This is a genomic window from Undibacterium sp. Xuan67W (assembly GCF_049340165.1).
In the GTDB taxonomy this organism is placed as follows: Bacteria; Pseudomonadota; Gammaproteobacteria; order Burkholderiales; family Burkholderiaceae_D; genus Undibacterium.
In genome coordinates this window covers 1-57,671 of record NZ_JBMPPN010000012.1, presented here as the reverse complement: position 1 = coordinate 57,671, position 57,671 = coordinate 1, and the positions used below count along the sequence as shown (strand labels likewise).

Sequence of the window (57,671 nt, the reverse complement as noted above, 5' to 3'; positions counted from 1 at the left end):
CCAAAAACGATGTATTTAATAATGCCGTTGGCAGTATCGCCAGCGACGGCCAAGGCCATCTCTGGCTAGGCTCCATGGGAAACGGATTGCTGCTGTTTAATCCTGATCAAAACAAAATCATCAGCACCTTTAAGCATGACGCAAAAGATCCGCTGTCTTTACCGACAGATAATGTTGCTAGCCTATATCAACAACCGAATGGTCCCTTGTGGATAGGAACGTCTGCCGGACTAAGCTGGCGGGATCCGATAAATGGGCGCTACAGCACGGTGCATTTCGATTCTCGCCTGACGGATATCGTCCGCAAAATCGTTCCAGGCCGGGGCGACATACTCTGGTTAGGTACGGAGGGAGGACTGATACGCTACGACATCAAGAACGGTGCCACTAAATACTACAAGCATGACATGGCCGATCCAGACAGCCGTTCGGTCAATTACACCAACTTCATTCTTGAGGACAAAGCAGGGCGTCTGTGGGTCAGCGGATTTAACGGCGGCGGACTCGACATGCTCGATCCGGTAAGCGGAAAATTCCGTCACTTTTTACATGATGCGGAAAACATCAACAGTCTCCTCAGCAATGATGTGCGCGGCCTATTTGAGGACAAACAAGGACAGTTGTGGATCAGTACCTTACTCGGGCTCAGCAAGGTGCTCATACAAGCGGACGGCAACATCAAGTTCGTCTCATATAATCCACAGGACAGCAGCGTGCAGGTCAGCCAGTACGGAGCCATCATCGGTGATGACGACGGCATATTATGGATTGCCAACCAGACCGGTCTAGCCCAGTTCAACCCAAGAACCGGTCAGGCCAACAATTATTTCTCGTCAGATGGCATCACCGATGGACGCTTCTATGACGGGTCTTTTTTTAAAGATGGCGAAACTTTATATTTCGGCGGCTATAAAGGAATGACCTCGGTCTCACCAAGACATGTCCAGGTGAATGCCCTGCCTCCAGTGATCGCGATCACCGATATCACGATCTTTAACCGGCCATTACTGCAAAGCAAGCAGGCTGGCGGTATTGAGCTGATCGGCACAGAATACGCGCCAAAATCGCTGAGTTTGTCGTGGCGCCAGTCCGTTTTTTCTATCGAATTTGCGGCATTGCATTTTGCCGATCCAGTCAGTAATAAATACGCCTACAAGTTAGAAGGATTTGACGAGAGCTGGATAGAAACCGATGCGACACACCGTATCGCTACCTATACCAATCTTGACCCTGGGACATACACTTTCCGTGTCAAAGCTAGCAATAATAATGGTATCTGGAACGAAGACGGGATCTCATTACCGGTCACAATCATGCCGCCATTTTGGAAAACCTGGTGGTTCTACGTGACATCAATATTGACGTTATGCGCGTTGATCTTTTTGCTTTACCGTCAACGCGTCAATTATCTGCATAAGCAAAAAGCAGCCTTACAAAAGGAAGTCGCCTTGCGCACCAGCGAATTACTCGCTGCAAACGAATTACTGCTGAGAGAGAGTAACAAGCTCAAAGATGCCGATCGCTTTAAATCAGAATTTATCTCCGTAGTCAGTCATGAATTAAGAACGCCGCTCACCTCGATTCGTGGCTCGCTGGGGCTGCTGGAATCAGGACGGATTGCCGAATTGCCGGGCAAAGCTCTGGACTTAATCAAGATCGCACATAAAAATTGTCAGCGTCTGGTCAGTCTCGTTAATGACATTCTGGATCTGGAAAAAATTCAATCAGGCGCACTGAATTTACGTATGCAGACGGTAGACATTGTCAGCACCGCCCGTCAATCAATAGAAGAGAATGCCGCGTATGCTGACAGTTACGGCGTGCGTTATGAGCTTCAGACCAATCTGACTGAGGCGCTTGTCAACGCTGACGTCGACAGGTTATTGCAGGTGTTTGCGAATCTCTTATCGAATGCCGCCAAATTTGCACCGACGAACAGCGCAGTCCAAATACGCGTCCAGACTCATGAGCAATTTTTCAGAGTTGAAGTCGAGGATCACGGTGCAGGAATTCCTCTGCATTTCCGTGAGAGAATTTTTGGTAAATTTGCACAGGCAGATGGTACAAACCTGCGCCAGCAAGGCGGTACGGGTCTGGGTTTGAATATCACCAAAACCTTGCTCGAAAAAATGAACGGGCAAATTGGTTTTACTTCAACCGAAGGTCTGGGTACAACATTCTGGTTCACATTACCGGGCAAGCAACAGGAATCACGTACTGCTTAATTATTGAGCATTCAATATTAAGCAATAATAATGAAGTAATGAATCAGCACTGAATAAGTACGAAATAAGAACAGAATAAGAAGCGAGCAGTACCTACCCTCAAGCCGGAACAGGCCTATCCATCTGACGCAAATTTTCTACACGATTGCGTACAAAATTAATATGGCTGCGCAAGCCATATAATTCTTCCGCGTAAGACAAGGGGATGGATATGCGATTCACTTTTTCTTCGATCTCATCGAGTCTTTTCAATTGCACTGCACAGACTTCCTGGCGCTGCGCCGGAATCAACTCCTCAATCGCCTGCTCGACCAGACGTAACTGACCGTACCAGCGATATACACGCGAGCGTATGCGCCAGACATACAACGGCGGAATAATCTTTGACAGGGGCAGTATCAATGCGCCCAAGGCAACCAGCACGACCCACATGCGTTCAATAAAATTGGCCAGCCAAAAACTCAGATAACGTTGCAGTAATGGCGGGCCATTTTTATAAAATTTTTCTGCCTGGGCAGCGACGGGAATTTCGGTATATTTATCAGAAGGAAATTCACCTTGTTTACGAAACCATCCGGTTCCACCGTGGATTTTTTGTGCGGCTTGTAGCAACAGACTGATCAACGCTGGATGCAGACTCTCATGAGCCACCATCGTCGCCGTCGGAGAAATCAAATGATAATCACGAGAGGGAATATCTTTCCCTAAATCGACAATACCGCGCGGCAGCACAACGTGCGAAAGGAAGGGAAAGCGGCGTGTATAAGCTTCTGCCTGGACAAAATCAAACAGCCTGATTCCCGGTGTTTGCAACAACATTTGCAGCAATGGCGAATCCGATGCAGAGCTGAATACCAGCACATCAACTTTACCATCCAGTAGCGCGACGGTTGCAGGTGTGTTCTCAAGGCTGCTCAGGCGAACATCCGACTCCTCCATCCCGTTAACGGACAAAATCTGTTTGAATAACCGTGCAACGCCCATGCCATCGGGTCCAACATTCACCGACTTAGATTTGAATTGCGCCAGACTGGTAATCTCTTTATTACCGCGATAAAAAATCCAGATCGGCTCATAAAATAAGCTTCCCAGGGAGATCAGGCCTTTCTCTTCTGCCTCGGCCTCGTTGGTAGAACCGCTTTGTACAAAACCTAATTCAATCTCTGATTCAGGGTCACTGATTTTTTTCAAATTATCTTGCGAACCCTGAGTTTCCTGAAAGTGGATCGTAATATCGTTCTTCGCGAGCTCATCGGCATACTGCCTTGCAAAGCGCTGATAAGCGCTATTTTCCTGCCCTGTCGCAAAATCAATCGTACGTGGCGGTGCCGGATCGACCAGCCAATAGCCAAGTCCGCAGACCAGCAATACAATCAGCGTCATCGGTCCAAAAGCGATCAATAAATCTCGGATCGAAAATAAAGTAAATTTTATTTTTGGCATGGTCTTAAATTGCAGGCTTACTTCCCAAGTAAGTATTTATTTCATGGACTTACTTGATTGGCCTACTTATTATTGAATCGGTTGTAGTCTGTTGTCTGCAACCTGATCACTACATTAAGTAGGTACATTAAGCAGGCACATACTCAGCATTGAAACCATCCAGACCGCGCAACATTTGCTCAAACGCAGCATCCACCTGTTTAGGATCGCCTTTGACACCGAGCTCAATATGCTTACGGATCTGATGATTGCCCACGCTCGGCAGGCTGAACACTTTGATCAATGGGTACTCTGCCTCTAAAGCCTCCATCATCGGCGTCAGTGTTGACTCCATCGCTTCAAATACCAGAACAGATTTTTCCTCACGGGCATGCTGGTGAAACAGATGCGAATAATGGGTATCCAGCACCCAGGCAATCATGGGCCAGGCCATCACAGGAAAACCGGGAACAAAATAATGATTCTGGATCGCAAAACCAGGAATTTTGTTATAAGGATTGGGAATGATCTGAGCACCTTGCGGAAACTCACCCATTTTTAGGCGATGCAGGTTTTCTGGCGTATCGAGTTCCACAGGCTTGCCGGCTTCAATCAGCATGTCAGTGATACGTTGCTGTATCAGCAGCTTCGCTTCGGAATGCAATTCCAGAGGCACATCTAAAGCAGCGGCAGCACATTGACGCGTATGATCATCGGGCGTAGCACCAATACCGCCGGTACTGAATACGATATCGTTATTCGCAAACGAACGCGCCAAAGTCGCCGTGATTCTGGCTCGGTCGTCACCGATATACTCAGCCCAGTCTAATTGCAAACCACGCTCCGCCAGCAACTCAATCACTTTGGAAAGATGCTTGTCAGCGCGTTTGCCTGACAAAATCTCATCGCCGATAATGATGACACCAATAGCCATATGAGTCTCCTTCAGAGGGGTTTTGCACGTAATTGTGTCAGGGCATCCAGGCAATAATACTGAAACCACAATCCGCTAAATACAAAAATTAAGATATACAGACATACGGCTACCGCCGCCATCACAGGAAGAAAGACGACGGCCAGTACGCCACCTAGCCACATCATACTAGGCGCAGCACCGAGTGCTCCAGTAATCGTACCAATCAGCAGCAGAGACCAGCGATGCGTACGCAGGAGAGCAACCCGTTCACCCGCATCCGCGTGTTCAGCCAAAGCATCATAGGCCATGACCCGGTAAGTCAGCCAGCCCCATAATACGGCATGCACGGCCACATTCACGACTGGAACAAATAACAGGGGCAAGGCAAGTACCCACAACACGATAAAAATCAAAAAAGAGGAAACTGCATGCCAGAGACTGCCGAACAAAGACCCGCCATGGCGCGCCTCCATATCCGGATACTGGCGTCGCTGCACATGACGGGAAATCATCGGCATCGCAAATACACCGATACACATCAAGGTCGTCACGATCATCAGCGGCAACAGCAACCACATCGCCAGCAACGGCGCCAGCACTGCTTTCAGCGCTAATGCACCCAAAAGAGCAAGAATATCCCCTGCAATACGAAAGCCGTCATGCTCCATCAAAGCTGCCTGAATATAATCGATCATCGATTGCAGTCCCCACCACATCAGCCCGCCCCATAACAAAATGGAGATAATCAAAGGCAAGATGGTAAGCATCAGCATACGTGGATGAAACTGACCGACAAACGCACGCCCGAGAGCGCTACCTACATTCAACAGACGACGCATCAAGAATGCTCCTGATTAATTTGCTTATGGACTTGCTTGCTCAGATGGTCATCCAGGCCGAACATCCGTTTACATCCCAATATCTGCTGCGACCAGAAGCCGCGACCATATTCGCGCGCACTGCCTTCCGGCGGTGGCAACTGATCACGGATACCGGTCATATAAAATTCTTGATTGAATAAAGCCGTACCAAATACGATGTCCCAGACAGGGAACAGTACTGCAAAATTATGCCCGCCAAGTGTCCCCTCACCTTTCGATTCGTGACCAATACCAATCGCATGATGGGCGCGATGATAACGCGGCGAGACCAGCAAACGCTCACCTATTACGCCAAAATGCACACGGATATTGGCATGCTGCAAACTCTGTATCATGCGTGACACCACGACCAGCAAAGCATATTGGGTCGGCTGTACGCCAATCGCAATCGCGATCAGTCCCATGTAGACATCACGTAAAAAGTCGTCAAACAAATGATTACGGTTATCGCTCCAGAGATTCATATTGCGCTGACTATGATGCAGGCTATGCAGTCCCCACCACCAGTCAAACTGATGTTCAGCGCGGTGATACCAATAATCAAAAAAATCCAGCACCACCAGATACAGCATAAATACGAGCACCGGATGGTTATTCATATCCGGCCAGAGATTTTCTAGATTAAACGATTTCATGCCTTCCAGCCTCAGCATGCCTGTGAGTGCGTCCAGAACAGGGTCAAGAACAAAAAATATCAGCAGCGTAAAAACACCCAGACGATGTAAGGCGGTATAAATGAAATCATTCCAGCGCGCACGCGAATCTGTAAAACGATGTACCGGAATCCACGCCTCCATAGGACGCAAAATCATAAATAGTACGAGCAATTCACAGATACCAATCAGGAACCATTCAACACCTTCAAATGCCTGTTCTGTGAACTCGCCCAGTCCGGCATAAAAGACAAAGGGTTGAACCAGTGATTCAAAAATCCACGCCTGTAACCAGGCAAATGCGTCTGAAAAAATCATGAGGTGAAAGGTAATTAAGGAAATTCGGAAAAATTAGTAAGTTACTTTTTAACCGGTCTAAACGCCAAGGCTGGTCTGTCAATCAGAATCATCATGAATGAATCTTACCTGTAACCCCTGAGTCACGCTGTATTCGACACTATTTTGCTGATTTGATTCAGTTCAGGAGCGACATAAGCGGAGTCAAGTCGACTTTGTGAAGCTCTCTGGGGGGGAACGCCTAAAAATCCCTAAATCGATATTTCACGGAATCACTTACTCCTGCTACTACTGCCTTTGCTCTTTGTCTCCGTATCCCCGTGTCTATTTATCTATAAAGTGAGAGGTCTTGGTTTTTAGTCAGTCCTATCAATGTGTTTTTTAACGTGAAGATTTTAGAAGTTACCCGTATCGAATCCGCAGCTTACATGCGGCTTCCAGAAGCATTTCAGGCTAACAGGTGCGTCGAGCTTGCGGATTCATTCTGGTCACTTCGATCAACACCAGATCAAACTGCTTGCGTGCGTAACTCCCCAGCGTGTCATTTTACTGTTACCTAAAGGTTTTATATTTGCGCAAGGGCGCCATTCAATTGGTCTGATTCGCTGACTTCAGCCGGTACATTGGATGCTCGCGTAAGGTCGCAAAACAAAAACCCTTTTGCTCAAGACCTGATATCAGCGGCTCCAGATTTTCCGGCATCCATGCCTGCTTGCGCGACCAGATCCCCAGATGTGCCATAAAAATATCGCCATCTTTTAGTTGATTCAAAGCACGCTGCAATAAAACCGGATTGCTCCATTTTTCACTAGGCAATTCATCACCGGAGAATCCTGCAGGATCCCAGCCCACATGGGCATAAGCACAAGCTTGACCCGCTTTTAGTAAATTCGGGGTTAATTTGCCACCGGGAGCGCGCCAGAACGGATCCAGCTTACGGCCCGTTAGTTGTTCAAAGCGCTGGTCTACCCGCTTCAATTCATTGCAATATTGCTGAGCAGTCCAGACAATATGTTGTCCTGCCTGCGCGCCAAATTGCGGCTTCACAGCAATGCGGCCATCAGCGAGATCTTTCACGGCATACACATGGTCGAAGGTATGCGTACCAAACGCATGGCCGTCAGCGACGAGCTGCTTCCAATAGGCACCCCACGCCGGATCCAGCGAATAATCACCGTTCACGGTTTTTTCATTCGCCAGAAAAAAAGTTGCCTTGATCTGGTGGCGACGCAAACTCGTGGCGATCAGCTCTGCCTGAGACTGACTGCCCGTATCAAAGGTCAGATAGATCTTACCCTTGCATGCAGGTGCCAGCGTGGTTGCTGAAGTTGCTGAAATCGCGCCCGTAGACAGAAGCAGCAATACGCTTGAGCCCGCTGCAACAACAAGGACAGGGAGCGCCGCAGCGATTGCTGTCAACACACCAGATTTACATGCGGGACGCATGATTAATGAAATACACACCGTGTGGAGAACGTCCGACCGGGATCAGCTTAATGACTTTTTTCGAAGGAACGTCAATGACAGCCACCTTTTTAATCCAGCGCAAAGTTACCCAGAGAGTTTTACCATCATCGCTGAGCTCCATGCAGTCAGGTCCGCCAGGCACAGCAATCGTGCCAACATTCTCTAAAGTGACCTGATCAATGATATTGATCGTATTTGAAATCCGGTTTGAAACGAACACATGACGCTTGTCACCCAATGCGCGGAAATTATGCGTACCGGCACCCGCCTTAATACGCTTCACGGTTTTTTGAGTACGCCAGTCGATGACTTCGACGTAGTCGCTGCCCATAATGCCGACTAACAAATATTTATCGTCAGGTGTCATCGCAATACCGGCAGGCAGCTTGCCAACCGAGATCGTCCACTTCACTTTTTGCGTTGCCAGATCAATTGCAGAAACCTGGTCACTCCCCTGATGCGTAATAAACACGGTCGTGCTGGCAGCGTCGAACGCCATGTGACTCGGCAATTTCGCCAATGGAACACGATTAACCAGAGTCAGATCCTTGCCGTCGTATTTATAAAAATCGACGCGATCCAGGCGCAGTGAATTGGAGACAAACCATTTTTGATCAGGAGAAAATCCGATCTGATAAGGATCGGCGATATCTTTGATACGGCGCTGGATTTGGCCCGTTTTAGGGTCGAGAAATACCAGCTCATCGCCCACCGCATTCGCGACGATTAATGACTTGTTGTCAGGTGTTGCCATCAGATGATGTGGCTCTTTACCGATTGGAAAAGTGCTGATTTCTTTTTGCGTATCCTGATCCAGCAAACTCACGGTTGCATCACGTGAATTCAGGATCACGACCACACTGGCTTCTGCTTGTGAAATGAGGACGGAGGATAAAGACAACAGCACACACAAAAAACGACTACGCATGAATTTCTACCGCTTTGCAATGAGGGAAAAGATAAATAGAACTTACGCTAAACTGTTGCCGCAATAAGTAATCACCAAGACAATTGACTATTCGGGATTACGCTGCGGTGAGGCGCTGTAACAGCAGTGCGGCGGTTTTGACTGAGTTCTAAAATGAGTTACCGTATTTTAACCTGCCAGACGCAGTCGCATCGTGACAAGCTGTTAATTACTACGGCTTTCTTCCCGCTTCTGACCGGCTTTTTACCTGTTTTTGATAAAAATCAACGAATATTTAACAGGCTCAGACTGGATTTATGGGTGCGCAGCGAATTCGTGCGCAGAATTTGGGTACAATTGCGCCAGTTTTTTGATCAACATTGAAGGAAATCTCATGTCTACCACTACTACCGTATCAGGCTTGCAATACGAAGATAAAGTCCTTGGCGAAGGCGCAGAAGCAACTGCAGGCGACCACGTTGTTGTGCACTACACCGGCTGGTTGCAAAATCCCGACGGCAGCGCCGGTAAAAAATTCGACTCTAGCAAAGACCGTAATGACCCGTTCTCGTTCCCTTTAGGCGCAGGTCATGTCATTAAAGGCTGGGATGAAGGCGTACAAGGCATGAAAATCGGTGGTACACGTGTCCTGACGATCCCATCATCGCTCGGCTACGGCCCGCGCGGCGCTGGCGGCGTGATTCCACCAAATGCAACTTTGATTTTTGAAGTTGAATTGCTAGGCGTTTAAAAAAACGCGTAGCATGGGGAGTATGCGCTAAAACAGTGCTTAACCCGCTTAATTTGATTGCGTGTTAAAAAAGTACTCCTAAGCAGTATGTAAAAGCCTCGATTGATATCGAGGCTTTTTTATTTCAAATTTTAATTAAGCGTTTTAAAGGGAGGCAACCACGTCTCTATCCAAATCTTCTAAAAATCGCTAAATGACACTCAGACATCTGATCATCAGCTGAGCCAATTCCTGGCGCCAGACGATTGCTATATTCTGCATCATGAAACAACCTGAACAGCACCCAAAAAAAAGAAATAAAACCAATAAATTCAATGTGTTGGCAAATAAAACAGGTTTAACAGTGTTTGACGATTTTCTTTACAGCATCAGTGTAAGCTTGCCAGACAGACATAGAGCCTTCGAGCGGGCACGAATCTGATTACGTAATTGAGACTAACGAATGTACCGTCTACTAAAACAATCTGTTGAGCACCCTCCAAAGCGATTTCGACTCCTAGTAGTTGATGATCAGCCGATTAATATCCAGGTGATTTACCAGATTTTCTCAGTTGATCACGATGTATTCATGGCAACTACAGGCGAGCAGGCACTCCTATTTTGCCAAGATACGCCTCCCGACCTGATCCTCCTCGACGTGCTCATGCCAGACATGAGTGGAATTGAAGTTTGCAGGCGTATTAAAGCTAATCCACTCACTGCCGACATTCCTGTCATTTTTGTAACCGGTCAAAGCAATCCAGAAGAAGAAGCCATTGGACTGTCAGCCGGTGGCGTAGATTTTATTTCAAAACCTGTCAATGCATTGGCTGTCAGAGCTAGAGTCAAGACTCACCTGATGTTGAAGTTTCAGGCAGAAAGCATTGAAGAATCAAATCGCACATTAGAAGCAAGGGTAATAGAGCGCACTGCAGAATTGCAGCAAGCAATGGACCATTTAGTGCAACGAGAAAAAATGGCGTCACTTGGAAGCCTTGTTGCGGGCATTACCCATGAGCTAAATACACCCCTAAGTAATTTACGGCTGGTTTCGGCATCCCTTTTAGATCGGGTTGAACGGTAAACTTTCCAGATCCAATCTTGAGGGGTTCATCGCATATTGCCGCGAAAGTAGTGCATTAATTGAGCGAGCATCTGAACGCTCGCATTCACTCATTGAGAGCTTCAAGCAAGTATCCGTCGATCAAAGCAGTGATCGACGTTGTGAATTCGACCTGCTGGATATCGTGTCCCATACGGTCAGCACGTTACGACCGATGCTCAGGACTACATCTCACAAAGTAGAAATCGACATTCCTGAAGGCATCATCATCGACAGTTTTCCTGGGCCTCTTGAACAAATTATCACCAACCTGATCACTAATTCAATTACCCATGCCTTCCCAGATCGTGAAGCGGGAACAATGCGAATCTGCGCGCGGCATACCGAACACCACTTCACAGTGAGTTTCGAGGATGATGGCGTAGGCATTTCAGATGATATTAAATTGCGTATTTTTGATCCCTTTTTCACCACCAGAGCTGGACTAGGTGGTTCTGGTATCGGCATGTACACGGTCTACAACCTAGTGACGACCTTATATGGCGGCACTATTGAAATAGATGGTCGCTTGGGCAGAGGGGCAAAAATAATCGCCAAATTTCCTATAGTTCAGCGAAAAGCCGCGTAGGTAGAAAATTGAACAATAAGACGACGTTGAACACCTTTCAACATAGCGATCATAAGATAAAAATGCCCCTCGACAAAACATCAACCAAGTAAGCTGAGTATCCGGGCAAAATCCAAATGTTGCATGGCATGATCAGCATCACGCATCGTCGTCTCAGAATAAATATCCACCAGACTGGGGCGCAACTGGACATACAAATCACAGGATCGCATATTTTTTTGTGTCAAGAGCGTTTTCAGCTCATTTAATGTGGCGCTTTCCAGTTTATCTAAAGCACTATGCTTCGATTGATGCAAGGATCTTTGAGTCCATTGTCTTGCAGACTCAATTACTTCTTGTAGACGCTGCTTCACAATTTCAAGAAGATCCTGAACCTGCTCATCCCTACGATCTTGAATCGCCGTCTCGATTTGACGTGCAGCATTCTGAAAATCAATGGCACCGAGTATGCCCAAAGTACCGCGTAAGGTATGGAACAGCGTTCTGACCTCATCACCTCTACCTGACGACCAGGCATCTCGGGCCTCATCAATCGGAGTGAGCCCCCGATCAATCACTTTTTGTACCAAGCCATCGATCGCAATTCGGAAGCTTGCGTGTGCGACGCACATAGCATCTAGGCGTGCAACATCAAATACCGAGTCAAACTGATCCACCACACCACCGCGTTCATGAGGTGATTCGCCATTCCGCGGTGTTGCTACAGACATAGGATATATTTGCCCCGGTCAGATTTTTTACAAATTACGAACCAGCCCAAGATGAATATTTCACTCTTTGATGAAGTGCTCGCGGTAGTATTTGAGCTCTTCGATCGACTCAATGATGTCGGCCATCGCCGTATGCTTTTGATGTTTCTTAAAACCGCTGGCAATGGCTGGCTTCCAGCGCTTGCAGAGTTCTTTTAATGTAGAGACGTCCAGGTTTCGGTAATGAAAAAAAGCTTCCAGCTTCGGCATACCACGTGCCATAAAACGCCGGTCCTGACAAATCGAATTGCCGCACATCGGCGATTTTCCGGCCGGGACATATTGTTTCAGAAAAGCGATTAGTTCTTTTTCTGCATCTGCCTCTGATACTGTCGAGGCTTTTACCCGATCAATCAAGCCCGAGCGACCGTGCGTTCCTTTGTTCCAGGCATCCATCTTGTCCATGGTCTCGTCTGGCTGATGAATCGCAAATACTGGTCCCTCAGCTAGGACATTCAGTTGCATATCAGTGACGACCACGGCGACCTCGATGATACGATCATTATCCGGGTCTAGCCCTGTCATCTCCATATCGAGCCAAATCAGATTAAACTCATTAGGCTTGGCTGACGGCGTTGCAGGTGCTGTCGTTGTTACAGTTGCAGATGCGGCTGTGTTTGCTTGAATGTCGTTGGCTTGTGACATAATTCTTCCTTCTCTTAATCAATGTGGCATTTTCCCATGATTTCTGTAGCATTTTCTGTTTTATTCGCGGCATTTTTACTGCTTACTCTGGTCTTACGTTTCTGGCTGGGTTCGCGCCATATTCGCCATATTTTGCAGCACCGCGCCGCGGTCCCTGCCGAGTTTGCAGAAAAAATTCCGCTCGCCGCACATCAAAAAGCGGCTGACTATACCATCGCCAAAACCAAGCTGGACATGGTATTGCTGGTGCTGAACACCGCTGTGCTCATTGGTTTTACCCTGCTCGGCGGCCTGCAGCTATTGTCGGTCACACTAGTTAAATTCACCGGCCCCGGCATGACCTACCAACTGTGTCTGCTAGCGTCTTTTGCCCTGATCGGCAGCCTGATCGACTTGCCATTTGATTACTATAAGCAATTTGTGCTAGAGCAAAAATTCGGTTTCAATAAAATGACGCCCGCCCTGTTTTTTGCCGACATGCTAAAAAGCAGCTTGCTCGGCGCCGCCATTGGCCTGCCACTGATCTGGGTTGTACTCAGCCTGATGGAAAAATCCGGTTCATTGTGGTGGTTGTATGCCTGGCTGGTGTGGAGCGGTTTTCAGTTGTTGATGATGTTGATTTATCCCAGTGTCATTGCTCCACTGTTTAATAAATTCACGCCTTTGGACGATGAGAGCCTGCGTACCCGCATCGAAGGTTTAATGCAACGTGTCGGCTTTGCCTCCAGCGGCTTGTTCGTCATGGATGGCTCCAAACGCAGCGCGCATGGGAATGCTTATTTCTCTGGCTTCGGTGCAGCAAAACGTATCGTGTTTTTTGACACCTTGCTGTCCCGCCTGTCTCCGCCAGAGATCGAAGCCGTCTTAGCCCATGAACTGGGACATTTCAAACTCAAACATATCGTCAAACGAATCAGCGTCATGTTCTTTGTGTCACTCGGCTTTCTCGCTTTGCTGGGCTATCTGAAACAGCAGCTCTGGTTTTATAAAGGTCTCGGCGTCGACCCAATGCTACTCGCCTCGAATGACGCCATGGCACTGATCCTGTTTATGCTGGCCCTGCCTGTTTTTACATTCATATTATCTCCGCTGACGTCGATCAGTTCACGCAAACATGAATTTGAAGCCGATGCTTTTGCAGCAAAACACACCAATGCAAACGATCTGGTTGCGGCACTGGTAAAGCTCTACGAGGACAATGCGTCAACCCTGACGCCAGATCCTTTGCATTCCAAATTTTATGATTCCCATCCGCCAGCCTCTGTGCGCATACATCAACTACTTTCGGTCAATCCATCATGATTAATACCACTACCCTGCTCGCGAAAAAATCGCTGCATACAGAAACCGCAGTAGATGCCAGCGTCTTGCCTGCGTATTTTGCAGCAACACCCGGCTGGACTCAGGACGGCCCGCGTATCGTCAAGACGTTCAACTTCAAAAATTACTACGAGACACTAGCATTCATCAATGCGATCGCCTATGTCATCCACGCAGAAGATCATCATCCTGAACTGGTCGTCACCTACAACCGCTGTACCATTAAATTCGATACCCATACCGTCAATGACGGCAAAGGTGGCATCTCGGAAAATGACTTTATCTGCGCCGCAAAAGTCGATGCAATTTTTCAGCAAAGTTTTTCTTAATGAGTAACACCAAGACCAAGCTGTTAGCTACCGTCATCGCGGCTCATGGCAGACACTATCTGGTACAGGCAGACGACATCAAATTGCATTGCGTCACCCGTGGCAAAAAAACAGATGTCGCAGTCGGTGACATAGTTGAATACCAGTTGACGTCAAAGAACCAAGGGGTGATTGAAGCCATCACGCCGCGTAGGACCTTGCTGTATCGCTCAGATCAATATAAGTCAAAAATGCTGGCGGCAAACCTCACACAATTGCTGATCGTCGTCGCAACCGAACCCAGCTTTGCCGATGATCTGATTTCACGCGCCCTGGTCGCGTCTGAATCCTCAGGTATCAGAGCCACCATCGTCCTGAATAAAATCGACGTAGAAGCCAGCCTGCCAAAGGCACGCGAGCGACTTGCCTTGTATGCAGGCCTTGGCTATCCCGTGTTAGAAGTCTCAGTCACCGCCGCACCGGAGGCGACACGTGTAACCATGATGGAACTAATCGAGGGCAACAACACCATCCTGATCGGCCAGTCCGGCATGGGGAAATCCTCACTGATCAACTTATTGATCCCCGATGCTGACATCGCCACCAGAGAAATCTCTGCTGCGCTGGACACAGGCAAACACACCACGACCTTCACCCGCCTGTATCAAATGGATGCAAAAACCGCCGTCATCGACTCACCAGGCTTTCAGGAATTTGGCCTGCATCATCTGAGTGAAGGTATGCTGGAACGTGCGTTCCCAGAATTTTTACCGCATCTTGGTCAATGTAAATTCTATAATTGCCATCACCACACCGAGCCAGGCTGTGCGATTTTAAATGCCGTCAAATCCGGTGAGATTGCACAAATGCGTCATGATCTGTTTGAACAGCTCGTGCATGAAGCTGCACAAACTATTGGTTATAAATAAGCAGCTGCCTGCTTATGTCCAGCACGTGCTATCCGGTCTGCTGTGTAGGACCTCTCTAGATTCGGTATCAACACACTTCCCTCAAGGCACCGGTCTGCAATCGCAGACCGGTCTCCATGTCGCTAATCACGCATCCTCAGCTGTTTGGCTACCGGCTTCATTAGCCGTCTCATCTCTCTATTCTTAACATCTGCGATGCTTATTCCGATGGGAGCAAGGTCGGTGGTCTCGTAGAAATAACAAACTAGTAAGCTTCGTTTATTTCATATAACCTGCACAATTGCAGTAATTTCAACAATCAAAAATCACCTGAACAGGTAGCTGTCCAAGCATGTGAAAAATAATTAATAGTCATTAAACTTAATTTAACCAAACGCGTCAAAGACAAGCTTGCTCCATTAAAAATCATATTAACGCGGCCAAAAGCCGATCAAAGGAGAATCGAATGCGCAGAACAACTCCCGGTACCAAGAAGATCTTAAGCCTGGCCTTGGCCTCGTTGCTAGGCTCTTGCTTTATGACGCCATCGGCGATGGCTGACACACTATTGCTGCGCCAACCTAGCGTCTCACGTGATCATCTTGCCTTTGTGTATGCAGGCGATATCTGGCTGACTGGTCGCGACGGACAAAATCCCGTACGACTGACGACACATCCAGCATCGGAGTTTTCTCCTAAGTTTTCTCCTGACGGTAAATGGCTTGCTTATTCCGCCAGTTACGACAACAACACAGATGTGTATGTGATCCCCGTCGAAGGTGGTCAGGCACGCCGTCTGACCTGGCATCCGGGTCAGGATGTGGTCGCTGGCTGGAGTGCTGATGGCAAGCGCATCCTGTTCGCATCGAACCGGGAAATCGGCAATAGTCGCAGTAACCAGCTCTACGAAGTACCGCTCGAAGGCGGCTACGAGAAAAAAGTAATGGAAGCCATCGCCTTTGAGGGTAACTGGTCGGGCGATGGCAAATTTCTCGCTTACCGTCCATTCCGCCAGGCATATAGCGGTCCTAGCGGCTGGCGGCTGCATCGCGGCGGCACTACGCCACCGGTCTGGATCATGGATGTCGCCAATAACAAATTAGAAAAAATACCGCATGAAAACGCAACCGACAGCAATCCTGTCTGGGTCGGTGACGAAGTATTTTTTATCTCTGACCGCGATAACAAAGCAGCGAATCTATTTGCCTATAACCGCAAAACCAAAGCTGTCCGCCAGGTCACACAAGAGACTGTCTGGGATATCCGCAACATCAGCGCAGCGGGTAATACAGTCGTGTATGAAGTCGGTGGCGAGCTGAAAGAGCTTGACGCTGCTACAGGAAAAACGCATACCATCCACGTCAATCTGGATGCGCAAATTAGCCAGGCAATACAAGTCCGCCCTCAATGGAAAGATGCTAGCAGTACGATCACTTCTGCCGCCTTGTCACCTACTGGCAAGCGCGTCGTGGTCAGTGCGCGTGGCGACGTCTTTACGGTGCCGGTCAAAGACGGCTCGGTACGTAATCTGACCGAAAGTTCGGGCATACGCGAAAAAGATGGTTTATGGAGCCCTGACGGCAAACAAATTGCCTACCTATCTGATGCAGGACGGCAGCATCATCTGATACTGCGAGATCAGACCGGGCTCGATAAACCAAAAACATTCAGTCTCGGTCAGCCTGGTTATTACACGCTACTGGACTGGTCCCCGGATAACCAGATAATTGTGTATCAGGATAACCATCTCCAGTTGTATGCGATCCATCTCAGTAACGGCAGCATCAGTAAAATCGATACGAGCTCACGACGCTCCCGCTTCAATGTCTCGTTTTCGTCAGACAGTAAATGGCTGGCCTATACCGTTGTCGGCGCCAATCATTTTTCACAAATCAAATTGCATGATTTTACTAACGGCAAACATACCAGTCTGACGGATGGCATGAGCCATGCCGACAATCCTGTCTTTGCTGCTGCCGACTATCTGTACTTCACGGCCTCAACCAACTCCGGACCAACGCAGGTCGGCCTGGATATGTCCACACAGGAACGACCTCTGCGTAATGGCTTGTATGTCGCCGTCCTCGCGGCCGACGGCAAATCACCTTTGTTGCCAAAGAGTGGCGATGAGGAAGCAAAAAAGGATGAGGACAAAAAAGACGAGGCTAAAAAAGATCCTGCAAAAGACGCAAACAAAGATATAGGCAAGGATGCTGGTAAAGATAAAGACCGCACTAAAGATGCGACAGCTAAAACGCCCAAAGCCGTACGGATTGATCTCGCAGGCATACAGCAACGCATCGTCGCCTTGCCAGTCGCAGAGCGTAACTATGGCAATCTGGCAGTCGCATCCGATGGCTCGCTGTTCTATCTCGAACATCGCCAGCCAGGCGTCAGCCACGAGCCGCCTGCCACCAAAGATGATGATGATGCCGAGTTGATGCGATTTAGCTTTGAAGATAAAAAAGCGAAATCCCTGCGTCAGGGTATCGCTTCATTTAGTCTGAGTGCGGATGGCAAAAAAATTCTGATCCAGTATGCGAAAAGTAAACTTGATGTCGGTGACGCCAGTGAAAAACTGGATGCAAAATCTATCGATCTGTCGCAAGTCCGCATGCAGGTCAATCCACGCGAAGAATGGGAACAAATTTTCAACGAAACCTGGTGGATGGAGAAAGAGTTTTTCTACGACGCGAATCTGCATGGCATCGACTGGGATGCGATCTACACGCGCTATCATGCCCTGCTCAAGCACGTCCAACGTCGTGAAGACTTAAATGACTTGCTGGTCGAAATGATCGGTGAGCTGCAGGTCGGGCACAATCGCGTCGGTGGCGGCGACATCTATCAAGAGAAACCGGTCTCAGTTGGCCTGCTCGGTGCCGACTATAGCTATGAGCAAGGCCACTATCGTATTAAAACTATCTATCGCGGCGATCGCTGGAATCCGTTTTTGGCAGCACCTTTAGCCACGCCGGGATTGGCGATCAAAGAGGGGGACTACCTGCTCGCGATCAATGGCAAAGCAGTGGATAGCGGCAAAAACCTGTACTCCTTGTTGGCCAATACCGTAGGTAAACAAGTATCGCTGACCGTGGCCAGCGACCTGAGCAATCAGTCAAGCCGGCAAGTAATCGTGCAGCCCGTCGCCAATGAAGGCGCCTTGCGTCAGTGGCACTGGATAGAAAAAAATCGCGAATACGTCCAGAAAAAAACAGACGGCAAAGTCGCCTATGTGTACTTGCCCGATACTGGCTCTGATGGCTATCAGTATTTCAACCGCATGTTTTATGCACAGGCAGATAAAGCTGCGCTGATCATTGATGAACGTCGCAACAGCGGCGGACAAGCAGCGAACTACATCACTGACATACTAAGTCGTAAATATCTGGCAAGCTGGAAAGACCGGGACGGCCTCTTGTTTGATACGCCGGGTGCAGCGATTTACGGACCTAAAGCAATGCTGATCGATCAGGATGCCGGATCGGGTGGTGATTTCCTGCCGTATTCGTTTAAACGCTTGGGATTAGGCACTTTGATCGGTAAGCGTACCTGGGGTGGTCTGATCGGCATTTCGACGAACCCAGAATTGATCGACGGCGGATTTTTACTGGTGCCCTTCTTCCGTTTCTTTACTCCGGACGGTGAATGGCGTGTAGAAAATGAGGGGGTTGCGCCAGATATGGATGTCGAACTCGATCCGTCCGAAGTCAATACTGGCAGAGACACGCAACTGGATGCAGCGATTCAGCATGTCATGCAAAAACTTCAGACTTACCAGGCGATACAACGACAACAAGCGCCTGCGATGCCTAAGTTAGGCAAGTAAGTTAGGAAGTAATTGAGGAAATCGTTTGAACATAAAACATACCGTTAATTTTTATGGTAAACGTTCGTAACGTTGAATTATGAAGTGCTACTTACGCTAAACGGGTTGGGTGGGAAGATGCGCTTGCATCCGGCCACCCAGCCCTCTAAGTCACAGTTGTCCGAAAATGACATACCCATCTTACAAAAGTTGAACAACTTCAAATTGACATATCCGAAACCGAGGGCCTATCGTTTCAATCACGCACGCGATCGCATCACCCATACGTCCTGCGAGGGTAGCAAAACCCTGGATGCGGTACTCAGTGGAAGCATAAAATAACGTTTTTCTGTTATCAGCAAAAGCCTAACGATACCTGAGGGAATTTCGGGCCCAAAGAGCTCGGCACCTTGAAGTTGGATATAGCAAGTTCCAACCTCTATGCGAGCCCCTGCGTCAGATCAAGTCTGAATTAATACAAATAAACCCTACTCCAGCATTACTGAACCATCCGCTGACCACTTAACCTTGGTAATACCCGGATCGCTTTCCTCTAATCTGCGCATTGCTTCTTCGTGTGGTGAGATCTGGCCACGCTGTACACGCAATTCATCCGCCAGCCGCCGGTCTTCCAGGACCTGATCCCGTTTTTGTAAAGCCGCATGATAGGTGTCAGCCAGTTCTTCCTGTGTCCAGGGCTTCGAGATGTAACGGAATGCTTCCGCTTCGTTGATTGCGCCGAGTATGGTTTTGAACTCTGCAGAAGCGCTCAGCATCATGCGCACCGCATCAGGCTGCATCGCTTTCGCCAAGGTCAGGAATTCAATGCCATTCATGGATGGCATGTGATAATCAGAAAGAATGAAGTCATAAGCGCTATCCCGCAACGGCAACAGCGCATCCTGTGGCACAGTATAGGTATCTATCCTGAGTTGGTCACTGCCAGCGATGCTTCTGAAACTGCGCTTTAAGGCAGAGAGCACATTCTGCTCATCGTCTAGTAAGAGAATTCTTCGCATCATTTCCTCCTGTTGGTATAAATACGCACAGCCATACGGCCGTTCACAGGCTGACTGAAAATCCTGAGTTTTTCTATCACCCCTTCATCCAGCACAAAGTCGGCGGGTAACAAAAGCATACCGTCTTTCGATACCACATCCGCCGACAAGATCATGCCGGGCACTAATTGCATTACCGTGACTTCTTTATCATGCGGTTCCTCGCTGACGTTACCCATGACCTGTTGAAAAGCTTCAACCACCTTGGGATCATAACGGTTGCCGGCACCGCGTACGATAAGCGGCAGAGCATCATCCGAATGCACGCGCTTAGCGACCAGGCAACCAATCTGCAGACTGTCATAATCGCCAGCGAGCGCCAGTATTCTGGAACCCAGCGGAATCTGGTCGCCCACAATCGCATCCGGAAAACCGCGGCCATCAAAGCGCTCATGCTGGAAACGGATAATGCGCGCCGCTCCCTGCAAATCCTGCAGCGGCATCAATAATTGCTCGGCCCGCAGCGTATGTTTGTGAAAATGGCCTAACTGGTCGCCATTCATCTGATTCAATGGCGTCTCCAGCAACTCATCTGAAAATCCAATTTTGCCTATATCCGCCAATAAGGCCGCGACAAAAATCTCCTGAGTATCCTTAATTTCCAGCCCCATACGCCGCGCGATCTTGCGCGCTAGATCTGCCACCCGGCGGGAGTGCCCTATCAGCTTACCGCCGCGCATCTCGATCACGCTAGAAAATACCTTGATCGAAGTCAGAAAACTGTCCTTGAGTTTATCATTCGCAGTCAACAGCGATTCGTGAGCTTTTCTGAGATCGGCTGTGCGCTCCTCGACTTTGATCTCTAGGCTGGCATTGAGTGTTTTTAATTCTTCGTTCTGCCTTAAGGTCAGCTCTTCCAGTCTGAGTTTTTCCTGCTCCAGCGCTTTGCGTTCCAGCGCCTGCCGCACGATCAGGACAATATCGTTATCGTCCCAGGGCTTGGTGATGTAGCGATAAATTTCGCCGCGGTTAATCGCATCAATAATCGATTGTATGTCGGCATAGCCAGTCAGTAACAGGCGTACGGTATCTGGCCAGCGTGCCCTGACATGCTCGAGAAAAACAGCACCATCCATCACCGGCATACGCATATCTGAAATGACCAGATCAACCGTTTCTGTTTCCAGCGTGGCCAGTCCTTCCTGACCGCCATTAGCAATCAGCACCTGATATCCTTTGCCACGGAACAAGCGGCGCAATGAAGACAGTATGTTCGGTTCGTCATCGACGCATAATATGCGGTAGACACGTTCGGCATTTGGTTCAGTATCCAAGTCGGTATTCATTACGCCTGACTTTCTAAATGGGCTGAATGAGTTCGGAAAATTCCGGCATAACCCGGCAATCTTAGACAGAAGAAAATAGTCAACGCTGGGTAGTCAATGACTGAGTAAAATCTGGCTGATTTCAGCATACTGCTGCTTCTCCGTCGCAAAAATAGTCTGGCACAACTCTTCATTTATTTCTAGACGCTGCCATGCGCAACTGGATTCACGCAGCAAGCGGATACGCTCCTCGTCACTCGCATGCACTTTGGCAAAAATATTCGCAACTGTCATCAGCATCGACAATTCACTGGTCTCTGCCGTAATCGGATCATGATGAGCGCTGACAGCCTGCTGGATCTCAAGCGGGAACTTCCATTTACGAGCTAGCAATGCACCTATCGATACATGGCTCATTGAAAGTACAGCATTTTCTGCATCATAACGCGGACAGTGATACTCTTTCTGATAGCGTTTCACAGCGCCGTATTCATTGGGGAACTCCGTCACCAGCACCAGTTTACCAAGATCATGAATCAGTCCAGTGGTAAAGGCCTGTTCTTGGTTTGCACAAATATGGGCAGCCAGTAACTTGGCAAAAATCGCAACTGAGATGGAATGTTCAAGGAAATATTCAGCGTCGTCACGATCCAGTACAAACCGGTGTAACTGATTGGCGATTGCGGTGCTGGTCACCAGTGTGCGTAGGCTGCGAAAACCAAGTATCGACACCGCATCCGACAACGAGTTAACCCGATAAGACAAACCATAAAAAGAGGAATTCGCGAGACGCAACGTTTTAGAGGTTAACGCCTGGTCCTGGGCAATCTTCATGATGATGGAGCGCTGATCCACATTATCATGATCGATTGCCTCAATAAGCTCAGACAATACCTGTGGCAAGGAGGGAAGCGCCTCCAGCGCACGTACTACCTGCTCTGCAGATATGGAACTCATACTAAGGCCTCTAACTTTTTTGATAAAGCATCCTCTGCAACGCAAGACGCAGAAACAAATTTATGTAATTTCTTTGCTACCCAACCCGTTCATCAGAGCGACGGGAAGAAAAATAATGATACGACCATGCGAGGCCGAGTGCTTGCCCATTGCCCGGCAATTGACATGGTAAGTTTCCTCCCTGATCTGTACAGTAATCAATCCCTCATGGTCTGACGCGTTTAAGCGCTGTGCGAGCTCAGGGAACACCTGATCCAATTCAGTATCAAGATTCACTGCGGCACCTGGCAATAGCTCTTCCGCCTGCAGATTACAAAATGCAATTCGATTTTCATCATCGATTCCAATTATGGGAAATGGAATCTGATGCAAAATTTCACGGATCACACTAATGCTGACTTCATCTCTTTGTATCTGATTTTGTTTCTGCTTCAGGATGTCAGACAGCTGTCGATTCGTTTTTGCCAATTCCCGATTGCTGCTCTGTATCTCCACGTTCAATCTGCGGTTTTCATTGAGAATTTCCTTAAACTGAAATGCATCGCCGATATTTTTCCGTATCTGTTCGTCATCCCAGGGCTTGGTCAGAAATTTATAGATTGAACCTTCGTTGATCGCATCAGTAATGTATTGCAGTTCGGAGTAGCCGGATAAGATGATCCTGACCGTATCCGGATACAACGCCTTTGTCTGACGCAAAAACTCGACTCCTGACATCGATGGCATGCGTTGGTCCGACATAATGACATCGACACTTTCCCTGGACAAAATATCTAAACCCTCACTCGCGCTATTACCGGTCAAAATCCGATAACCATCTTTACGCAACAAGCGCTTGAGTGCAGACAAAATATTAGGTTCGTCATCGACTAGTAGTAAAGTACGTTCCGGCCGGGTTGCTTGTAAGAGGTGTGAATTCAGACTGATATCCTTGCGGATAAAATCCAGTAACTGTTCAAATGGCATGGGTCGGGCATAAAAGTAACCCTGAATTTGTTCGCATAGATTATCTGAAAAAAACTTACATTGCGCTTCTGTCTCTACGCCCTCAGCGATCACCTCCATCCCCATACTATGCGCCATCGAGATGATAGCTTTAGAGATCGAGGCATCGCTCAGATGGTCAGGTAATTCCCTGACAAAAGACTGATCGATTTTGACATAATCAAATGAAAAACGTTTCAGATAACCGAGTGCAGAATAACCAGTTCCAAAATCATCCAGTGACAGACTGAAACCCACGTTTTTCAGTTTTGAAAACAGAGCATCAAATTCCTCATCACAGCCTATCAATACACTCTCTGTCACTTCCAGTGAAAGTTGCACTGCTGTCACCCCATACTCACTCATGATAGCCAGCATGCGCTCTAAAAAATCCGCTTCCTTCAACTGGCGCGGCGAGACATTAATCGCTACTACCGGCAGTGCTACCTGTTGCGCCTGCATACGCTGTACATCCTCGCAGGCACGTCGTATTACCCAATAACCCAGCAGCACAATTAAATCAGATTGCTCTGCAATCGGCACAAACTTTGCCGGCGATATTTCACCTCGCAATGGATGTTGCCAACGAAGTAAAGCCTCACAACCAATTAGTTTACCGTTACGTAGGTCAGCCTTAGGCTGATAAAACAATTGCAGCTGATTTTCCGCTATCGCTGTATGCAAATCTGAAGCGAGCATTATCTGTTCGTCCAGTTGTCCGTTTAAGGCTGAGGAATAAAAACGTATGCTGCCATGACCGCGTTCGCGCGCTTTATGAAATGCGACTTCAGCGCATCTGGAAATATCATCTGCCAGTTGTCCATCTTCCGGATACATGGCGATGCCTATGCAACAGGACATGCTCAGTTTCTGGTCGACAAGAGAAATTGCTTGCGTAAAGGTGTTCATTACGCTCTGGCAGAGTGCCAGGACTTCGACGGAGTCAGAACGACTACGCAGAATCAACATGTATTCACCTGTCCCAAGGTGGGTGATCACATCATGATCGCGCAGTTCAGCACGCAAGCGCATTTCTATGGTCTGCAACATCAAACTTGCAACTTCGAAGCCGAAGCTGTCAACGACATGTTCATATTGATCCAGACCCAGATAGCAGACGCTCAAATGCCCAACCAACTGCGGTGAATGGTCGATGGAAGACTGTACCAATGTATCGAGTTTTTTACGTTTGGAATGTTCAACCAAACCGGCTTGCAGCGTTTCCGACAGCATAGATGGTGATACCTGCATATCTGCAATAGAGCTTTCGAATAAACGCTTTTTCTCAACTTCTGAATAGACTTCCAGCGCCAGCCCGAGGTCGAACATGCATAGTTTAAAGACCATCAGCATCATGCCGTCGAAGGAAAGCGGATGATCGCCATTGATGTCCTGCAGATCAGCCCATATCGCACCAAGGTATTTTCTGTAAGCAGAAAAATACCAGTCACGGGTTAGTCCCATTTGTTGATGGGCAAACTCTATTTTGCTGCGGTCAGTCTGGAAGCTGCTATCCGACCGAGATTGCGTAAGCGGTTCAAAATAGGCGTGCTGTCGTAGATGTATACGCTGCTGCAAGGCATCTGATACGGCGGTAGACAAAGAAGGTGTATCGGCCAGATGCTCGCGCAAGGCCTCATCAAACCGTCCCCGTAGTTGTGGCAGCTGCGGACTAATGGTAGCAAACACTATGGCTTCTTTGTCACTCACGCGTAGACAGCTCATACAATCAAATATGCCAGCCGTCCCGATATTGAGCATCGCAACGAAGTCATCCCTGGTCTTATTTATATTTTCCTGATTCATAGCTTGCACCCTGAAATCTCTGACCTGTCTCTGACTTATTGCGGCGACTACTCTTTGCTCACTTCCACCTTATCCGGATGGAGCGGCAAATGTATCGTAAAACTGGTACCAACACCCACTTCGCTTTTCACCTCGATACGTCCGTTGTGCTTCTTGATAATTCCATACGATAGGGACAAACCTAACCCGGTGCCGCTGCCAATCGGTTTGGTTGTGAAAAAAGGCTCAAAAATCCTTGTCATGATTTCGGGTGGAATACCTGCTCCGGTGTCGCTGATACGTATCCAGATCCAGTTATCTCTACAGCCTGTATTGATCGTAATCGTCCCTGCATCCTTGATCGCATGCGATGCATTCACCAGCAAATTCATCACCACCTGATTGATCTGAGAAATAACACAGCGAACATTCGGCAAGTTGCCATATTCCTTAATCACGGTCGCTTTATATTTGATCTCATTAATGACAATATTGAGTGTGCTGTCGATGCCATGATGGATATCCGCCTCTTGCCAGTCGGTTTCACCGACATGCGAAAAATCTTTGAGTGACTGCACGATATCGCGCACCCGTTTCAAACCATCCATAGACTCTCTGACCAAATCTTCCACATCTTCCTGCAGAAACTCCAGATCGGCTTCTTTTTTGATGGCGTTGACACGTGCGAGAGATGCCGGAGCCGCCTGGGGCTGGAGGATTAACTGTTCATATTGTCCGAGAACTTCGAAGAGTTTCTCCACATAGCCCTGCAGTGATCCCATGTTGGAATTCACAAAACCGATAGGATTATTGATTTCATGGGCGATACCTGCTGCCAGTTGCCCAACCGATGCCATTTTTTCCGATTGCATCAACTGGTCCTGTGCCTCTTGCAGCTTATGTATTAACTGTTTCTGCTCTTCGCCTTTTTTTTGCAGCGACTCTTCCATCGCCTTACGTTCACTGATGTCAGTCAATGAACCCACCACTTCAAGCGGATTGCCGGCCTCATCGCGGATTAGACGCAACATATCGTGCATCCAGATGTAATGGCCATTGCTATTTTTAAAACGGTATTCGTAAGTGCGTTCGCCCTCTGAGAACAGCATCGCCAGACTGGAAAATATCTGCGGCACATCCTCGGGATGAATATGATCAAACCAAAAATTCGGATCCGTGACCATCATCGCGGAATCGTAGCCCAGTATGCGTTGCGCATTGGAGCTGACATAGGTCATTTTGAAATCGCCGGTCGGTACGCTGCTGTAAATAATCGCAGGTGTATTATCAATCAGGTATTTCAGACGATTATGTAGCGCCTCTTCCTGATCGACATTCGCAGGCTGACTGGCGCTGGCAGCCGTGCTAGCGGAAGGCGCTGGCGCAGATAAGTCGAAATATTCAAATTGATTTTCCATCCGCTGCTCCGCATCCGCTTAAAGATGTTGCAAACGACTTATCTCAAAAAATTCTCGCATTCTTTACTTAACAATGTGTCCGCAGATCTACGCTCCCAGAACTAAAACGTCAATCTACATCCAATCTACTGCAACTAATTTCATACTACTCAGTATTCTGTCATTTGCAAGCGGCAACATTTAAAAATTGTTACCTTGGGAAAATAACTACATTAATGGAATTTAAAAAAGTCTTACTTTAAAAATGACAAAAGACCCCATCCATCAGACTTATCTGATGCGTTCCTCAATTAACATTACTTCAATACAATTCAATTTTTACATCGACAAGTATTGCTTTCGTAATCTAATTAGCTCATTGCATCTATCATCGTTATCGAGACTTCAAACCGTCGGAATAATGACGCGATGATTTCCGAAACACGTGTTACTTTCTTGTTAAAGGATCAATCTCATTGTGGTCATTATGAGTACACCAACAAGAAAATATGCCCTTAAACAAAAAGCGGATATCTGCAATCAGATATCCGCTTTTTGGGACACTACTTAAAGCTTATGTTATTCGTAATCGCTCACAGGAACACAAGAACAGAACAAATTACGATCGCCATACACATTATCCGCACGGCCTACCGGTGCCCAGTATTTTTGCTTGCGCAAAGATGGTACAGGGAAGGCAGCGACTTCACGGCCATACGCATGTGTCCATTCATTTGCGACCAGCACTTCTGCTGTATGCGGTGCATTTTTGAGCGGATTGTCTTTCGCATCGAATTCACCGCTGGCAACTTTAGCGATTTCTTCACGGATCACAATCATCGCGTCAATGAATCGATCCAACTCAGCTTGTGATTCGCTTTCTGTTGGCTCAATCATCAAAGTACCCGGTACCGGGAAACTCATCGTAGGTGCATGGAAACCAAAGTCGATCAGGCGCTTTGCGACGTCCTCGTTGCTGATGCCGGTTGCGTCAGTCAATGGACGCAGATCCAGAATGCACTCATGCGCAACCAGACCGTCGTGTCCAGCGTACAGCACTGGATAGTGAGGCGCCAGACGTTTAGCAATATAGTTCGCCGCAAGGATCGCTGTCTCTGTCGCCGCTTTCAACCCCTCGGAACCCATCATCGCGATGTACATCCAAGAGATTGGCAAAATACTGGCAGAACCAAATGGCGCAGCGCTGACAGCCGATATGCCGTCTTCACCACGAACATAACCCGTTGACTTCTGATTCGGCAAGAACTTTGCCAGATGCGCGCCTACGGCGACTGGACCAACGCCCGGGCCACCGCCACCGTGAGGGATACAAAAGGTTTTATGCAGGTTCAGATGACTAACGTCACCGCCGAATTTGCCAGGGGCAGCGACGCCGACCAGCGCATTCATATTCGCGCCATCTACATAAACCTGACCGCCATGGGCGTGAACGATCTCGCACAAAGTCTGAATGCCTTCTTCAAATACACCGTGCGTGGACGGATATGTAACCATCGCGGCTGCCAGATTGGCGCTGTGTTTTTCGGCTTTGGCTTTCAAGTCCACCAAGTCAACGTTACCGTTGTCATCGCAGGCAACGACAACGACATCCATACCGACCATACTGGCAGATGCCGGGTTAGTGCCGTGTGCCGATGAGGGGATCAGGCAGATGTTGCGATGTGCTTCGCCGCGAGACGCGTGATAAGCCTGAATCACCAGCAATCCAGCATACTCACCTTGCGAACCAGCGTTAGGTTGCAGTGATACAGCATCGTAGCCAGTCGCCGCGCACAACATCGCTTCTAATTGATCAATCATTTCACGGTAACCGGTAGTCTGGTCGTCCGGTGCGAAAGGATGAATATTAGAAAATTCTGGCCAGGTCACCGGAATCATCTCGGAAGTCGCATTTAACTTCATCGTGCAAGAACCGAGCGGGATCATGGTGCGATCCAGAGCCAGATCTTTATCGGCCAGACTACGCAGATAACGCAGCATGTCGTGTTCTGCGTGGTAACGACTGAAGGTCGGATGCGTCAGATACGTCGTGGTGCGTGCCAAGGCTGCCGGGAAGGCATCTGCCACGGTCGCTTCAATTGCCGCGAAATCTGGCATTGCTTTCCCTGATCCCAAAATGGCCCACAAAGCATCGACATCCGCGCGTGTCGCTGTTTCATCCAGAGAGACGCCTACTTGTGTCGCGCTGATCTGGCGCAGGTTGTAGCCTTTCGCTTGTGCGGCTGCATGAATAGCTGCGGCATCGGCGACGTTGATCGTTAAGGTGTCAAAGAAAGTTGCGTTGGTAATTGCCACGCCCATCGTTTTTAAGCCAGCCGCCAAAGTACCGGTCAGACGGTGGGTACGTTGCGCGATTTGTTTCAAACCAACCGGGCCATGATACACCGCATACATCGACGCGATTACTGCCAGCAAGACCTGTGCAGTACAGATATTCGATGTCGCTTTTTCCCGGCGGATATGTTGCTCACGTGTTTGCAACGCCAGACGATAAGCTTGTTTACCTTGCGCATCAACCGTCACACCCACCAGGCGGCCTGGCATAGAACGTTTGAATGCGTCTTTGGTACCCATGTAACCTGCATGTGGTCCGCCGAAACCGAGCGGCACACCGAAGCGCTGGCTGTTACCGACGACCACGTCAGCCCCCCAGGTACCCGGTGCCTCAATCAGCGTCAACGCCAGCAAATCAGCAGCGGCGATGACCATCGCGCCTTTGGCATGCGCAGCGGCGGCGAATTCGCGGTAATCACGGATCTCGCCATCAACGCCCGGGTATTGCAAGAGCACGCCAAAGCAATCGTTCTCCAAAGCTTCGTTTGCTGTCAAGGCACGTACTTCAATGCCCAAAGGCTTGGCACGTGTCTCGATGATCTCGCGGGTTTGTGGCAGCACATCATGCGCGACATAGAACACATTGGAATTCGATTTGCCAACGCGCTGGATCAGGGTCATCGCTTCGGCTGCAGCGGTACCTTCGTCCAGCATCGATGCGTTGGCGATGTCCATGCCTGTCATATCCATGATGACTTGCTGGAAGTTCAGAATCGCTTCGAGACGACCTTGAGAAATCTCTGGCTGGTACGGTGTGTACGCGGTGTACCAGGCTGGATTTTCAAAAATATTACGCAAAATCACGCCCGGCGTATGGGTGTTGTAGTAACCCTGGCCGATCAGGGATTTCAGCACTTTGTTCTTGCCTGCCAGCGCTTTTAATGTTGCCAGCGCTTCCGTTTCTGATTTGGCTTCGGTGAATTGCGCCAACGGCAATACGTCGTGGCGGCGGATATTGGCAGGGACAATCGCATCGATCAGGGCGGTGCGTGTCGCATAACCCAAGGTCTTGAGCATGGCGGCTTGTTCTGCCTCGGAAGGTCCGATATGTCTGGCGATGAAAGCGTCATGCGCTTCGAGTTGAGTTAGGCTAGTGCGGGTCATGGTATTTGTGGGGTAGAAACTGGTTAGAACAGAGTGTGGCGAATCACGGATGGTTGACCTGTCCGGATTAATTTGGTGCTCCGGGAAATGTCATTGTTGGAATGCAGCACAAGGCAAGGAACAAGAGGCGCAGCAATATATCGAATTGCGTGCATTAGCTGCGCCGTAATGCGCCCCGACAATGACATTTATCAGGACATCAAAAATTAGCCGATGTTTTTTTGGTAGGCGTCTGCAGACATCAAGGCATCAGCATCCGCCGCATTGGCTGGCTTCAATTTGAACAACCATGCATCAAATGCGCCTGCATTGATCGCATCTGGCGCGTCAACTACGGCATCATTGACGGCGACAACTTCACCAGCTACGGGTGCATACACGTCACCCGCTGCTTTAACAGATTCAATCACGCAGCAATCTTTACCTGCCGCCAACACCGTACCGACTTTCGGTAATTCAACGAAAACGATATCGCCCAACGCGTCTTGCGCGAAGTCGGTAATACCAACGGAGACTGTACCGTCGGCTTCAACGCGTACCCATTCATGGGACGCTGTGTATTTACGATCTGCTGGAACTGTCATGTGGCTCTCCAAAAAAATTTAAAATGATAATCTTTAAAAACTAAACACCTTTGCCGCAAAGGCACAAAGGTAGCTGAGAAATATTTCAAAAATCTCTGCGACCTCCGCGTCTCTGCGGCAAAAAAATAATTAAGCTACCAAAACTTTACCGTTACGTACAAATGGTAACTTCACTACTGTTGCTGCCAATTGTTTATCGCGGATTTGTACGTGAACTGTGTCGCCAATCGCAACACCCATAGGCAAGCGCGCCAGAGCGATTGCTTCTTGCATACTTGGGCTGAATGTACCGCTGGTGATTTCACCTTCACCCTGCGCGGTGATGACTTTTTGATGTGCGCGCAGGATGCCGCCTTTTTCACGCAAAATCAGCCCCAGAAACTGTGCTGTCTGTCCCTGTTCCTGCAAAGCTTTTTTACCGACAAAGTCACGCTCTGCAACTAGATCGATCGTCCATGCCAGACCGGCATTCAATGGATTCACGGTTTCATCCATATCCTGCCCATACAGATTCATGCCAGCCTCCAGGCGCAAGGTATCGCGTGCGCCAAGGCCTGCTGGTTTGACACCGGCGGCGACCAGTGCATTCCACAATTCAGTCACGCGCTCTGAGGCAACAGCGATTTCAAAACCATCTTCACCGGTGTAACCAGTACGTGCCACCATCACTTCGCCGAAAGAAGTGTCGGCAACGATCACTGCATTAAATGGTTTGATCTCAGCACTGGCCGCTTTGGTTTCTGGCAAAACTTCCCATGCTTTAGCGCGGGCATTTGGTCCTTGTACGGCAACCAGAGCAAACGCATTTGCACCATCGCGGCGCTGTGTAATGGTAATGCCGGCGTTGGTCGCAGCATTGTGCGCGGTCATCCAGGCAACGTCCTTTGCGGCAGTGCCTGCATTCACGACGAGGCGGAACCAGTCTTCGCTGAAGTAATAAATGATCAGATCGTCGACAACCGTGCCTTCAGGTTTCAGCATGCAGGAATACAGCGCTTTGCCCGGGACTTGCAATTTATCGACGTTATTGGCAACCAGGCCGCGCAGGAAGCTGCGGACGTTCTCGCCTTTCAGATCCACTACACACATATGAGACACGTCGAACATTCCGCAATCGGTGCGGACAGCATGATGTTCTTCGATTTGTGATCCGTAATTGACGGGCATGTCCCAGCCGCCGAAATCAACCATTTTTGCGCCAGCGGCACGGTGGGCAGAATTAAGTGGAGTTACTTGAAGAGTTGCGGCTGCTTGCGTCATGAGAACCTCATTACCAAAATAGAAGGGACGATGCACCACACGGACGAGCTACAGCTCATCGCATGCGATCACATCGCAGACCCCTCTGTCCTGATACCTGAGAGATTACGGACTGACCTTGCGGCCCATCCGTGCGCACCTTCGGTGGATAGTTCGGCGTGATACCAACATGCCGCTATCGCTCTCCAGAGTTTGGGGTGTTTCTACAGCCCCGTTGATCAGTCCTTTTGCCTGAGAGTTTTTGGGTGTTAGCCCCTTCGGCGGTAACCATGGCTCGTTCGCTGGTCACGCTCTCCTGATCAAGTAGCGCGATTATAAGGGCTTCGCCTCTTAATGTGAACTTCAGCAGGCTAAATATTTGAGTCAGCCAGATTTAAAAAAGAATCCGCATATTCCATGAGGCTTTACAGACATAAATGGCTTAAAAGGCGCATGGAATATGCGGATTCGTTTCTAGAAATGCCTAAAAAATCATACTCAGGCGCATCTCGTGGCTTTATTGCAAAAACGTAAAACTCGCCCTAAGGGAAGATTGCTGCACCGCTGTTGACGATCAAACCTGACGCCATGCCAGGTTACAGCCAAAGGTCTTTTAGCAGTTTTTTGCGGGACTATTGATTGATTAATTATTTGTTTGATTGAGTGTTCGGTTGATCAATCAACAATATCCCACCGACATGATGAAACAACCCATCGCTATGGGCGGCCGGTTTAATCCCGATAATTTAAGTCGGCTTATTTAATCCCGTTTATTTAATACCGCCTATTTAATCTCGATATATATCACGCTTAATCTGCTGCATTTGCTGGCTATAACGGAACTCCCAGCTACGTAAATCATCCATGCGGTGCGCAGTTCCCTGCAAAAACTCACGCAACTCTTGGCGCTCCCGCTCACGTTTGCGGTCATTGTTCGCGGTATCGTTATTAGTCACGCGATTTTTGTCGTCCTGATCGCGCCGGATCTCCCGCTCAATCCGTTCTAGCCGGCGGGCGGCATCGCTACGGCGATCGTTCAATGACGCCAGATCCATGTTGATGTTACTGAGTTTTCTGGCAATGTCCTCATAATCCTGCCCGGCACTCCAGGCACGTCGCGCTCTGTTTTGCTGATTCGCCTGACAGACTTCGATTGCCATACGGTGATTACTGCGACCAAAAGCAAAAGCATTATCAGGACTGCAATAGACAGCATTTTGCGCAAACCACGCCTGATTATAGGTGTCACGCGTTTGCGGAATGACGAACACATTATTGCGACGGGCATTACTCATGCGGTCTTCGAGCTGATTGGGCTGACCAAAACCATCGGTATTACCGGCCTCACGCCAGTACTGGATTAATCGCTGCTCCCACTGCTGCTGGTATTCGGTCTCACTGAATTTCAAGCCTCTGGCCTTAGCATCCGCGCGACGGGTAATTACATCCCGCCCCTCGGTCGCATCACTCCAGCCTAGGCGACGCCAGTATTCGATGATTTCTTTATTCCAGGCTTCTTTGTAGGCATCTTCCCGCACCAGAACACCGGTTGTCTGCGCCGCCTGCGCACGATGTTTCAGCTCACTGTCTGGCACCCCGTCATGCGCGTCCTGAAAACCGATTTGCGTCCAGTAGGCATAGTTACCGACACGCCAGCCTTGCTGATAACTGGTTTGATTAAAACCGATCGTTTGTCCGCTGACCGCCCTGAGTTGCTCATCTTTTGCCGAATGACCTGCCTTGCCATCCGTGTCGCCAATACCGTACCAATAATCGGCATTGCCTCGTACCCAACCCCGCTGATACGCATCGGGATTTGGTGGCGTATGGTTTTTAACGATAATCTCGGTTTTTAATTGCCGTTCATAGTTGGATACCGCAAGTGCGCTGATACCATCCCGCGCACCGACCTCCTCCCAAAAATGCTGATTACCTTGTTGCCAGCCAGCCTGATACTGCCCCGCTGATTCCAGTTTAATTTTGTCACCATCAACCGCTGCACAAAATTGGCGACGCTCATCAAAGCGCGGATCGAAACCCTGTGCGCCATCTTTATTACCGATGAAATTCCAGTCACCTACCTTGCAATCCTGCCGCTGATTCATGGTCGTCTGACATCCGGCCAGAGGAAGCAGCATGACGACTGCGAGAAGAGCCTTGCGACTTATTGTGAACATAAAGGGACTTTGAGGTAGTGAGGGTGTTACCTCAACGTTTGCGTTATTGGTTTTGTTGACCTGACAGCCTATTTGTTTTGACCTAAAGCGCATTAGCCCCGTAAATATTTGCTTTTCTAGAAACAATTCTGACTATAATTATTTTTTCACTTCGATCAAGGAAAAACATTATGGCGCGATTCTTTAAATGGACTGGTCGTGCACTACTCGTGCTACTGCTTATCCTCGCAGTCGGTTTTATTCACGTCTGGTATTTCAAACCACTTAAAGCTGACTGGTTCTACGGCCGCGTGATGGCACGTTATGCATTAGACCAGCCCGAGATGTTGTCCAGCATGCGTATTCTTCCTGACTGGATGGATTTTTACAGTGACAAATTCAGCGATGCATCCCCAGCAGCAGATCAAAAAATGGCAGATATGGTGCGTGACAATCTCGCTACGCTACATCGATATCCACGCGATACCTACAGTCGAGATGAACAATTATCCTACGATACGATGGAATATTACCTGCGCATACAGGACGAAGGGGATCAATTTCGAGATCTGAATTTCCCGGTAAATCAGATGTTTGGCGTGCAATCGAGTTTGCCGAATTTCATGATCGATATTCATCAGATCAATTCTGCAAAAGACGCCAAAAATTACATCGCACGCTTGAATAAATTCCCGCTTAAATTCGATCAGGTGCTTGAAGGATTGAAAATCCGTGAAGACAAAAATATCATTCCGCCGCAATTTCTCGTAGAAAAAGTCTTAGTGCAAATGCGGGACTTTATCGCCAAACCTGCTAAACAAAATCCGCTATTCATCAGCTTCAAAGAAAAACTCGACAAGTTACCAGCAAACACAATCGATACAACAACGCGCCAAGCCTTAATGATCGAAGCGGAAACCAGTGTGACGAAACAAGTCTATCCCGCATATCAAAAACTGATTCAGCACTTCACCTCACTGCAAGCTAAAGCACAGGGCAATTTTGGCGCCTGGCATTATCCCGGAGGCGCTGCGTATTATGCATGGGCAGTCAAGATGCACACAACGACCGACATGACGCCGCAACAAGTGCACGATCTGGGATTAGTAGAAGTTGCCCGCATCAGTGGAGAGATGGATGCTATTTTAAAAAGCAAAGGTCTGAGCGAAGGTACCGTCGGCGCTCGCGTACTGCAGTTATCCGAGGATCCGGCACAACTTTATCCGAACACACCAGAGGGTAAACAAGCCATGCTCAAGGGCTTTCAGGTGATTTTGGATGAGGTCAACAAAGGACTCGATAGCAGCTTTGATGTGCGCCCAAAACTCGGCGTCGAAGTAAAAGCGGTGCCAGAATTTTCTCAGGCAACTGCACCGGGAGCGTACTACAACCCAGGTGCATTCGATGGCTCGCGCCCTGGCATCTTTTACGCAAACATGCGCGACACAAAAGAAAATCCTAAATTCACCATGCGCACCCTCGCTTATCACGAAGGGATTCCGGGGCATCATTTCCAGATCTCTATCGCACAAGAGCTGCAAGACGTTCCGTTCTTCAGGCAAGTCTTGCCATTCACTGCTTATGCGGAAGGCTGGGCTCTGTATGCAGAACGTCTCGCTTGGGAGCTTGGATTTGAAAAAGATCCGATGGATAATCTGGGTCGACTGCGTGATGAAATGATGCGGGCGGTTCGCCTCGTGGTGGATAGCGGCATTCATTACAAGCACTGGACGCGTGAACAGGCGATCCAATACATGACGGACAATACAGGCATGGCGCTCACCGATGTCACCGCCGAAATTGAGCGTTACATGGTTGATCCGGGTCAGGCACTGGCATATAAAGTCGGTATGCTAAAAATCCTCGCCCTGCGTGAGAAAGCCAAGCTCGCGCTCGGTGACAAATTCGATCTCAAACAATTTCACAACGAGGTACTGACCCACGGCGCCCTGCCGTTAGTGGTACTAGAACGTGTAATTGATGACTGGATTGCGAAGCGTAAAAAAGCGTAAGCAGAGACATCAACTCTCGCTACTATTTTCTGACACGTATTTTCTGACAGGTCAAAAATGAGGCTCACTGAGAAGTGAGCCTCATTTTTTTGTGACGTCATGTGGCCTGCCGCTAACGAATCAATACGCCACAAGAACGTCCTTACCGCACCCATACTAAGGGGATGTATATGTTAAAGACGCTTTAAAAATAAGCAGAGATAGCCTTATTTATCCATATACTCCCCACAACATCCCCATAAACACTATATAAAAAATATAAGAGAATCACGTTCAAAGGGAAAACAACGTTCTCAGCAACCCGTACCAAGGCAATCTTGTTTCGACCGACACTGTCCCCATATCAGTTTTTTGTATTATTTCCTAATGTGCCAGGTTCGCTCCTACACAGGAGAAAGCTGACACAATACTGCTTCTCTCAATTAGTTCAGCTATTTCCGCCATTTCCATCACCTCTCACCTGAAGCGACTATGACCGCCCCTTCCAATACTGACAATACTGACGCTGCGTCTAAAAGTAGTCTGGCGACACTTAAAGGTTTAATTCCGTTTTTGCTTCCTTATCGTCGTCAGTTTTTTTTGGCCGGAATTGCGCTAATCATTGCAGCTAGTGCAACGCTGGCGATTCCGTATGCTTTCCGTCAGATGATCGATTTGGGGTTTAGCACGACCGGAGCAAAAAGCATCAAGCATGTAGACCTGACTTTTCTGGCCTTATTTGGTGTGGCATGCGTACTCGGTGTCGCAACGGCGGCGCGCTTTTACATGGTGTCGTGGTTAGGTGAACGGGTGACGGCGGATATTCGCAATGCGGTGTATTCGCATGTGGTAACGCAGAGCCCGGAGTTTTTTGAAACGACACAGACAGGAGAAGTACTATCGCGTCTGACGACAGATACAACGCTGATTCAGTCGGTGGTGGGCACCAGTATTTCGATGGCCTTGCGTAATATTCTCTTGTTCATCGGTGGTCTGGCGATGCTATTTGTGACCAGTCCGAAGCTGGCCTCCATCATCATCGTCACACTGGCGGCAACCATCCTGCCCATCGTCTTGTTCGGTCGTAAAGTCCGCAAGCTGTCGCGTGACTCGCAGGACCGGATTGCGGATGCATCTGCCGTTGCAGGTGAAATCTTGAATGCCATGCCAACGGTGCAAGCCTTCACCCATGAACATATCGAAGCGCAGCGTTTTTCTGGTTCGGTAGAAAGCGCCTTCGCTACGGCGATGCGTCGTATCCGTGCGCGTTCTCTGCTGACGATGTTGGCGATTTTGTTGGTGTTTGGTGCGATTGTGTTTGTGTTATGGCTAGGCGCGCATTCCGTGATGGACGGAAGTATGAGTGGCGGCGAACTTGGTCAGTTCATTCTGTATGCAACAATCGTAGCAGGTGCAGTGGGAGCGTTATCTGAGGTACTGGGAGAAGCACAACGTGCAGCCGGCGCAACAGAACGTCTGTTGGAACTGATGTCACTCGAATCACCAATACAATCACCAGCAAACGCATTGTCACTACCGGTTCTAACGACGAATGGCGCGGCACTATCACTGTCGGATGTAGTATTCCACTACCCTTCCCGGCCGAACATGGCGTCTATCGGTCATATCTCACTCGACATCGCTCCAGGTGAAACAGTCGCCGTGGTCGGTTCGTCCGGCGCTGGCAAAACCACCTTATTCCAGTTGTTGTTGCGCTTTTATGATCCGCAACAAGGTAGCATCAAACTCGATGGCGTTGAACTGCGTCAGCTAGATTTACATACGCTGCGCAATGCGATCGGCATCGTGCCGCAGGATACGGTCATTTTTTCTGCGAACGCGATGGAAAATATCCGCTACGGTAAAGCCGATGCCACTGATGCAGAGGTAATTGCCGCTGCCAAAATGGCCGCAGCACATGAGTTCATCGAGCGCCTGCCGGAAGGCTATCAATCCTTTTTGGGTGAGCGCGGCGTACGCCTGTCCGGCGGTCAACGTCAGCGAATTGCGATTGCACGGGCCTTGCTGAAAAATCCGCCATTACTATTACTCGATGAAGCAACCAGCGCGCTGGACGCGGAATCAGAACGACTGGTGCAGGGTGCACTCGAGGTCGCAATGAAAGGTCGCACGACCCTGATCATTGCTCACCGTCTGGCAACCGTACTGCGCGCCGACCGCATCATCGTGATGGAGCACGGTCACATCGTCGAAACTGGCACGCACACCTCGCTGGTGGCGCAGGGCGGCATTTATGCCAAGCTCGCCTCACTGCAATTTAATACGATGCTGGAGTAATCCAGCACGCTCCTTGTGGCAGAATAACTCGCTTAAGTTCGGGTCTGAATTAAGATTTACATTCAAGACTGAATTAGGATCTAAATTAGCACCTGTTTTGACACCTATTAATAATCAACCACAAGGAGACAATGATGATCGGTTACGTCACACTAGGTACGAATCACTTTGAACGTGCAGCACAATTCTATGACAACTTGCTCGGCGTCATCGGCGCAAAGCGCTATATGGAATCGGATCAATTCATCGCCTGGGCAGTCAGCCCGACGCAACCCTCGCTAGGGATAATTAAGCCGTATGACGGCAATGCTGCGACGGTCGGCAATGGCGTGATGGTAGCTCTTATCGTGGACAGTCCAGCCAAGGTAGATGCGCTGTACAACAAAGCAATTGAACTCGGTGGCAAAGACGAAGGCCCCGCGGGTCCGCGCGGTGGTGGTGGATTCTATGCGGGTTATTTCCGCGACCTTGATGGAAATAAGCTCAACGTATTTTGCATGGGTGGCTAAGGAACCGGTATTGATTCCAGTTTAATTGAACGATCACCTCATCTCGCTCAATCACACAATCACTCAATCACAACGCTGCCTTCATTCAATGATGGCAGCGATTTTTTTGAGCTTAATTGCTTTGTCAAACTTTCCATTTATCGATCAGCTTTCGTTCAACTATTACCCGGCTAGCAGTATTTATTTACTCATGGTTCGGCCGCTGTTCGCCTGTTGATCGATGAGGCTACTGCCTGCAAAATATCCTCAGACAATTGAGCATCATCTACTGCTCTCGACAATACCAAGGCACCGACCATAGTGGCAAAAGTTACCAGTGCTTTATCCTGCTTTGCCGCCTTCGACTTGCCGGGCAATACTTTACTCAATATACCGACCAGTCCGCGCACCCCCTCAGTGACGCTGGTGCGAACTGAGGAATTTTGCCTGGCGATATCGGCACCAAGAGCGGCAATTGCACAGCCACGGCCAGGATGATCTCTGTGCTTGGCAGTCAGATAGAATGACGTGATAGTTTCCAGCGGATGATCGGGATCCTTTTCAACCATGGCCTGCCAATGCTCGACAGAGCGCTCCAGAGTTCTTGCGCAACTTTGCGCAACCAGGTCATCTTTGGAAGCGAAGTGCCCGTAAAAACCACCATGGGTCAGCCCCGCACTCTTCATTAAATCGGCGACACCGATACCGTCAAAACCTTTTTCGCGGAATAACTGCGCAGCAACATCAAGGATGCGCTCGCGGTTTTCTGCTGCCTGCTCTCTGCTGACTCTCATCGTAAGCCTTAATTATTTTGTACTTAATCCTTGACATTATAGATTATGGTCGTAATATATTCAATCATGATGATCATCATTTATAAATCAGGGCAATTACCTGTCAACTACACGTGGATTGAAACAAGGCCCGTGAAAGAGAAATGCAATTACTGACGCCCAATAATGTTCAAACACAACCAACAGCACCAAAGCCTGCCAACCTCTTTAAAGCACATGGAGCAAAGAATGACACAAGCACAATTAAATAGCGATGCGCACCGCGCCTCCCTCGGCACTGCCTTGATTACCGGAGCCTCGTCTGGCATCGGCTCCATTTATGCAGACCGCCTGGCACATCGCGGTTACGATCTGATACTGGTGGCACGCGACCAGGTGCGACTGGACGAACTGACCGACAAACTCCGCACAGAGACTGGCGCCAAAATCAGCGTCTTGCGCGCCGACCTGACGAACAAGGCTGATCTGGCGCTCGTCGAACATCAACTCATCAGTGACACAAGTATCACCATGCTGGTCAATAACGCAGGTATCGCCGCCAACGGACCGCTGGCGGGGGCGAATTTGAATCAGATCGAGGGCATGATCAAATTAAATGTGCTAGCTCTCACACGACTGGCCAGCATCGCCTCGACTGAATTTGTCGCCCGCCAGCAAGGCAAGCTGATCAATATCGCCTCTGTAGTTGCATTAGCGCCAGAGATGTTTAATGCCAGTTACAGCGCGACGAAAGCCTATGTACTCAGTCTGACGCAAACCTTGCATCAGGAAATCAGCAAATACGGCGTACAAGTACAAGCAGTATTGCCCGGCATCACCCGTACCGAGATATGGGAGCGCAGCGGAATAGATGCAGCGAATCTGCCCGCCGCCATGATCATGGAAGTCGATGAACTGGTCGATGCCGCCTTAGCAGGACTGGACGACGGTGAGCTGATCACGATCCCTTCCCTGCCCGATACCGCGGACTGGACGAACTTCATTGCCGCCCGCGCGAAGCTAGGGCCCAATTTATCGCGTCAGCATGCCGCGCCGCGCTACCAGCGTGTAGCGACGTCCTGATCATTCCGAACATAGGAGCACCAGATGCGGCGGAGCGGATTAATAACGAATGATTAAGACCTAAGTCCTGCTGCGCGCACCACATTCCACATCCAATAACAAAGGACATAATCATGACAACTGCAACTGAGAATGCAGCAAATACCGGCAATAAAGCCATGGCAGTCTGGCTGGTATTGCTCGCTGCCGCCGGGACTTTTTCACTCACAATGGGAACCCGGCAAACCATGGGCTTATTTCTCAGTCCCTTAAATACCGCGACAGGACTAGGGATAGGCAGCATCAGTCTGGCATTTGCGTTCGGCCAGTTATGCTGGGGTCTGACGCAGCCATTTGCCGGTGCGATGGCCGATAAAATTGGTGCTGGCCGTGTCCTGCTGACAGGTATTTTGCTGGTCGCGACCGGGACATTTATCACGCCGATGATGACGACAACTGCAGGACTGATTTTCAGTATCGGCATCTTGTCTGCCGGCGGCGCTGGCATGGCGGGACCGGCAGTGTTGATGGCTACAGCAAACCGTCTGATCCCTGCGCATCAGCGGGGCATGGCGACGGGCATTATCAATGCGGGTGGTTCTTTCGGACAGTTTTTAATGGCGCCGTTAGCAGGTGCACTGATGCTGAGTTATGGCTGGGGTAATGCAATGCAGGTGCTGGCGGTGATCGTCCTGCTTGCACTGCCAGCCACTTTTTTATTGCGTGGTAATTCGGTGCAGATGAATGCAGCATCGGGGATCGCGCCGGTATCGACCTTGGATGCGATACGCAGTGCGCTGCGCAATCCGAGCTATCTGATGCTAAGCGCAGGCTTCTTTGTGTGCGGGTTTCATGTCGCTTTTCTGGCGACGCATTTACCTGGCGTGATTGCTTCTTGCGACTTGCCAGCACAGTTCGGCGCATGGTCGCTAGCGATGCTGGGTTTATTCAATATCGTCGGTAGCGTAAGTATGGGCTGGGCGGTCGGACGCTGGCGTATGAAATCGCTGTTGTCACTCCTGTATACAATACGTGCTCTCGCTGTACTTCTTTTTTTGATGACGCCAAAAACAGGAACCGTGATGTTGATCTTCGCCGCGATCATGGGCCTAACGTTTTTATCTACCGTGCCACCAACGGCAGGTCTGGTCGCCAAATTTTTTGGCCCGGCAAACATGGCAACCCTGTTTGGCATCGTGATGCTCACACATCAGGTAGGTGGCTTCCTTGGCGTATGGTTAGGCGGCAAAGTATTTGACGCCACCGGTAACTATAATTTGATGTGGTACATCGATATCATGCTGGCAGCTGGTGCTGCTCTGTTGCATTTGCCAATTAAAGAAAAAAAGCTGAGACCTGCAATGGCTTGATTTTGATTCAATCAACTAAATAGATTCAATAAAAAATACGGTGTTGTATCTACCGGATTTTTTATTCTGCCCGGTAACCAGTAGGCGATTTTGTCAATTTACTCCGGGGCTTGGTATAAGGAAAAGAGCTTCACAAAACCGGCTAAAAACGCAGTTCATACCAATCATGTTTTTCAATACTCTGCACATCCTGATCTGGGGTGGATGATGTATCACCTAAGAACAACAGATAGCAGCCCATCAGAGATCAAACACGATGTTGTGCTTTACATTTTACCGTGATATGATGATCATCATGCGAAAATTATCCACCAATATCCGAAGCTCCGCCAAAGAAGCCTCACACGAGCGCATCGTTGATGTTGCTGCACGCGCCATACGACGTAGCGGCTATGACGGTACGGGTGTCGCCGACATCATGAAAGAAGCCGGTCTGACGCACGGTGCCTTTTACGCCCATTTCACCTCCCGCGAAGCCATGCTGGTCGAGGCGGTAGAGCGCGCCGGGGCGCAAGCCAATGCTGCGGCGCTAAGTGTCGTTGCGACCGTTCCGCCGGAGCAGGCTTTGCACGCTTTGATGCGGGTTTATCTTTCAAAAGAGCACCTTGATGGCATCGAAACTGGTTGTCCAGTGTCGGCTCTTGGCTCTGAAATGCCACGTCAATCGCCAGAGGTGCGCCGCGCAGCCACGCGCCGCATTAAAGAGATGATTGATCTTGTCGCGCGCCAGATGCCGGATTGGGGGCAGCCCGACGCGCATGAGCGTGCGCTGGTGACCGTGGCCACGATGGTTGGCACATTGATGCTGGCCCGCGCGGTCGATGATACTGCCTTGTCTGATGCGCTATGCAGTGCAACATTGAAGAACCTAGACCATGCTGAAGCGTAATCCGACTATTGATGCTTTTTTGTTCGTCTCAATATATGATGATCATCATGCCAAATTATTTCATGTGCTAACCCTTAAATTTTAACCCCACATTTTTTTGAAACGAGGAAATATCATGAAAGCTTTCATCCTTGATGGTTATGGAAAAAAAGCGCAGTTACGGGCAGGTGAAATGCCGGAACCTGAGTTGCGCGAAGACGAAGTATTGGTTCAGGTGCACGCTAGCGGCGTGAATCTGCTGGATTCCAAAATCCGAGCCGGCGAATTCAAACTGATACTGCCGTACCGTCTACCGCTCGTGCTCGGTCATGATGTCGCCGGGGTGGTGACGCGAGTTGGATCACGGGTGCGGCAATTCAAAGTTGGCGACGAGGTCTACGCCAGACCAGATGATTTCCGCATTGGCACGTTTGCGGAAATCGTCGCGGTCAAAGAGGCCTCGCTGGCGCTCAAGCCTAACAACATCAGCATGGAAGAAGCCGCCTCGCTCCCTCTAGTGGGTTTGACGGTTTGGCAAGCGCTGGTCGAAAAGGCCAAGCTGAAAAAAGGCCAGAAGGTGTTCATCCAGGCCGGTTCCGGCGGTGTCGGCACATTTGCGATTCAATTAGCCAAGCATCTGGGTGCAACTGTGGCGACCACCACCAGCACAGCAAATGTCGCCTTGGTGAAGAACCTGGGCGCAGATATCGTCATCGACTACAAGACCGAGGATTTCGAAAAAATCCTGAGCGGCTACGACGTAGTGTTGAATAGCCAGGATGCCAAGACGCTAGAAAAGTCCTTGAATGTGCTGAAACCCGGCGGAAAACTCATCTCCATTTCAGGGCCGCCTGATCCTGAATTTGCCGAAGGAATCAAGGCTCCCTGGTTTGTGAAACAAGTCATACGGCTTTTGAGTTTTACTACCAGGAGAAAAGCCAAGCGCCGTAACGTCAGTTACTCGTTCCTATTCATGAAAGCTAGCGGCAGCCAATTACGTCAGATCACACCGCTCATCGAGTCCGGCGCGATACGCCCGGTAGTCGATAAGGTCTTTCCGTTCGCATCAACTAACGATGCATTGGCTTACGTCGAAAGCGGGCGCGCTAAAGGAAAGGTAGTCACCAAACTTCTATAAATCATCGCCATAAGCACAATTGGTAATCGCACGTCCATTCATATGACGATCATCATATTTTGATCGTTATTTAACCCAGGAGTCTCAAATGAAAATTGAAAATGCTGTCATCCTCATCACTGGTGCCAACCGCGGAATCGGCTTGGCGTTTGCCCGAGCATTGCTCGCTCGTGGTGCCCGCAAGGTCTACGCCGCTGCGCGTGACCCTGCTACGGTTACTTTGCCGGGCGTTCAGGCCTTGCAGCTTGACGTGACCAAGCCCGAAGAGATCGCTGCCGCCGCACGTCAGGCTGCGGACGTAACCATCGTGATCAATAACGCTGGTATTGCTCAGCCTGGCGGGTTTCTCGCGCCGGACAGCGAAGCAGTTGCGCGACGTATTTTTGAGACCAATTTCTTTGGCATGCTGAACATGAGCAAGGCCTTTGCGCCTGCGCTCAAAGCCAACGGCGGAGGTGCGCTACTGAATGTGTTGTCGGTCGCGTCGTGGCTCAATGGCGCTGAGTTGGCCGCCTATTCGGCCAGCAAATCGGCCGCGTGGTCGCTGACCAATGCACTGCGTCACGAGCTGGCGGGTCAGAACACACAAGTGCTGGGCTTGCACATGGCCTACGTAGACACCGATCTTACCCGGGGTTTTGATGTAGCGAAAAGCAGTGCCGAAGAGATCGTCGAGCGCGCGCTGGATGGACTTGAGGCAGGCGTCGACGAAGTGTTGGCTGATGCGCTGACCCAGCAGGTCAGGCAAGGGCTGAAGGCAGCGCGCCCGATCTACCTGCCACAGGCCAACTGAGTCCACAACGTACGACTAACCAAGCAAAAAGACAATCTTATTATTCACAACTCTTTCGGCACCCACTTTGCTACTGAGCAAGCTGGGAGCCTGACTATAAGGACCAATGTAATGAATCATCTACTAAAGACCAGTATCCTCGGATTCGCTCTGGCCACCACACTCCTTTCAACCTCAGTTGCTGCGGCCGATGCGACTCCCATCGACGCGATCAAAAGCCCGCGGGCGATTGATCAAGAGTCGCAAGAGTCGAGGGACACTTGGAAGAATGTACAAACGCAAACCATCACGGAAGGGGGTGTGAGCTATGCGTACCGTGAACTTGGGAAAAGCAACGGTGGTACACCAATAGTGCTCCTCGTACATCTAGCAGCTGTCCTTGATAACTGGGATCCGCGCATAGTGGACGGCCTTGCAGCGAAGCACCACGTGATCGCCTTTGACAACCGTGGCATCGGCGCATCCAGTGGGTCGCCGTCGAATTCGATTGAGCAAATGGCCGACGATGCCACTGCCTTCATCAAAGCCATGGGGCTCAAACAGGTTGACCTCCTAGGATTTTCGATGGGTGGCATGATCGCCCAGGAAATCGTATTGAAGGAGCCACAACTGGTCCGCAAAATGATACTTGCGGGGACAGGCCCTGCCGGTGGCGAGGGTATCAGTTCGGTGGCAGGCGTGACCTTTTACGACATGTTTAGGGGCTTCTTTACGGGCCAGGATGCGAAGCAGTTTTTATTCTTCACACGCACACCAGGTGGTATCGAGGCCGGTAAGGCGTTTTTGGAACGACTGAAGGAGCGCTCTGAGAATCGTGACAAGGAAATCAGCGTCAGCGCATTTCTCGCCCAGTTGCAGGCCTTGCGCACCTGGGGCCGCAAGGAACCAGCGGATCTCTCGGTCGTGAAACAGCCTGTACTGGTTGTCAACGGCGATGCTGACCGCATGGTCCCCACGCCAAACACGCGTGACTTGGCACGGCGGCTTCCGAACAGCACCTTGATCATTTATCCCGATGCGGGTCATGGCGGCATCTTTCAGTTTCATGCCGATTTCGTACCCAGCGCACTTGAGTTTCTGGCCCGATAGCCTTTGCCCACAAGAGGATTTCAACATGACCGATGCACATTTCAATACCCCCACTCGCTTCGTCGATGCCAATGGCGATAAATTCGCCTATCGGCGCTGGGGCAACTCCACGACAGACCAGCCACCACTGTTCTTCTTGCAACACTTTCGCGGCGGCATGGACCATTGGGACCCTCTAATGACGGATGGTCTGGCCGCGGGACGCGAGGTGATTCTCTTCAACGGTCGAGGCGTTGCATCGTCTTCAGGCACGCCGCGCACCCGCATTGAACTTATGGCCGACGATGCGGCAGCAGTCATACGCGCACTCGGACTTCAAAAGGTCGATGTCTTGGGTTTCTCGTTGGGAGGTTTTCAGGCGCAGGATCTTACGCGACGCCATCCCGATCTGGTTCGCAAGCTTATGCTGCTGGGAACCGGGCCAAGGGGCGGGAATCCAGATTCAGAACCTGGCGTGCTGGAGGCCGCACCGCGTCCCATTCCGACCATCGACGATTTCCTGTTTCTTTTCTTCGGCCGTTCCGAGGCGGCGAAGCAGGCCGGACGCGATTTCTGGAAACGCCGCCACCAGCGCGTGGACCAGGACCCACCCAGTTCCCCCGCCGTGATACAGGCCCAGATCGAGGCCAACATGTACTACTTGCCAAAACTAGATACCAAAGCGCCTTTCGCCCACCTGCGCGACATCAAGCAGCCGACCTTCATCTTGAATGGCGTGAACGACGTGATGATTCCGTCCATCAATTCTTGGTATATGGCCCAGAACATCCCGAATGCCCAGCTGTTCATCTATCCGGATGCCGGTCACGCGGCGCAATTCCAATATCCCGAGCGGTTCTTGCAGCATGCCATCCAGTTTCTCGGCGAATAAGAACGTATTTAAAACGCATTCGACGACATTAAAGAAAGCAAACCATCATGTTGAAATTTAAATTCTTGCTGTTGGCCTTGACCAAGCTTCTGCAGAGGGCCGTCAAACGCAATCCGGCATGCGCCCGGTATATTGCGGGAAAAGAGCTTGTCTTTCAAATGCAAACGCTTGACGGAATGGGCCGTCATTTCAGCATCAAGAATGGCATGGTGAGCTCCACCGCTGGGCTCACCAATCAGCCGCAGTTCACCTTCACTTTCAAAAATGCTGCCAGAGGCTTTGCCATTCTTTCCGCGAAGGATAGTAAGGGGGCTTTTCTAGCGGCACTGCATGATGAGGACCTGGTTCTCAGTGGCGATTTTGTTGAAGTGATGTGGTTTCAAGGACTGACTGAGTTCTTGCAGCCAGCCAGCGATCCGCAGCATTAACCGCGCGCACCATGTCCCACATTCCAGAAAAAGCAATTTTCTAATCCATCCACTTTATAGGTACACCATGTCCACGAAGCATTCGTCCGAAACTCAGCCATTGAGTCAGCCATTGAGTCAGCCATTAAGTCAGCCATTGACTCAAGCACTGCGCTTACCTAACGGTAATGTGCTGCGAAACCGCCTGGCCAAGTCCTCCATGAGCGAAACACTTGGAACCTATGCAAATCATGCGACGCCAAAGTTGGTCGAACTGTATCGACGCTGGGCTTCCAGCGGAATCGGATTGATGTTCACCGGCAATGTAATGATAGACCGGCGTGCATTGGGCGAGCCTGGCAATGTGGTGATCGAGGACGAATCCGATTTGCCCATCTTGCAGCAATGGGCTCGCGCGGCCACTGACCAGGGCGCAGCGCTGTGGGTGCAGCTTAACCATCCCGGCAAACAATCACCTAAGGGCTTGAATGTGAGCAATCTCTCGCCCTCTGCCATTCCCTTCAGAGCAGACATGGCAGCATTTTTTGAAACCCCGCGCGAAGTGACGACCGAGGAAATCCACGACATTATTCGGCGCTTTGGGCGCAGCGCGGCCATTTGCAAGAAGGCCGGCTTCAGCGGGGTGCAGATACACGGTGCCCATGGCTATTTGGTGAGCCAGTTCCTGTCACCCCATCACAACCAACGAAACGATCAATGGGGAGGGAGTCCGGACAACCGGCGACGTTTTGTCATGGCCGTCTACGCTGAAATTCGCAAACAGGTGGGAGCGGATTTTCCGGTTGGCATCAAGCTTAACTCGGCTGATTTCCAGCGCGGCGGCTTCACCGAGGAAGAGTCGATGGCCACCATTCATGCTCTCGCAGAAGCTGGCATCGACCTGATCGAGATTTCCGGTGGCACCTACGAGGCTCCGGCAATGGGCGGTGCCTTTCATCAAGCGCAGAAGGCCACAACGGCGGCACGCGAAGCGTACTTTTTGGAATTCGCGGAGAAAGTACGTGCAAAAGTGAGCGTGCCTTTAATGGTTACTGGCGGCTTCCGTACCGCCGAAGGGATGAACGCAGCATTGCGCTCTGGCGCACTCGACATCGTTGGCCTGGCGCGGTTGTTGGCAATCGATCCCGATGCACCTGCCGCTTTACTGAAAGGCCGCGACAGCCCGCACCGGGTGCGGCCGATCACGACCGGCATCAAGCCGGTGGACCGCTTGGGCATCATGGAAGTCCTGTGGTACACATTGCAACTCGGGCGGATCGCAGGTGGCGGCAATCCCAGGCCCAATGAAAGCGGCTTGACGGCCTTTCTCAAGAGCCTGATGAAAAGCAGCTGGGGCAATTTCCGCACGCGGCGCCTACGGGCTTGATCCAATACAGGAGTTGGAGCCTAGCGGGAGTGTACTGCGAAACTAAGTCAACTCTAATGCCAGGCTGATGGCAGCGAGGCAACCGCGTTGCTGGGTTCACTTTAGCGGTGATCAGAGGAAGCCGCAGATTGGCTCTCTGCCTTGTATGCAAGCAGAAACGCATCGGAAGCCACCTGATCGGCCAGTGCCCTCAAACTCGCAGCCGAGGCGGGGCCCAGAGCGAACTCCACTTGATCGTTTGCTGCCGCCCAGCGCACCACTGCTTCGGAAAGCAGTGTCTTGCCAAACGGGGTGAGAACGCCGTGTTTGGTCCGCCGGTCTTGGGCGTCCTGACGCAGCTCAACAATTCCATCGCGTACCAGCGGCCTGAGCGCATGGGTCAGAGCCGAAAGTTGGATAGCAAGCCGGGTCGCCAGATCCTGCAGTGTCGGTCCTTGTTGATCTGCACCCACGAGCTTGTGTATTTCTGCGATGAGTGCGAGCTGCGTGGCTTTGAGGTTCAACGGCGCCAGCGCCCCGTCATACAGTTGTTCAAGTCTGCGAGCCGCAAGGCGCAGTGATGTGGCCGTGCAGACCCGTCCGCTCCAGTTGTCCTGCTCACTTGTCGCGGGCCTATCCGGACTGTTTTTCGTATCAATAAAATTTGAGGTCATAGCCATATTTTATAAATGGTTGAGTGCTGCGCCATCGGCAAGCCGCTGGCGATTAACTTTACACTTAACTATCAATTATATTACATTTGAGCCCTCAACTTTATTTTACTTGAGCACTCAATTAAATTACAATTGCGTCTGCATCTGCATTACACTTGAGTGCTCAACAATATTACTTGAGCCCTTAACCATAATAGAAAGCTATCAATGACTAATCCAAACTCTAAGAATGTCGCCCTTGTCACTGGGGCTTCCTCCGGTATCGGAGCCGTCTATGCGGATCGTCTCGCTGCGCGAGGATACGATCTCATCCTCGTCGCCCGGCGCGCTGACCGCCTGGAAGCCCTCGCCGCGCAAGTCTCAAAAGCGCACGGTATCAAAGCTGAAACGATCTCAGCCGATCTGACCAAAGACCAGGACCTGGCGCGGATCGAGACGATTCTGGCCACCAATGAGGATGTGCGTGTCCTGGTGAACAACGCCGGTATTGCGCGCCTGGCACCGCTTGCCCAGACGTCTGCAGACGACGCGTTTTCCCAAATCGCCCTGAATATCACAGCGTTGACGCGCCTGACGCAAGCTGCGGTGCCCGCCTTCGTGGCGAGGAAGCAGGGCCTGATCATCAATATCGCATCCGCCTTATCCGTCCACGCGCTGCCCATCAGCGCCATCTACAGCGGCACCAAGGCTTTCGTATTGCAATACAGCAGAGGCTTGCAGCAAGAACTGACCGAAACCGGCGTGAAGGTTCAAGTTGTCTTGCCTGCTTCCACCGCCACCGAGCTTTGGGATCTGTCAGGCGTTCCGCTGGCGGCCCTCAACAAAGAGACCTTGATGACGACCGAAAACATGGTCGATGCAGCGCTTGCGGGCCTAGACCAAGGCGAAACGATCACGTGGCCTTCGGTCGCCGATGCAAGTCTGTGGGACAAGTATGAGGAAGCACGCTCCGCGCTGTTCGCTGGCACCCAAGCCGGAACGCCAGCTACTCGGTACAAGATTGCTTGATTCCCGCTAGCTGAACATAGCTGTTTTTCTTTTTCTCTCCCGCTTTTCAATTTTTTCAAGGACAAACCATGCTTTTCGACACCTTTTCTCTGCGTGCCACCTCGCTCAGCAATCGCATTGTGATGTCGCCGCTCACGCGCAGCCGCGCGAGTGACCACAATACGCCCACCAGCCTGATGGCTACTTATTACGCCCAGCGCGCAAGCGCCGGCCTCATCATCACGGAAGGAACCTCGCCGTCGCCAAATGGCTTGGGCTATGCCCGCATCCCCGGCCTGTTCAATGACGCTCAGGTGCAAGGCTGGAAGCTGGTGACCGACGCAGTGCATGCGAAGGGTGGCAAAATCGTCGTGCAGCTGATGCATACCGGCCGCGTGGCCCACCAGGCCAACCTACCGACCGGCGCTGAAGTCCTTGGACCTTCACCCGAGACCTGCCCTGGCGAGATGTGGACCGATACGCAAGGCAGTCAGCCGCACACGCCACCGCGCGCCATGACCGAGGCCGATATCCAGGCCGTGATCGGCGAATACGCGACGTCCGCGCGCCTTGCCATCCAGGCCGGCTTTGACGGCATCGAGCTGCACGCCGCCAATGGCTACTTTCTGGAGCAATTCCTGAACGCCAACATCAACCACCGCACCGATAGCTACGGCGGCACGGCCGAAGGGCGCAACCGGTTAGTGCTGGAGGTTGCCCGCGCTGCCGTGAAGGAGATCGGTGCTGAGCGCGTGGGCATCCGCTTGTCGCCCCACGGCGTGGTCAACGCAGCCGGCGCATTCGAGGGCGTGGACGAACAGTACCTAGCGCTGGTGAAGCAACTGTCCGCCCTCGGCCTCATGTACGTTCACATCCTGGACCATTCGGCGATGGGCGCTCCGCCTGTTCCGGCGAAGCTGAAAGCCGATTTGAGAGCCGCGTTCGACGGCCCCTTCATCCTCGCAGGCGGACAGAACAAAGCCAGCGCACAACAGGCACTGAGCGACGGCCTCGCAGATCTGGTGGCCATGGGCAGGCCTTTCATCGCTAACCCTGACCTGGTTGACCGCATACGCCAGGACGCGGCATTGAACGCACCAGATCCCACCACGTTTTACACGCCCGGTGCCAAGGGCTACACCGACTATCCGACGCTCGCAGGCTAGGCATCAACCATCCCCAACTCTCAACCCAACCTTACAAACGATCCAAGGAACCCATATGATTTTCAACACAAATACTTTCAAAACCGCGCTCATGTCCATTGCGCTTGCGGCTACGGCTAGCCTCATGCCAGCCGGCACTTTCGCGGCTGACAAGGGGAAGGTCCTTGTCGTGATGTCAAGCGCCCACGCGCTCGATCTCCAGGATGGAAAGCAGTACCAAACGGGCTACTTCCTCAACGAACTCGCTGTTCCATTGCGGATGCTGGTCGATGCGGGGTATACACCGGTTTTCGCCAATCCCAAGGGTGACACGCCGTCAATGGACGCGGGTTCGAACAACAAGAATTACTTCGGGGGTGATGATGCGAAGCGTACAGACGCACTCTCCTGCATTGCTAAGTTCGATGCGTTGAAGAATCCCAAAACATTGGCATCTGTTGCCGCAGAAGGCGCCAGCGGCTATGCAGCGGTGTTCATTCCGGGTGGCCATGCGCCTATGCAAGACCTGATCAAAGAGAAGTCGCTCGGCATCATACTGAAGAGCTTCCACGCGGCCGCCAAGCCTACGGCGATCATCTGCCACGGACCGATCGCTCTTCTGTCAACCCTGCCTGATGCAGCCACGTTTCAAACCGCCCTCATCACAGGCGACACCGCTGCGGCCAAGAAGCTTTCTCAGGACTGGACGTATGCGGGCTACAAGGTAAGCGTCTTCGCAACATCCGAAGAAAAGCAGATCGAAGGTAGTACGCAGCTCGGCGGTCAGGTCCTATTCTATCCAGACGCAGCTTTGGCCACAGCCGGCGCCACTATTCAGAACGGTGCAGATTGGCAGTCCAACGTCGTAGTCGATCGGGAACTGATCACCGGTCAACAGCCCCTGTCAGCCGAAGTCTTCGGCAAGGCTTTAATGGCGAAGTTGGCCGCACAAGTTAAATAATGGGAGTGAACCTGTACCGACCAGCACAGGCTCTACTGCACTTCGCACAAAAAAGCGGCTGCGAACTGATCCGCACGCAATCCAGTTCGCGGCCTTCTTTGCAACCGTGAAGGTGGAACACATATTGCCGCTGATCGAGTTGCCCTAATAGCGCGATGCACATCGCAGAAATCCACCAGAATGATTACACGAGACTTCCACTACTACGAGCCCTCGAAGGGCCATGGGCTGAGTCATAATCCACTGAATGCGCTAGTCGCCCTCCCCCCAATCGCCTGGATCTCAACTCGGGACGCGCAAGGGTACGTCAATCTGGCCCGTTACAACTTTTTCAACGCGTTCAACTACGACCCGCCCATCATCGGGTTCTATTCGATCGCCTGGAAGGACTGGACTTCCCCTAATTCAGTAGACATTTAATAATGTCAAAAACTGAGTAGGAAGTCCAGCAAGGTAAGGTGTGCGCACTCCACTCAATCCGACAAACTGATCGGCACCGGTCAGGCTTGCGATACTAGCCCGAAGGATGGCAGGTGTGCATTGCAACGGAGCACTGCCAGTCGAACTGACTGGCTTGCCAGAGTGAGGCAAGAAAGGAGCCCTCCTCCACATGACGTCTTATAAATTCTTTGCATCAGACTTGTCATTAAAAAATGTTTTGATGCAGACATTTTTTATCGCCAAGCCAATGTGTTTATAGTTAATCAAAATATACTCCACCTTAGAATATTGAAAAACACCAATAAAACAAAGCGGGTACGGCACTATTTCATGATTTAACATAGGGAGTATAGGTAACTCCTCCTCGTCCTAAACATACGCTCAGATCAGTATGACGTCATTTCAACAGGGCGTTGACCAGTCAAAAAATATTGCATCAATTCAGACACTGAGCGTATCGCGGTACCGAACGGCAAAGGCTCCGAGCCGCGAAAAAATAATCCGCGCTTCACATCGCCCTTGAGTGCGAACGACAATTGTGTGTCGATACAAAATTGTCCTGCCTTGCTTAAGCCATCTCGCAAGCCGCATTGCTGGAGGCAATCGAAAGCCATCAAGCATTTTTTCTGCTTCGCCTTATCCTGAAGTTTCTGCTCTTTTTCCAGATACGTGGCGAGCCATGGGGTTTTGACGGCTCGCGCAGGCAGCCCAGCAACACTCATGAAGGTGACTATATCCTCCGGCCTGGCTTCAGCCAGCGTTTTCTTAAAGTTCACATGCGCATCACCTTCCTCGGTCACGGCAAAGGCACTTCCGAACTGCACGGCGCTTGCCCCTTGCGATAGCAGCTCGCGTACCTTGTCATGGCTATTAACGCCACCGGCGGCGATCAATGGAATATTTTCTTTCTCCAGTCCCAGCTCTCTGAAAAGTTCACGGGTACCCGACAAAACACCGGCCATTTCAAAACGCGCATCGCTGATATCCTCTGCCCGTGGCGCACCGAGATGACCACCGGCATAGCGCGGGTGCTCAATCACAATAGCATCGGGTAAGCGACCTTTGCGCATCCATTTTTTCATGAGCAGGGAAATCCCACGGACATCCGACAAAATTGGAATCAAGGCGACTTTGGGGAAATCGATGGTAATTTCCGGCAAATCCATCGGTAAGCCAGCGCCGACGACAACTGCATGCGCACCGCTTGCGCAAGATTGCCTGACATAATTTGCATACTCAGATACGGCACGCATCACATTGACAGCAATTGCACCTGCCTCACCGGCGAGTGCTTTTGCCGCTTGGATTTCACGGTCGAGTGCGATCAGGTTCACCTTATTAATCAGGTCCTTATCCTTGCTACTACCGGTTTGCCCCATCAGATCTTCATGGTGACGGCGCAGATCCACGCTGGAGATTGTCCCCATTCCACCAAGACTAGCGACGGTTCCCGCCAGTTGATGTGCAGAGACGCCAATTCCCATCCCCCCTTGTACGACGGGCAGTAAAAACTTTTCTTTCAATTGAAATAAAGGGAGTGAACTGGTGAGCACAATTTTTCCTTATTAAATAGGACTTGCGAGGCAGTATCGCCGGCATCTTGCTTAGTAACATCCTGCACAATTTGCATTACATGCGAAGGCCGGACAAACATTGACTTCGCAGAGTAAGTCCTTTAAACATCGTCAGATTTGATGTGGATTAAAGATTACTCTGATTCTGTCTGAGTCAATTCAGTTAAGCCCTCTCGCGCAGCGATTATCTTGTAACAAGAATGACATTTTTCTTGACGCTGTAATTGGCACTTGCGTACACTCTCACGATCCCCTAAAAACCGTCGATCATGATCGATTAGACAATACACCGCCTATGAAACTTAACCGACAAGCTATCTCCTCCCTTTTTTCTCCGGCAATATCTTCTGTTCTGACATCTGCATTCGTATTCTGCTTATCGTCAACAGCCTACGCGGAAGAACGCGACGTCGCCACATCAACCAGTACTCCAGAATCGAACGTCAGTTTGATCCAGACCGCTCCGGCAGCAAGCACGGTAGCTGTTGAACTTCCACTGGATACGATCGCGCAAGAAACGGATTTGTGGAATCGCATCCGAAGCGGCTACGCGATACCAGATCTGGACAACCAGATCGTCAGCAATCAGCTGAACTGGTATAGCACTCGCACTGATTACATCCAGCGCACGGTACAACGCGGTTCGCGTTATTTGTATCACGTGGTCGAGGAATTAGAAAAACGCGGCATGCCAACGGAACTAGCTTTGCTGCCATTTATTGAGTCTGCTTTTAACCCGCAAGCTATCTCGACTGCCAAAGCCTCAGGTATGTGGCAATTCATGGCGGCAACTGGGCGCGACTTCAACCTGAAACAAAATATGTTCAAGGATGACCGGCGCGGCGTACTGGACTCAACCGATGCGGCACTGACATACCTAGAGCGTCTGCACGGTATGTTTGGCGACTGGCAATTAGCGCTAGCTGCTTACAACTGGGGCGAAGGCTCTGTGCAGCGCGCCATCAAGAAGCAGCAAGCGATGGGTCTGCCAATCGATTTTGAGAGCCTGTCTGCCCTCATGCCGAATGAAACAAAAAACTACCTTCCAAAGCTGCAGGCGGTCAAAAATATCATTGGTCATCCCGAGCAATTTGGCATTGAATTGCCGAAACTGGACAATCAGCCCTACTTCGTCTCAGTAGAAAAAACTCGTGATATTGACGTTCGCGTGGCCGCGCAATTGGCAGAAATGTCAGTCGGCGATTTCACAGCACTAAATCCGCAATTCAATCGCCCTGTGATTACAGGAGGCAGCAATACCAAGATCTTGTTACCGACTGATAACGCGATGGTTTTCAGGGACAATCTAAGTAAATGGAATGGCCCGCTCTCGTCTTGGGCAACGCATACCGTAGGAAAAACAGAACGTATCGAATCTCTGGCGAACCGCTTGGGTTTAAAACCGGAAGTATTGCGTGAAGTAAATTTAATCCCGGCCAAGATGTTGGTCAAAGCAGGCTCAACCCTGCTCGTCCCGAAATCAAGCAAAACACCTGATCAGGATATTTCTCTCGAAATTGCAGAAAAAGCACAGCTGATTATTGAGAAGACGCCATCTACCCGACAAGTCAGTATCAAAGTCGGCAAACGCGACAACCTGAATTCCATCGCCAGACATTATCGTGTCAGCGTAGCGGATGTGAAAAGTTGGAATAATTTGAAGCGGGACACGCTGACAGCAGGACAAGCATTGCAAATTCATGTGCCTGTTCAGCAAGCAAGAGCAAAAAATTCCCGTGTTATCGTTGCGCAAAATAATCGCGGTAACCGCAACGGCAAAGTAATGAGCCACGCATCTAAAATCCATACGACGACAAAGATTGCTCTGGCAAAAGCAAAGCCTGGCAAAAAACATAGCTAGGACTTTCGCTGTGCGGCAGGTGCTATTAAGTATTTCTGATGACGCAAATAAAAAAGGCACAAAATGTGCCTTTTTTATTTGCGCCTTGCTTATGTATTGCGGATACGCTATCCGCAAAATTTGAAAGCACCGGATAACCGACCGGTGCTTAGCTCAAGTGATTACTTACCAGATTGATTCGCGAAGATGATCCAGTAACGCGCCAAATCGGCAGTGCCGTCCGCCCCCTGAACAGTTTTCAATACTTTGATGGCATTAGCTTTTTTACCTGCTTCAATCAATGCGATACCTTGCAACAGCTTGGCGTCGTCGGCACGCTTTAACTCACCTTTAGCAATGCCTTGCTCAATCATTTTCAAGCCTTTATCAGCTTGACCGGCAGTCACATAGCCATAGCCAAGATTTACAAGGCCTGTACCGTCTTTGCTTTGATTGGCTTCTGTTTCATTCGTAGCTGCACTAGCTTTGCTCTCGGCCAGATTTTTGTTCGCCAGATCGCGCAAACGCTTATGACGCTCAGCTTCAGTACCAGCACCTAAGGCGCCTGCTTTATAACCTTGTTCAATAATCTTGATTGCTTCTGCCGGGTAACCAGCTTGCAAAGACAATTGGGACATTTCCATGAAATCGTTCGTACGGGTAATCTGACCCAGTGCGAATTTCAAACGATACAAATTCAGTGACAAACGCTCGGAGTAACCTGGCTTACTTTGAATACGACCCAGCAAATCGATCCAGTAATCTTTCTTAGGATAGTAAGTCAGCAGTTTTTCGATCGCAGCAACATAGGTTGATTTATCGTTTTGCTTCAATGCAGCATTGGCGTATAACTGCAAACTTGTTTCACTTGGAGCACGACCAGATTTCTCTTCCGCAGCCAGGTCCGAACGAACTTCTTTCATCGTGCCAGCGTAGTCACCACTCATGTACATCGATTGAATCAGGAAAGGACGCATCGCAGGATCACTACCGCCGTCAGTGTAGTAACGCTTTACCCATTGTGTCGTTTTGGCGTAATTACCTGCTTTGTAATAAGCAGATGCCAATCCTTGTACATATTTCAGTTGTTCACCAGCAGGCAATTTGTTCGCAGAAATAATGGCCTCATAGGAACGGATCACCGTGTCATTATCACCAGCGGCACTCGCAATAGCTGCACGCATACGTTCGATAGTGAAATTTTCATTCACGGTTTTACCGCTTACGCTATCCGTCTCGTGAATTTTTGCCAGAGCATCTTTGTATTTTTTGGCCTTAAATAATTCACCAGCAGCTTGCACTACCTTGCCGATTTCCGGGCGCATTGCTTCCTGAGCATAGGCTGTATTTCCAGCGATAGTTGTCAACTCAGGTACAGCACAGAATCCAATCGCAGCAAGTAATACAGCGAGACGTGACAATCGTAGTTGCTTCATGTTTTGATCTCTCAATCAATAAAAATCAATAAATATAATGAATGTGGACGTTACAGCATTTTGAATATGAAAAAAGGCAGGAGTAACCCTGCCAATTTTGAATAATACCTTAGTTTTTGTGCTTGAAACAGCAAGAAGCCAAGTAATTGAAAACTACTACTTCAAGAACTGCTCATTACCGACCATACCGATCTTAGTGACGCCAAGACGCTGAGCCGTTGCCATCACATGAGCCACCGACTTGTACGCCACCAGCTTGTTCGGCCGCAGATGCACTTCCGGCTGATT

The 57,671-nt window shown here is 50.0% G+C and carries 47 protein-coding genes, 1 pseudogene and 2 riboswitches (1 of these 50 running past the window's edge); of the genes and pseudogenes, 26 read left to right on the top strand and 22 right to left on the bottom strand.

Features of this window, described 5'->3' with window-relative positions; genetic code table 11:
- Window positions 1–2,225: the 3' portion of a two-component regulator propeller domain-containing protein gene (locus tag ACO0LE_RS12270; RefSeq protein WP_422960638.1), read on the top strand. The gene continues 1,009 nt to the left of window position 1, outside the view; the window shows 2,225 of its 3,234 coding nt (coding positions 1,010–3,234); its start codon lies beyond the left edge, outside the window; it ends in the stop codon at window positions 2,223–2,225.
- A gap of 99 nt (window positions 2,226–2,324) precedes the next feature.
- On the opposite strand, the gene ACO0LE_RS12265 is transcribed toward ACO0LE_RS12270, so the two are convergent.
- The 6 genes from ACO0LE_RS12265 to ACO0LE_RS12240 form a co-directional block, all read right to left on the bottom strand.
- Window positions 2,325–3,668, bottom strand: coding sequence for a TAXI family TRAP transporter solute-binding subunit (locus ACO0LE_RS12265; RefSeq protein ID WP_422960637.1), 1,344 nt, complete (start codon window positions 3,666–3,668; stop codon window positions 2,325–2,327).
- A 127-nt stretch (window positions 3,669–3,795) separates the two neighbouring features.
- Window positions 3,796–4,581 carry a competence/damage-inducible protein A gene (locus ACO0LE_RS12260; RefSeq protein ID WP_422960636.1) on the bottom strand — a complete coding sequence of 262 codons (786 nt, stop codon included), beginning with the start codon at window positions 4,579–4,581 and terminating at the stop codon, window positions 3,796–3,798.
- A gap of 11 nt (window positions 4,582–4,592) precedes the next feature.
- Window positions 4,593–5,402, bottom strand: a complete 810-nt coding sequence (locus ACO0LE_RS12255) for an EI24 domain-containing protein (RefSeq protein WP_422960635.1) — start codon at window positions 5,400–5,402, stop codon at window positions 4,593–4,595.
- Window positions 5,402–6,415 carry a sterol desaturase family protein gene (locus tag ACO0LE_RS12250; RefSeq protein WP_422960634.1) on the bottom strand — a complete coding sequence of 338 codons (1,014 nt, stop codon included), beginning with the start codon at window positions 6,413–6,415 and terminating at the stop codon, window positions 5,402–5,404. Before ACO0LE_RS12250 ends, ACO0LE_RS12255 begins: the two co-directional genes overlap by 1 nt.
- A gap of 567 nt (window positions 6,416–6,982) precedes the next feature.
- Window positions 6,983–7,840: a polysaccharide deacetylase family protein gene (locus tag ACO0LE_RS12245; RefSeq protein ID WP_422960633.1), complete on the bottom strand. Its 858-nt coding sequence runs from the start codon at window positions 7,838–7,840 to the stop codon at window positions 6,983–6,985.
- The gene (locus ACO0LE_RS12240; protein ID WP_422960632.1) at window positions 7,824–8,789 is read right to left on the bottom strand and encodes a cytochrome D1 domain-containing protein; all 966 of its coding nucleotides are present in this window, start codon (window positions 8,787–8,789) and stop codon (window positions 7,824–7,826) included. Before ACO0LE_RS12240 ends, ACO0LE_RS12245 begins: the two co-directional genes overlap by 17 nt.
- A gap of 373 nt (window positions 8,790–9,162) precedes the next feature.
- Between ACO0LE_RS12240 and ACO0LE_RS12235 the strand changes: the two genes are divergently transcribed.
- The 4 genes from ACO0LE_RS12235 to ACO0LE_RS12220 all read left to right on the top strand — a co-directional run bounded on the left by ACO0LE_RS12235 (window position 9,163) and on the right by ACO0LE_RS12220 (window position 11,189).
- Window positions 9,163–9,519 carry an FKBP-type peptidyl-prolyl cis-trans isomerase gene (locus tag ACO0LE_RS12235; protein WP_422960631.1) on the top strand — a complete coding sequence of 119 codons (357 nt, stop codon included), beginning with the start codon at window positions 9,163–9,165 and terminating at the stop codon, window positions 9,517–9,519.
- 262 nt (window positions 9,520–9,781) lie between these two features.
- A complete protein-coding gene (locus ACO0LE_RS12230) occupies window positions 9,782–9,940 on the top strand; it encodes a hypothetical protein (RefSeq protein WP_422960630.1) in 159 nt (52 codons plus the stop codon).
- Between the two features lie 21 nt (window positions 9,941–9,961).
- On the top strand, window positions 9,962–10,582 hold the full coding sequence (locus ACO0LE_RS12225) for a response regulator (RefSeq protein WP_422960629.1): 621 nt from the start codon (window positions 9,962–9,964) through the stop codon (window positions 10,580–10,582).
- Window positions 10,572–11,189, top strand: a complete 618-nt coding sequence (locus ACO0LE_RS12220) for a sensor histidine kinase (protein WP_422960628.1) — start codon at window positions 10,572–10,574, stop codon at window positions 11,187–11,189. Before ACO0LE_RS12225 ends, ACO0LE_RS12220 begins: the two co-directional genes overlap by 11 nt.
- An 80-nt stretch (window positions 11,190–11,269) precedes the next feature.
- On the opposite strand, the gene ACO0LE_RS12215 is transcribed toward ACO0LE_RS12220, so the two are convergent.
- Both ACO0LE_RS12215 and orn read right to left on the bottom strand, forming a co-directional pair.
- Entirely contained in the window at window positions 11,270–11,899 is a 630-nt protein-coding gene (locus tag ACO0LE_RS12215) for an Hpt domain-containing protein (protein ID WP_422960627.1), read from the bottom strand.
- 60 nt (window positions 11,900–11,959) lie between these two features.
- Window positions 11,960–12,583: an oligoribonuclease gene (orn, locus tag ACO0LE_RS12210; RefSeq protein ID WP_422960626.1), complete on the bottom strand. Its 624-nt coding sequence runs from the start codon at window positions 12,581–12,583 to the stop codon at window positions 11,960–11,962.
- A 36-nt stretch (window positions 12,584–12,619) separates the two neighbouring features.
- Between orn and ACO0LE_RS12205 the strand changes: the two genes are divergently transcribed.
- The 4 genes from ACO0LE_RS12205 (at window position 12,620) to ACO0LE_RS12190 (ending at window position 18,948) form a co-directional block, all read left to right on the top strand.
- A complete protein-coding gene (locus tag ACO0LE_RS12205; RefSeq protein WP_422960625.1) occupies window positions 12,620–13,885 on the top strand; it encodes a M48 family metallopeptidase in 1,266 nt (421 codons plus the stop codon).
- Entirely contained in the window at window positions 13,879–14,232 is a 354-nt protein-coding gene (locus ACO0LE_RS12200; protein WP_422960708.1) for a 4a-hydroxytetrahydrobiopterin dehydratase, read from the top strand. The genes ACO0LE_RS12205 and ACO0LE_RS12200 overlap by 7 nt, the downstream gene beginning before the upstream one ends.
- Complete coding sequence (gene rsgA, locus ACO0LE_RS12195; protein ID WP_422960624.1) at window positions 14,232–15,140, top strand: ribosome small subunit-dependent GTPase A; 909 nt, start codon at window positions 14,232–14,234, stop codon at window positions 15,138–15,140. Before ACO0LE_RS12200 ends, rsgA begins: the two co-directional genes overlap by 1 nt.
- 445 nt (window positions 15,141–15,585) lie before the next feature.
- A complete protein-coding gene (locus tag ACO0LE_RS12190) occupies window positions 15,586–18,948 on the top strand; it encodes a S41 family peptidase (RefSeq protein WP_422960623.1) in 3,363 nt (1,120 codons plus the stop codon).
- 467 nt (window positions 18,949–19,415) lie between these two features.
- Here the strand turns inward: ACO0LE_RS12190 and ACO0LE_RS12185 are convergent, their stop codons facing one another.
- The 9 genes from ACO0LE_RS12185 to ACO0LE_RS12145 form a co-directional block, all read right to left on the bottom strand.
- Complete coding sequence (locus tag ACO0LE_RS12185) at window positions 19,416–19,946, bottom strand: response regulator (RefSeq protein WP_422960622.1); 531 nt, start codon at window positions 19,944–19,946, stop codon at window positions 19,416–19,418.
- On the bottom strand, window positions 19,946–21,271 hold the full coding sequence (locus tag ACO0LE_RS12180) for an HD domain-containing phosphohydrolase (protein WP_422960621.1): 1,326 nt from the start codon (window positions 21,269–21,271) through the stop codon (window positions 19,946–19,948). The genes ACO0LE_RS12185 and ACO0LE_RS12180 overlap by 1 nt, the downstream gene beginning before the upstream one ends.
- A gap of 93 nt (window positions 21,272–21,364) precedes the next feature.
- Entirely contained in the window at window positions 21,365–22,207 is an 843-nt protein-coding gene (locus ACO0LE_RS12175; protein ID WP_422960620.1) for an HDOD domain-containing protein, read from the bottom strand.
- A gap of 60 nt (window positions 22,208–22,267) precedes the next feature.
- On the bottom strand, window positions 22,268–24,997 hold the full coding sequence (locus tag ACO0LE_RS12170) for an EAL domain-containing protein (RefSeq protein WP_422960619.1): 2,730 nt from the start codon (window positions 24,995–24,997) through the stop codon (window positions 22,268–22,270).
- A gap of 47 nt (window positions 24,998–25,044) precedes the next feature.
- Window positions 25,045–26,394: an ATP-binding protein gene (locus ACO0LE_RS12165; protein ID WP_422960618.1), complete on the bottom strand. Its 1,350-nt coding sequence runs from the start codon at window positions 26,392–26,394 to the stop codon at window positions 25,045–25,047.
- A 558-nt stretch (window positions 26,395–26,952) separates the two neighbouring features.
- Complete coding sequence (gcvP, locus tag ACO0LE_RS12160; protein ID WP_422960617.1) at window positions 26,953–29,832, bottom strand: aminomethyl-transferring glycine dehydrogenase; 2,880 nt, start codon at window positions 29,830–29,832, stop codon at window positions 26,953–26,955.
- Window positions 29,833–30,038: 206 nt separating this feature from the next.
- Entirely contained in the window at window positions 30,039–30,416 is a 378-nt protein-coding gene (gene gcvH / locus ACO0LE_RS12155; protein WP_422960616.1) for a glycine cleavage system protein GcvH, read from the bottom strand.
- A gap of 129 nt (window positions 30,417–30,545) precedes the next feature.
- The gene (gcvT, locus tag ACO0LE_RS12150; protein ID WP_422960615.1) at window positions 30,546–31,676 is read right to left on the bottom strand and encodes a glycine cleavage system aminomethyltransferase GcvT; all 1,131 of its coding nucleotides are present in this window, start codon (window positions 31,674–31,676) and stop codon (window positions 30,546–30,548) included.
- Window positions 31,677–31,751: 75 nt separating this feature from the next.
- A riboswitch (glycine riboswitch) is annotated at window positions 31,752–31,875 on the bottom strand.
- A 10-nt stretch (window positions 31,876–31,885) separates the two neighbouring features.
- Window positions 31,886–31,984, bottom strand: a riboswitch (glycine riboswitch).
- Between the two features lie 459 nt (window positions 31,985–32,443).
- On the bottom strand, window positions 32,444–33,832 hold the full coding sequence (locus ACO0LE_RS12145; protein ID WP_422960614.1) for a DUF2799 domain-containing protein: 1,389 nt from the start codon (window positions 33,830–33,832) through the stop codon (window positions 32,444–32,446).
- A gap of 170 nt (window positions 33,833–34,002) precedes the next feature.
- Here ACO0LE_RS12145 and ACO0LE_RS12140 point away from each other — a divergent pair, with 170 nt between their 5' ends.
- The 3 genes from ACO0LE_RS12140 to ACO0LE_RS12130 all read left to right on the top strand — a co-directional run bounded on the left by ACO0LE_RS12140 (window position 34,003) and on the right by ACO0LE_RS12130 (window position 38,609).
- On the top strand, window positions 34,003–35,823 hold the full coding sequence (locus tag ACO0LE_RS12140; RefSeq protein WP_422960613.1) for a DUF885 domain-containing protein: 1,821 nt from the start codon (window positions 34,003–34,005) through the stop codon (window positions 35,821–35,823).
- 471 nt (window positions 35,824–36,294) lie between these two features.
- Window positions 36,295–38,100, top strand: coding sequence for an ABC transporter transmembrane domain-containing protein (locus ACO0LE_RS12135; RefSeq protein WP_422960612.1), 1,806 nt, complete (start codon window positions 36,295–36,297; stop codon window positions 38,098–38,100).
- A gap of 134 nt (window positions 38,101–38,234) precedes the next feature.
- Entirely contained in the window at window positions 38,235–38,609 is a 375-nt protein-coding gene (locus ACO0LE_RS12130) for a VOC family protein (protein WP_422960611.1), read from the top strand.
- 188 nt (window positions 38,610–38,797) lie between these two features.
- Here the strand turns inward: ACO0LE_RS12130 and ACO0LE_RS12125 are convergent, their stop codons facing one another.
- Window positions 38,798–39,382 carry a TetR/AcrR family transcriptional regulator gene (locus tag ACO0LE_RS12125; protein WP_422960610.1) on the bottom strand — a complete coding sequence of 195 codons (585 nt, stop codon included), beginning with the start codon at window positions 39,380–39,382 and terminating at the stop codon, window positions 38,798–38,800.
- Window positions 39,383–39,610: 228 nt separating this feature from the next.
- On the opposite strand from ACO0LE_RS12125, the gene ACO0LE_RS12120 reads away from it, so the two are divergent.
- From ACO0LE_RS12120 to ACO0LE_RS12080, 9 genes are all read left to right on the top strand, one after another.
- The gene (locus ACO0LE_RS12120; RefSeq protein WP_422960609.1) at window positions 39,611–40,444 is read left to right on the top strand and encodes an SDR family NAD(P)-dependent oxidoreductase; all 834 of its coding nucleotides are present in this window, start codon (window positions 39,611–39,613) and stop codon (window positions 40,442–40,444) included.
- A 113-nt stretch (window positions 40,445–40,557) separates the two neighbouring features.
- The gene (locus tag ACO0LE_RS12115; RefSeq protein WP_422960608.1) at window positions 40,558–41,793 is read left to right on the top strand and encodes an MFS transporter; all 1,236 of its coding nucleotides are present in this window, start codon (window positions 40,558–40,560) and stop codon (window positions 41,791–41,793) included.
- 283 nt (window positions 41,794–42,076) lie between these two features.
- Entirely contained in the window at window positions 42,077–42,682 is a 606-nt protein-coding gene (locus tag ACO0LE_RS12110; protein ID WP_422960607.1) for a TetR/AcrR family transcriptional regulator, read from the top strand.
- Window positions 42,683–42,797: 115 nt separating this feature from the next.
- Entirely contained in the window at window positions 42,798–43,799 is a 1,002-nt protein-coding gene (locus ACO0LE_RS12105; protein WP_422960606.1) for an NADP-dependent oxidoreductase, read from the top strand.
- 88 nt (window positions 43,800–43,887) lie between these two features.
- Window positions 43,888–44,592: an SDR family oxidoreductase gene (locus ACO0LE_RS12100; RefSeq protein ID WP_422960605.1), complete on the top strand. Its 705-nt coding sequence runs from the start codon at window positions 43,888–43,890 to the stop codon at window positions 44,590–44,592.
- 111 nt (window positions 44,593–44,703) lie between these two features.
- The gene (locus ACO0LE_RS12095) at window positions 44,704–45,681 is read left to right on the top strand and encodes an alpha/beta fold hydrolase (RefSeq protein WP_422960604.1); all 978 of its coding nucleotides are present in this window, start codon (window positions 44,704–44,706) and stop codon (window positions 45,679–45,681) included.
- 25 nt (window positions 45,682–45,706) lie between these two features.
- Window positions 45,707–46,552, top strand: coding sequence for an alpha/beta fold hydrolase (locus ACO0LE_RS12090; RefSeq protein WP_422960603.1), 846 nt, complete (start codon window positions 45,707–45,709; stop codon window positions 46,550–46,552).
- Window positions 46,553–46,599: 47 nt separating this feature from the next.
- The gene (locus ACO0LE_RS12085; RefSeq protein WP_422960602.1) at window positions 46,600–46,980 is read left to right on the top strand and encodes a helicase; all 381 of its coding nucleotides are present in this window, start codon (window positions 46,600–46,602) and stop codon (window positions 46,978–46,980) included.
- A 67-nt stretch (window positions 46,981–47,047) separates the two neighbouring features.
- On the top strand, window positions 47,048–48,346 hold the full coding sequence (locus ACO0LE_RS12080) for an NADH:flavin oxidoreductase/NADH oxidase family protein (protein WP_422960601.1): 1,299 nt from the start codon (window positions 47,048–47,050) through the stop codon (window positions 48,344–48,346).
- A gap of 101 nt (window positions 48,347–48,447) precedes the next feature.
- Here ACO0LE_RS12080 and ACO0LE_RS12075 read toward each other — a convergent pair whose 3' ends face one another.
- Complete coding sequence (locus ACO0LE_RS12075; RefSeq protein ID WP_422960600.1) at window positions 48,448–48,999, bottom strand: MarR family winged helix-turn-helix transcriptional regulator; 552 nt, start codon at window positions 48,997–48,999, stop codon at window positions 48,448–48,450.
- Window positions 49,000–49,206: 207 nt separating this feature from the next.
- On the opposite strand from ACO0LE_RS12075, the gene ACO0LE_RS12070 reads away from it, so the two are divergent.
- The 4 genes and pseudogenes from ACO0LE_RS12070 to ACO0LE_RS12055 form a co-directional block, all read left to right on the top strand.
- Window positions 49,207–50,007, top strand: coding sequence for an SDR family NAD(P)-dependent oxidoreductase (locus ACO0LE_RS12070; RefSeq protein ID WP_422960599.1), 801 nt, complete (start codon window positions 49,207–49,209; stop codon window positions 50,005–50,007).
- 68 nt (window positions 50,008–50,075) lie between these two features.
- The gene (locus tag ACO0LE_RS12065; RefSeq protein WP_422960598.1) at window positions 50,076–51,152 is read left to right on the top strand and encodes an alkene reductase; all 1,077 of its coding nucleotides are present in this window, start codon (window positions 50,076–50,078) and stop codon (window positions 51,150–51,152) included.
- A 55-nt stretch (window positions 51,153–51,207) separates the two neighbouring features.
- The gene (locus ACO0LE_RS12060) at window positions 51,208–52,092 is read left to right on the top strand and encodes a type 1 glutamine amidotransferase domain-containing protein (protein ID WP_422960597.1); all 885 of its coding nucleotides are present in this window, start codon (window positions 51,208–51,210) and stop codon (window positions 52,090–52,092) included.
- A 180-nt stretch (window positions 52,093–52,272) separates the two neighbouring features.
- Window positions 52,273–52,482, top strand: a pseudogene (locus tag ACO0LE_RS12055) (flavin reductase family protein); the annotation flags it as partial.
- A 437-nt stretch (window positions 52,483–52,919) separates the two neighbouring features.
- On the opposite strand, the gene ACO0LE_RS12050 reads toward ACO0LE_RS12055, so the two are convergent.
- Window positions 52,920–54,086 carry an NAD(P)H-dependent flavin oxidoreductase gene (locus ACO0LE_RS12050; protein WP_422960596.1) on the bottom strand — a complete coding sequence of 389 codons (1,167 nt, stop codon included), beginning with the start codon at window positions 54,084–54,086 and terminating at the stop codon, window positions 52,920–52,922.
- 316 nt (window positions 54,087–54,402) lie between these two features.
- On the opposite strand from ACO0LE_RS12050, the gene ACO0LE_RS12045 reads away from it, so the two are divergent.
- Window positions 54,403–55,968 carry a transglycosylase SLT domain-containing protein gene (locus tag ACO0LE_RS12045; RefSeq protein WP_422960595.1) on the top strand — a complete coding sequence of 522 codons (1,566 nt, stop codon included), beginning with the start codon at window positions 54,403–54,405 and terminating at the stop codon, window positions 55,966–55,968.
- Between the two features lie 161 nt (window positions 55,969–56,129).
- On the opposite strand, the gene ACO0LE_RS12040 is transcribed toward ACO0LE_RS12045, so the two are convergent.
- Both ACO0LE_RS12040 and ACO0LE_RS12035 read right to left on the bottom strand, forming a co-directional pair.
- Window positions 56,130–57,383 (bottom strand): hypothetical protein, encoded by a 1,254-nt coding sequence (locus tag ACO0LE_RS12040; RefSeq protein WP_422960594.1) that lies wholly within the window; start codon window positions 57,381–57,383, stop codon window positions 56,130–56,132.
- Window positions 57,384–57,539: 156 nt separating this feature from the next.
- The coding region (locus tag ACO0LE_RS12035) for an ExbD/TolR family protein (RefSeq protein ID WP_422960707.1) at window positions 57,540–57,671 on the bottom strand (132 nt) is incomplete at its 5' end.

Excerpts from the sequence above, each read along its gene's own strand:
- ACO0LE_RS12250 (WP_422960634.1), bottom strand. The coding sequence starts at position 6,415 with ATGATTTTTTCAGACGCATTTGCCTGGTTACAGGCGTGGATTTTTGAA.
- ACO0LE_RS12060 (WP_422960597.1), top strand. The coding sequence starts at position 51,208 with ATGATTTTCAACACAAATACTTTCAAAACCGCGCTCATGTCCATTGCG.
- ACO0LE_RS12145 (WP_422960614.1), bottom strand. The coding sequence starts at position 33,832 with ATGTTCACAATAAGTCGCAAGGCTCTTCTCGCAGTCGTCATGCTGCTT.
- ACO0LE_RS12080 (WP_422960601.1), top strand. The coding sequence starts at position 47,048 with ATGTCCACGAAGCATTCGTCCGAAACTCAGCCATTGAGTCAGCCATTG.
- ACO0LE_RS12065 (WP_422960598.1), top strand. The coding sequence starts at position 50,076 with ATGCTTTTCGACACCTTTTCTCTGCGTGCCACCTCGCTCAGCAATCGC.
- ACO0LE_RS12120 (WP_422960609.1), top strand. The coding sequence starts at position 39,611 with ATGACACAAGCACAATTAAATAGCGATGCGCACCGCGCCTCCCTCGGC.
- ACO0LE_RS12105 (WP_422960606.1), top strand. The coding sequence starts at position 42,798 with ATGAAAGCTTTCATCCTTGATGGTTATGGAAAAAAAGCGCAGTTACGG.
- ACO0LE_RS12205 (WP_422960625.1), top strand. The coding sequence starts at position 12,620 with ATGATTTCTGTAGCATTTTCTGTTTTATTCGCGGCATTTTTACTGCTT.
- rsgA (WP_422960624.1), top strand. The coding sequence starts at position 14,232 with ATGAGTAACACCAAGACCAAGCTGTTAGCTACCGTCATCGCGGCTCAT.
- gcvT (WP_422960615.1), bottom strand. The coding sequence starts at position 31,676 with ATGACGCAAGCAGCCGCAACTCTTCAAGTAACTCCACTTAATTCTGCC.
- ACO0LE_RS12110 (WP_422960607.1), top strand. The coding sequence starts at position 42,077 with ATGATGATCATCATGCGAAAATTATCCACCAATATCCGAAGCTCCGCC.
- ACO0LE_RS12095 (WP_422960604.1), top strand. The coding sequence starts at position 44,704 with ATGAATCATCTACTAAAGACCAGTATCCTCGGATTCGCTCTGGCCACC.
- ACO0LE_RS12090 (WP_422960603.1), top strand. The coding sequence starts at position 45,707 with ATGACCGATGCACATTTCAATACCCCCACTCGCTTCGTCGATGCCAAT.
- ACO0LE_RS12230 (WP_422960630.1), top strand. The coding sequence starts at position 9,782 with ATGAAACAACCTGAACAGCACCCAAAAAAAAGAAATAAAACCAATAAA.
- ACO0LE_RS12185 (WP_422960622.1), bottom strand. The coding sequence starts at position 19,946 with ATGCGAAGAATTCTCTTACTAGACGATGAGCAGAATGTGCTCTCTGCC.
- ACO0LE_RS12190 (WP_422960623.1), top strand. The coding sequence starts at position 15,586 with ATGCGCAGAACAACTCCCGGTACCAAGAAGATCTTAAGCCTGGCCTTG.
- ACO0LE_RS12165 (WP_422960618.1), bottom strand. The coding sequence starts at position 26,394 with ATGGAAAATCAATTTGAATATTTCGACTTATCTGCGCCAGCGCCTTCC.
- ACO0LE_RS12040 (WP_422960594.1), bottom strand. The coding sequence starts at position 57,383 with ATGAAGCAACTACGATTGTCACGTCTCGCTGTATTACTTGCTGCGATT.
- ACO0LE_RS12140 (WP_422960613.1), top strand. The coding sequence starts at position 34,003 with ATGGCGCGATTCTTTAAATGGACTGGTCGTGCACTACTCGTGCTACTG.
- ACO0LE_RS12180 (WP_422960621.1), bottom strand. The coding sequence starts at position 21,271 with ATGAATACCGACTTGGATACTGAACCAAATGCCGAACGTGTCTACCGC.
- gcvH (WP_422960616.1), bottom strand. The coding sequence starts at position 30,416 with ATGACAGTTCCAGCAGATCGTAAATACACAGCGTCCCATGAATGGGTA.
- orn (WP_422960626.1), bottom strand. The coding sequence starts at position 12,583 with ATGTCACAAGCCAACGACATTCAAGCAAACACAGCCGCATCTGCAACT.
- ACO0LE_RS12260 (WP_422960636.1), bottom strand. The coding sequence starts at position 4,581 with ATGGCTATTGGTGTCATCATTATCGGCGATGAGATTTTGTCAGGCAAA.
- ACO0LE_RS12070 (WP_422960599.1), top strand. The coding sequence starts at position 49,207 with ATGACTAATCCAAACTCTAAGAATGTCGCCCTTGTCACTGGGGCTTCC.
- ACO0LE_RS12240 (WP_422960632.1), bottom strand. The coding sequence starts at position 8,789 with ATGCGTAGTCGTTTTTTGTGTGTGCTGTTGTCTTTATCCTCCGTCCTC.
- ACO0LE_RS12085 (WP_422960602.1), top strand. The coding sequence starts at position 46,600 with ATGTTGAAATTTAAATTCTTGCTGTTGGCCTTGACCAAGCTTCTGCAG.
- ACO0LE_RS12265 (WP_422960637.1), bottom strand. The coding sequence starts at position 3,668 with ATGCCAAAAATAAAATTTACTTTATTTTCGATCCGAGATTTATTGATC.
- ACO0LE_RS12075 (WP_422960600.1), bottom strand. The coding sequence starts at position 48,999 with ATGACCTCAAATTTTATTGATACGAAAAACAGTCCGGATAGGCCCGCG.
- ACO0LE_RS12135 (WP_422960612.1), top strand. The coding sequence starts at position 36,295 with ATGACCGCCCCTTCCAATACTGACAATACTGACGCTGCGTCTAAAAGT.
- ACO0LE_RS12175 (WP_422960620.1), bottom strand. The coding sequence starts at position 22,207 with ATGAGTTCCATATCTGCAGAGCAGGTAGTACGTGCGCTGGAGGCGCTT.
- ACO0LE_RS12245 (WP_422960633.1), bottom strand. The coding sequence starts at position 7,840 with ATGCGTCCCGCATGTAAATCTGGTGTGTTGACAGCAATCGCTGCGGCG.
- ACO0LE_RS12225 (WP_422960629.1), top strand. The coding sequence starts at position 9,962 with ATGTACCGTCTACTAAAACAATCTGTTGAGCACCCTCCAAAGCGATTT.
- ACO0LE_RS12235 (WP_422960631.1), top strand. The coding sequence starts at position 9,163 with ATGTCTACCACTACTACCGTATCAGGCTTGCAATACGAAGATAAAGTC.
- ACO0LE_RS12125 (WP_422960610.1), bottom strand. The coding sequence starts at position 39,382 with ATGAGAGTCAGCAGAGAGCAGGCAGCAGAAAACCGCGAGCGCATCCTT.
- ACO0LE_RS12215 (WP_422960627.1), bottom strand. The coding sequence starts at position 11,899 with ATGTCTGTAGCAACACCGCGGAATGGCGAATCACCTCATGAACGCGGT.
- ACO0LE_RS12100 (WP_422960605.1), top strand. The coding sequence starts at position 43,888 with ATGAAAATTGAAAATGCTGTCATCCTCATCACTGGTGCCAACCGCGGA.
- ACO0LE_RS12130 (WP_422960611.1), top strand. The coding sequence starts at position 38,235 with ATGATCGGTTACGTCACACTAGGTACGAATCACTTTGAACGTGCAGCA.
- ACO0LE_RS12045 (WP_422960595.1), top strand. The coding sequence starts at position 54,403 with ATGAAACTTAACCGACAAGCTATCTCCTCCCTTTTTTCTCCGGCAATA.
- gcvP (WP_422960617.1), bottom strand. The coding sequence starts at position 29,832 with ATGACCCGCACTAGCCTAACTCAACTCGAAGCGCATGACGCTTTCATC.
- ACO0LE_RS12170 (WP_422960619.1), bottom strand. The coding sequence starts at position 24,997 with ATGAATCAGGAAAATATAAATAAGACCAGGGATGACTTCGTTGCGATG.
- ACO0LE_RS12115 (WP_422960608.1), top strand. The coding sequence starts at position 40,558 with ATGACAACTGCAACTGAGAATGCAGCAAATACCGGCAATAAAGCCATG.
- ACO0LE_RS12255 (WP_422960635.1), bottom strand. The coding sequence starts at position 5,402 with ATGCGTCGTCTGTTGAATGTAGGTAGCGCTCTCGGGCGTGCGTTTGTC.